Source organism: Saccharopolyspora kobensis, from assembly GCF_900108315.1.
Taxonomy (GTDB): domain Bacteria; phylum Actinomycetota; class Actinomycetes; order Mycobacteriales; family Pseudonocardiaceae; genus Saccharopolyspora; species Saccharopolyspora kobensis.
Genome location: NZ_FNVB01000015.1, coordinates 56,937 through 104,225, shown reverse-complemented (window position 1 = coordinate 104,225; position 47,289 = coordinate 56,937). Strand labels below are relative to the sequence as shown.

Annotated in this window: 43 protein-coding genes (1 of these 43 cut by a window edge); 33 read left to right on the top strand and 10 right to left on the bottom strand. The window is 71.4% G+C overall.

What is annotated here, in order from left to right:
- Positions 1 to 67 precede the first annotated feature (67 nt).
- Both C4T78_RS34045 and C4T78_RS34040 read right to left on the bottom strand, forming a co-directional pair.
- Positions 68 to 1,237: an NAD(P)/FAD-dependent oxidoreductase gene (locus C4T78_RS34045; protein ID WP_093357685.1), complete on the bottom strand. Its 1,170-nt coding sequence runs from the start codon at positions 1,235 to 1,237 to the stop codon at positions 68 to 70.
- 74 nt (positions 1,238 to 1,311) lie between these two features.
- Positions 1,312 to 2,238, bottom strand: coding sequence for a zinc-binding dehydrogenase (locus C4T78_RS34040; RefSeq protein ID WP_093357686.1), 927 nt, complete (start codon positions 2,236 to 2,238; stop codon positions 1,312 to 1,314).
- A 77-nt stretch (positions 2,239 to 2,315) separates the two neighbouring features.
- Here C4T78_RS34040 and C4T78_RS34035 point away from each other — a divergent pair, with 77 nt between their 5' ends.
- Positions 2,316 to 2,951 (top strand): TetR/AcrR family transcriptional regulator, encoded by a 636-nt coding sequence (locus C4T78_RS34035; protein WP_093357688.1) that lies wholly within the window; start codon positions 2,316 to 2,318, stop codon positions 2,949 to 2,951.
- 23 nt (positions 2,952 to 2,974) lie between these two features.
- Here C4T78_RS34035 and C4T78_RS34030 read toward each other — a convergent pair whose 3' ends face one another.
- On the bottom strand, positions 2,975 to 3,823 hold the full coding sequence (locus C4T78_RS34030) for a helix-turn-helix domain-containing protein (RefSeq protein ID WP_093357833.1): 849 nt from the start codon (positions 3,821 to 3,823) through the stop codon (positions 2,975 to 2,977).
- Between the two features lie 101 nt (positions 3,824 to 3,924).
- On the opposite strand from C4T78_RS34030, the gene C4T78_RS34025 reads away from it, so the two are divergent.
- The 6 genes from C4T78_RS34025 (at position 3,925) to C4T78_RS34000 (ending at position 8,572) form a co-directional block, all read left to right on the top strand.
- A complete protein-coding gene (locus tag C4T78_RS34025; RefSeq protein ID WP_093357689.1) occupies positions 3,925 to 4,470 on the top strand; it encodes a YceI family protein in 546 nt (181 codons plus the stop codon).
- Positions 4,471 to 4,674: 204 nt separating this feature from the next.
- Entirely contained in the window at positions 4,675 to 5,025 is a 351-nt protein-coding gene (locus C4T78_RS34020) for a hypothetical protein (protein WP_143186026.1), read from the top strand.
- A 468-nt stretch (positions 5,026 to 5,493) separates the two neighbouring features.
- A complete protein-coding gene (locus C4T78_RS34015; RefSeq protein ID WP_093357692.1) occupies positions 5,494 to 6,039 on the top strand; it encodes a M23 family metallopeptidase in 546 nt (181 codons plus the stop codon).
- Between the two features lie 258 nt (positions 6,040 to 6,297).
- Positions 6,298 to 7,110, top strand: coding sequence for a DUF4231 domain-containing protein (locus tag C4T78_RS34010; protein ID WP_093357694.1), 813 nt, complete (start codon positions 6,298 to 6,300; stop codon positions 7,108 to 7,110).
- 165 nt (positions 7,111 to 7,275) lie between these two features.
- Positions 7,276 to 7,986 (top strand): hypothetical protein, encoded by a 711-nt coding sequence (locus C4T78_RS36690; RefSeq protein WP_177247790.1) that lies wholly within the window; start codon positions 7,276 to 7,278, stop codon positions 7,984 to 7,986.
- A gap of 343 nt (positions 7,987 to 8,329) precedes the next feature.
- Complete coding sequence (locus C4T78_RS34000) at positions 8,330 to 8,572, top strand: hypothetical protein (protein WP_143186029.1); 243 nt, start codon at positions 8,330 to 8,332, stop codon at positions 8,570 to 8,572.
- A gap of 130 nt (positions 8,573 to 8,702) precedes the next feature.
- On the opposite strand, the gene C4T78_RS33995 is transcribed toward C4T78_RS34000, so the two are convergent.
- Positions 8,703 to 9,191: an inorganic diphosphatase gene (locus C4T78_RS33995; protein WP_093156441.1), complete on the bottom strand. Its 489-nt coding sequence runs from the start codon at positions 9,189 to 9,191 to the stop codon at positions 8,703 to 8,705.
- Positions 9,192 to 9,337: 146 nt separating this feature from the next.
- Here C4T78_RS33995 and dacB point away from each other — a divergent pair, with 146 nt between their 5' ends.
- The 9 genes from dacB (at position 9,338) to folK (ending at position 21,225) form a co-directional block, all read left to right on the top strand.
- Positions 9,338 to 13,018, top strand: coding sequence for a D-alanyl-D-alanine carboxypeptidase/D-alanyl-D-alanine endopeptidase (dacB, locus tag C4T78_RS33990; protein ID WP_093357698.1), 3,681 nt, complete (start codon positions 9,338 to 9,340; stop codon positions 13,016 to 13,018).
- Between the two features lie 54 nt (positions 13,019 to 13,072).
- On the top strand, positions 13,073 to 14,185 hold the full coding sequence (locus C4T78_RS33985) for an Rv3626c family coenzyme F420 biosynthesis-associated protein (protein ID WP_093357700.1): 1,113 nt from the start codon (positions 13,073 to 13,075) through the stop codon (positions 14,183 to 14,185).
- Between the two features lie 54 nt (positions 14,186 to 14,239).
- The gene (gene tilS, locus C4T78_RS33980) at positions 14,240 to 15,226 is read left to right on the top strand and encodes a tRNA lysidine(34) synthetase TilS (RefSeq protein ID WP_093357701.1); all 987 of its coding nucleotides are present in this window, start codon (positions 14,240 to 14,242) and stop codon (positions 15,224 to 15,226) included.
- Positions 15,227 to 15,296: 70 nt separating this feature from the next.
- Positions 15,297 to 15,851 (top strand): hypoxanthine phosphoribosyltransferase, encoded by a 555-nt coding sequence (gene hpt, locus C4T78_RS33975; protein WP_093156448.1) that lies wholly within the window; start codon positions 15,297 to 15,299, stop codon positions 15,849 to 15,851.
- Positions 15,852 to 16,263: 412 nt separating this feature from the next.
- The gene (gene ftsH / locus C4T78_RS33970; RefSeq protein WP_093357703.1) at positions 16,264 to 18,603 is read left to right on the top strand and encodes an ATP-dependent zinc metalloprotease FtsH; all 2,340 of its coding nucleotides are present in this window, start codon (positions 16,264 to 16,266) and stop codon (positions 18,601 to 18,603) included.
- Between the two features lie 69 nt (positions 18,604 to 18,672).
- Positions 18,673 to 19,287, top strand: a complete 615-nt coding sequence (gene folE / locus C4T78_RS33965) for a GTP cyclohydrolase I FolE (RefSeq protein ID WP_235863839.1) — start codon at positions 18,673 to 18,675, stop codon at positions 19,285 to 19,287.
- Entirely contained in the window at positions 19,287 to 20,135 is an 849-nt protein-coding gene (gene folP / locus C4T78_RS33960; RefSeq protein WP_093357706.1) for a dihydropteroate synthase, read from the top strand. Before folE ends, folP begins: the two co-directional genes overlap by 1 nt.
- Positions 20,128 to 20,517, top strand: coding sequence for a dihydroneopterin aldolase (folB, locus tag C4T78_RS33955; RefSeq protein ID WP_093357707.1), 390 nt, complete (start codon positions 20,128 to 20,130; stop codon positions 20,515 to 20,517). Before folP ends, folB begins: the two co-directional genes overlap by 8 nt.
- A gap of 213 nt (positions 20,518 to 20,730) precedes the next feature.
- Positions 20,731 to 21,225: a 2-amino-4-hydroxy-6-hydroxymethyldihydropteridine diphosphokinase gene (gene folK, locus C4T78_RS33950; protein WP_093357708.1), complete on the top strand. Its 495-nt coding sequence runs from the start codon at positions 20,731 to 20,733 to the stop codon at positions 21,223 to 21,225.
- Between the two features lie 601 nt (positions 21,226 to 21,826).
- On the opposite strand, the gene C4T78_RS33945 is transcribed toward folK, so the two are convergent.
- Positions 21,827 to 22,771, bottom strand: coding sequence for a MerR family transcriptional regulator (locus tag C4T78_RS33945; RefSeq protein WP_093357834.1), 945 nt, complete (start codon positions 22,769 to 22,771; stop codon positions 21,827 to 21,829).
- A 117-nt stretch (positions 22,772 to 22,888) separates the two neighbouring features.
- On the opposite strand from C4T78_RS33945, the gene C4T78_RS33940 reads away from it, so the two are divergent.
- From C4T78_RS33940 to C4T78_RS33880, 13 genes are all read left to right on the top strand, one after another.
- Entirely contained in the window at positions 22,889 to 23,380 is a 492-nt protein-coding gene (locus C4T78_RS33940; protein ID WP_374703921.1) for a DUF3180 domain-containing protein, read from the top strand.
- Positions 23,381 to 23,658: 278 nt separating this feature from the next.
- On the top strand, positions 23,659 to 24,498 hold the full coding sequence (locus C4T78_RS33935) for a DUF6779 domain-containing protein (RefSeq protein WP_093357710.1): 840 nt from the start codon (positions 23,659 to 23,661) through the stop codon (positions 24,496 to 24,498).
- Positions 24,499 to 24,548: 50 nt separating this feature from the next.
- Positions 24,549 to 25,817 carry a PrsW family glutamic-type intramembrane protease gene (locus C4T78_RS33930; protein ID WP_093357836.1) on the top strand — a complete coding sequence of 423 codons (1,269 nt, stop codon included), beginning with the start codon at positions 24,549 to 24,551 and terminating at the stop codon, positions 25,815 to 25,817.
- Positions 25,818 to 26,130: 313 nt separating this feature from the next.
- The gene (locus tag C4T78_RS33925; RefSeq protein WP_093357837.1) at positions 26,131 to 27,027 is read left to right on the top strand and encodes a Rossmann-like and DUF2520 domain-containing protein; all 897 of its coding nucleotides are present in this window, start codon (positions 26,131 to 26,133) and stop codon (positions 27,025 to 27,027) included.
- 28 nt (positions 27,028 to 27,055) lie between these two features.
- The gene (panC, locus tag C4T78_RS33920) at positions 27,056 to 27,934 is read left to right on the top strand and encodes a pantoate--beta-alanine ligase (RefSeq protein ID WP_093357711.1); all 879 of its coding nucleotides are present in this window, start codon (positions 27,056 to 27,058) and stop codon (positions 27,932 to 27,934) included.
- A gap of 82 nt (positions 27,935 to 28,016) precedes the next feature.
- The gene (panD, locus tag C4T78_RS33915; RefSeq protein WP_093357712.1) at positions 28,017 to 28,493 is read left to right on the top strand and encodes an aspartate 1-decarboxylase; all 477 of its coding nucleotides are present in this window, start codon (positions 28,017 to 28,019) and stop codon (positions 28,491 to 28,493) included.
- 234 nt (positions 28,494 to 28,727) lie between these two features.
- Positions 28,728 to 29,531: a type III pantothenate kinase gene (locus C4T78_RS33910; protein ID WP_093357714.1), complete on the top strand. Its 804-nt coding sequence runs from the start codon at positions 28,728 to 28,730 to the stop codon at positions 29,529 to 29,531.
- Positions 29,532 to 29,742: 211 nt separating this feature from the next.
- Complete coding sequence (gene lysS, locus C4T78_RS33905) at positions 29,743 to 31,197, top strand: lysine--tRNA ligase (RefSeq protein ID WP_374703923.1); 1,455 nt, start codon at positions 29,743 to 29,745, stop codon at positions 31,195 to 31,197.
- Between the two features lie 183 nt (positions 31,198 to 31,380).
- Entirely contained in the window at positions 31,381 to 31,737 is a 357-nt protein-coding gene (locus C4T78_RS33900) for a histone-like nucleoid-structuring protein Lsr2 (RefSeq protein ID WP_093156493.1), read from the top strand.
- A 314-nt stretch (positions 31,738 to 32,051) separates the two neighbouring features.
- Complete coding sequence (locus C4T78_RS33895; RefSeq protein ID WP_093357715.1) at positions 32,052 to 33,122, top strand: FecCD family ABC transporter permease; 1,071 nt, start codon at positions 32,052 to 32,054, stop codon at positions 33,120 to 33,122.
- Positions 33,119 to 34,201: a FecCD family ABC transporter permease gene (locus C4T78_RS33890; RefSeq protein WP_093357716.1), complete on the top strand. Its 1,083-nt coding sequence runs from the start codon at positions 33,119 to 33,121 to the stop codon at positions 34,199 to 34,201. Before C4T78_RS33895 ends, C4T78_RS33890 begins: the two co-directional genes overlap by 4 nt.
- On the top strand, positions 34,198 to 35,037 hold the full coding sequence (locus tag C4T78_RS33885; RefSeq protein WP_093357718.1) for an ABC transporter ATP-binding protein: 840 nt from the start codon (positions 34,198 to 34,200) through the stop codon (positions 35,035 to 35,037). Before C4T78_RS33890 ends, C4T78_RS33885 begins: the two co-directional genes overlap by 4 nt.
- A gap of 248 nt (positions 35,038 to 35,285) precedes the next feature.
- Complete coding sequence (locus tag C4T78_RS33880; protein ID WP_093357719.1) at positions 35,286 to 37,838, top strand: ATP-dependent Clp protease ATP-binding subunit; 2,553 nt, start codon at positions 35,286 to 35,288, stop codon at positions 37,836 to 37,838.
- A gap of 93 nt (positions 37,839 to 37,931) precedes the next feature.
- Here C4T78_RS33880 and C4T78_RS33875 read toward each other — a convergent pair whose 3' ends face one another.
- Positions 37,932 to 38,666, bottom strand: a complete 735-nt coding sequence (locus tag C4T78_RS33875; protein WP_093357721.1) for a DedA family protein — start codon at positions 38,664 to 38,666, stop codon at positions 37,932 to 37,934.
- 205 nt (positions 38,667 to 38,871) lie between these two features.
- Between C4T78_RS33875 and C4T78_RS33870 the strand changes: the two genes are divergently transcribed.
- The 3 genes from C4T78_RS33870 to C4T78_RS33860 are packed head-to-tail and all read left to right on the top strand — an operon-like array spanning position 38,872 to position 43,681.
- Complete coding sequence (locus tag C4T78_RS33870; RefSeq protein WP_177247791.1) at positions 38,872 to 39,552, top strand: helix-turn-helix domain-containing protein; 681 nt, start codon at positions 38,872 to 38,874, stop codon at positions 39,550 to 39,552.
- 53 nt (positions 39,553 to 39,605) lie between these two features.
- Positions 39,606 to 40,490, top strand: coding sequence for a hypothetical protein (locus tag C4T78_RS33865; RefSeq protein ID WP_093357723.1), 885 nt, complete (start codon positions 39,606 to 39,608; stop codon positions 40,488 to 40,490).
- A gap of 47 nt (positions 40,491 to 40,537) precedes the next feature.
- A complete protein-coding gene (locus C4T78_RS33860) occupies positions 40,538 to 43,681 on the top strand; it encodes an ATP-binding protein (RefSeq protein ID WP_093357725.1) in 3,144 nt (1,047 codons plus the stop codon).
- Between the two features lie 48 nt (positions 43,682 to 43,729).
- Here the strand turns inward: C4T78_RS33860 and C4T78_RS33855 are convergent, their stop codons facing one another.
- Positions 43,730 to 44,548 carry an ABC transporter permease gene (locus C4T78_RS33855; RefSeq protein ID WP_093357726.1) on the bottom strand — a complete coding sequence of 273 codons (819 nt, stop codon included), beginning with the start codon at positions 44,546 to 44,548 and terminating at the stop codon, positions 43,730 to 43,732.
- A 145-nt stretch (positions 44,549 to 44,693) separates the two neighbouring features.
- Entirely contained in the window at positions 44,694 to 45,641 is a 948-nt protein-coding gene (locus C4T78_RS33850; RefSeq protein WP_093357728.1) for an ATP-binding cassette domain-containing protein, read from the bottom strand.
- Positions 45,642 to 45,744: 103 nt separating this feature from the next.
- On the opposite strand from C4T78_RS33850, the gene C4T78_RS33845 reads away from it, so the two are divergent.
- Positions 45,745 to 46,737: an endonuclease/exonuclease/phosphatase family protein gene (locus C4T78_RS33845; protein WP_093357730.1), complete on the top strand. Its 993-nt coding sequence runs from the start codon at positions 45,745 to 45,747 to the stop codon at positions 46,735 to 46,737.
- Between the two features lie 77 nt (positions 46,738 to 46,814).
- Here C4T78_RS33845 and C4T78_RS33840 read toward each other — a convergent pair whose 3' ends face one another.
- Entirely contained in the window at positions 46,815 to 47,123 is a 309-nt protein-coding gene (locus C4T78_RS33840; protein ID WP_093156509.1) for an antibiotic biosynthesis monooxygenase family protein, read from the bottom strand.
- Positions 47,124 to 47,254: 131 nt separating this feature from the next.
- Positions 47,255 to 47,289, bottom strand: partial view of a YhgE/Pip domain-containing protein gene (locus C4T78_RS33835; protein ID WP_093357732.1) — the end only. The gene runs 1,906 nt beyond the window's last position; 35 of the gene's 1,941 nt are visible here — the last part of the coding sequence; the start codon falls outside the window, past its right edge; its stop codon occupies positions 47,255 to 47,257.

Sequence of the window (47,289 nt, the reverse complement as noted above, 5' to 3'; positions counted from 1 at the left end):
GGGGGGGCTATAGCACCCCAAACCACTCACGGGCTCTGACCAGGCGCGGGAGGGTGCTCTCGGTTGGTCAGAGGCTGGCGTAGATGTCGTTGTAGAGGTGGCGGGCTCGGGTTCGGAGGGCTTCGGGGTCTTGGCCTTCGAAGCGGGTTGGGGCGAGGGTGTGCAGGTCCGGGAAGCGGGGGTCCTTGTCGAGGAGCTGGTCGACCAGGGCTCGGGCCGCTCCTCCTGCTGAGGTCACCCAGATCGCCACTGCCGACCACAGGCCTTCGATGTTCGGGATCGGGCCGAGGAAGGGGAGATTGTCCGGGGTCACGGCGAACATGCCGTTGAGGCGTTCTGCCGGGTTGAATGGCGTTGGCAGCAGACGCATCGCGCGGTGCACCGCCTCGTCGAAAACCTCTCCCGGCCACGGTTTCTCGGCGCTGGCGCCGAGGTCGTCCTGCGGGACCGGCTGGATCGCGTGGTTGTAGGTGCCCAGGCCGAGGCGGCCGCCGTGGTGGCGGGTGTAGACCTGGTGCTCCGGCCAGCGCACGAACGGTGCTGCCGGAGCCGAAGCGGTTTCGGGGCCGTAGACGTACGGGTGGGCGAAGGACGTCAGCGGCAGCTGGACGTCGACCATCGCCGCGAGCTGCGGGCCCCAGATGCCGCCCGCCAGGACCACGTCGTCGGCCGGGTAGGTGTCGGTCTCGGTGCGGACCGCGGCGGCGCGGTTCCCGCTCAGCTCGATGCCGATGACGGTGGCGTCGTGGACGAACCGGGCGTTGCTGCGCTTGCGCAGGGCCGCGGTGAGGATGTCGGGGCGGGCCGCGCCGTCCGCGGTGAAGTGCAGGCCTCGGTGGCAGTGCTCGGGGTTGATCAGATCCGGTGCCAGGGCCACCGTTTCGGCCGCGTCCAGCAGTCGGTGCGGGAGGCCCGCCGCGGCTGCGAGTTCCGCTCTCTTCGTGAGCTTCTCCGCCGCTTCCGGGCTTCCCGCGACCTCCACGCCGCCGACCCGCTCGAAGCCGCGCGTGCCGTCCAGCTCCAGGTCGTCGTAGAGCTCGGCGCTCGCGCGCGCCAGTTCGGTCAGCACCGGGATCTCGTTGAGCAATCCCACGAAACCGGGTGCCAGGCCGGTCGAACCCGCCAGCCGGCCGACCGGCCCTCGGTCCAGCACCGTCACCGAGACGTCGTCGGGCAGCAGCGCCGCGATCGACGATCCGACGATTCCGCCGCCGATCACCACGATCTTCCTAGCCATGCCCACAACCTACGTGAGGTTTCGGATGGCGTGAAAACCGTTTCGGTACTGCACGATTCGCCTAGTCGGGACGATCAGGCGATCTCCAGGACCGCCTTGCCGTGCAGGGTCCGGCCGAGCAGGGCGTCGACGGCTTCCTCGGCTCGCTCCCAGGTGTCGCGCCACGAGACCTGCGGGTCGAGCTCGCCCGCCGCGACGCGCTCGGCCAGCCAGGTCAGGTCGGGGGCGAGATTCCGGTGGCTGAGCAAGAAGAACGTGACGATCGAGCGGTTGTACCTGCCCCAGTCGCCGTACATGGCGCCGTGCGGGAAGTGCTCGGCCTGGCCCGCGGAGTGCCCGATCGCGACCAGCGTGCCGTTCTCCGCGAGCCGGTCGTGGGCCGCGACCAGCTGGGGGCCGCCGACCATGTCGAGCACGCCGTCCACGATGCCGGATTCCGACGGGTCGGAAACGACTTCGTGGGCACCGAGCGCGCGCAGGCCCGCCGCGTGCGCGGCCGGGTTGCCGGTCGACGCGGTGATGTGCGCGCCGCCCATCTTGGCGAGCTGCACGGCGTAGCGGCCCGTTCCGCCGGTGGCGCCGGTGATCAGCAGCTTCCTGCCGAGGACCGGGCCGACGCGGTGCAGCGCGCGCAGTGCGGTGGCCGCCGCCACCGGAATGGTGCTGATGGCGCCGAGGTCGGCTCCCGGCGGCACGATGCCGATCAGATCCGCGTCCACGGCGCGGTACTCGGCCCAGCCGCCGTCCGCGGCGAGCGTGACGACCGGGGTGCCTGCGGCCGGGCCGGAGCCGTCGGCGGCGGGGCGCTCGACCACCCCGGCCGCGTCCCAGCCGAGCACAGTCCCCTCGGGCGCGCGCTCGATGCCCACCTTGACCTCGCCGAAGTTGAGGGAGGTCGCGACCACCCTGACCAGCGCTTGGTTCGGTGCGGGCTCGGGCACGGGAGCTTCGCCGAGGCGGAGACCGCTGGGCGTGGAGCGGTCGACGAGGAGTGCGCGCATGGGAACCTCCGGAAAGAAAATGTTACTGAGTGCCAAAAGTTTATGAGTAACGTTCGGTGTGCGGTAAACTGTTTGTGATGAGCACCTCACCACCCGCCTCGCTCCGCGAGCGCAAGAAGCAGCGCACCCGGCAGGCGTTGATCGACACCGCGCTGGCGAAGTTCACCGAGCAGGGCTTCGACGGCACCACGCTCGACGAGCTGTGCGAGGCGGTCGAGGTCTCGAAGACCACGTTCTTCCGCTACTTCGGCGGCAAGGAGGACGTGGCGCTGGCCCCGGTCGAGGACATGTGGACCGCGTTCGTCGCGGACCTCGGAGCGCGCGAGCCCGGCAGCCGGTCCCTGATCGAGGTGCTGCAGGAATCCCTGCTCAGCGCGTTGTCCGGGATGCCCGGCGAGGACTGGGCGCAGCGGCTGCTGCTGAGCAGGCGGATCGCCGCCGGGATGCCGTCCATCGACGCGCACGGCAAGCACTTCTGCGAGCGGACCACCAACGAGGCGGTCGACGTGCTGCGGGCGCGGTTCGGCCTGTCCGACGAGGTCGACCTGCGCGCGCGGCTGGCGATGGACCTGGTGATCGCCGCGTTCCACCGCGCGCTGGAGCTGTGGTTGCAGCGCGCGGACTCGCACACCCGCGAGGAGCTCGCCGACTGCGTCCGGGAGGTGTTCGCCGCCGTTCCCGGCGTGCTGGAGGTGTCCGTCGACTCAGCCTGAGCGCCCGGCTCCGCGATGGTCGCTCAGACGGCGCGCAGCGCTCCGGGCTGGCGGCCGTTGAGCCGGTCGAGGGCCCGGGAGGTCACGTCGTCGCCCGGCACGTAGACGGCCAGGCGCTGGGAGTCGAGGTCGGCCAGGTCCATGATCTCGAAGTTCAGCAGCAGCTCGCCGACCTCCGGGTGCACCCACCGCTCCGACCCGGAGCGCAGCGCCGGGGTGGGCGATCTGCGGAACCGGTCGGTGAACTCGCTGCCGACCGCGGACAGCTCCGCGACCAGCTGCATCGAGTGCGGGTCCTGCTCGTGGGAGCCGAGTTTGAGGTGGTTGGCCTGCGCGTCCGCGAGCAGCGGCCAGTCCGGGTGCGCGTCGCGGGCGCGGGGATCGGTGAACAGGTAGCGCGGCAGGTTCGGCGGCTCGCCGTCCAGGACGCCGAGCGGGCCCGCGAGCCGCTGGTAGCCGGCGGTGTGGGCGAGCACGTCGCCGATGCGGTTGATCACCAGCGCGGGGCTCGGTTCGAGCCGGTCGAGGACCGCTCGCACACCCGGCCGCACCTGCTGGACCGGCGGTTCGGCCACGCTCGGGCACAGCGCGGTCGGCTTGTTGTGGCCGAGGATCACCCACAGCTGCTCGCGGTCGGTCACCGACAGCTGCAGCGCTCCGACCAGGGCGGACAGCACCTCCGGCGACGGGTGGCGGTCGCGGCCCTGCTCGAGCCTGGTCAGGTACTCGACGCTGATCCCGGCCAGCATGGCCAGCTCGGATCGCCGCAACCCCGGCGTGCGCCGCCGCGTCCCTGCGGGCAGCCCTACGTCCGCGGGCTGCACCGCTTCGCGGCGGGCCCGCAGGAAGTCGCCGAACTGGTTCTCGCGCACCACTCCAACCTAATGCCTCCTATCCGGCGGAGGGTGTCCCTGGGAGGACCAGTCTCCGCGCGGTCTCCCCGGCGCCGGGCCGGAGCAGCAGTGTTGGCGGCATGACCTCTCGAACCAACGCACTCCCGCTCATCGCCGGCCGCTGGGCGCTCGACTCGTTGCACTCCTCGGTCGGCTTCGCGATCCGGCACCTCGGCGTGTCCAAGGTTCGCGGCCGGTTCACCGCGTTCGACGCCGAACTCGTCGTCGGCGAGACGCTGGCGGACAGCTCGATCACCGCGACCGTCGAGCTCGCCTCCATCGACACCGGCAACGCCGACCGCGACGCGCACGTCCTCGCCAATGACATGCTCGACGTCGAGAAGCGCCCCACCATGTCCTTCCGCTCCACCGGCATCCGCGGCGACGGCGAGGAGTGGACGCTCGACGGTGAGCTCACCATCGGCGAGGTGACCCGGCAGATCAGCTTCGCCGTGGAGTTCGGCGGCGTCGAGGACGTCTTCGACGGCAGCAGGCACGCCGGGTTCGAGGCGACCGGGCAGATCCGGCGCAGCGACTTCGGCATCGGCTTCGGCGCGGGCGAGGCGATCCTGGGCGACGTCGTCAAGATCCAGCTGGACGTGCAGTTCGTCGAACCGGCGGAGTGACGCCCCCACGACGGTCATCGGCTCCGTCGTCGCTGGTCAGAGGCCGTGAGCGTTTTGTGGTGCTATAGCCCCCCAAAACGCTCACGGCCGTTGTGCAGGCGGAACGTCCCGGCTCGGCTGCGTGATCGCTGGTGGTGGCGTGCGTATCGTGGCCGTACCGCTTCGGGAGGGGGAACGTGTCCCAGCGCCGCTACCGAGGTCATGGTGGACGGGGATCGGCTCGACGACCTGCGGGCCTTGGCGCGGGGCGGCGACGACCGCGCGTTCGCGACGCTCATGGAGCTGCTGTTCCGCACCGACCGTGTCGATCAGCTGCGCGCGGAGGTCGATGAGTTCGCGAGCGCGCGGCTGTGGCTGGCGCAGCTGCATCTCCGCCGCGGTGAGGTCGATGCCGGGCTCGCCGAGCTCGCGGCCGCGGAGCTCGATCCCGAGCGCGCGCTCCGAGCGGATCGCGCAGCTGCTCCGGTTCGGCCGGGTGGCGGAAGTCCGCGCGATGGCCGAGGCCGGGGACCGGGTCGCCGCCCGGCGGCTGCGGCAGGCCGAGCGGGAGCGTGATCGCGCGTGGTAGCCGCGCATGGTGGCACCACTCGTTCGAGTGGAACCGGTCGATCGCGAGATCAACTGGTGAGGTGCGCCGGAGCGGCCGGTGCGGATTAGCTCGATCCGGTGACCTTCGGTGTGGCGGAGGGGTGAATCCGGGGTCTCGCGCCCGGTCGGCACCGTCCGTGAGGAGTGGAACGGTCTTCGGATTCTTCGCCGGTGCGGTTCACCGATAATCGCGACCACTGTGGACTCTCGGTGTTCGCGGTGCTTTCTTGTGGCGGACTTTCGGAGTCGTTCGGACGAGTCGTGGAATTCGCCCCGACTCATGCCATCGGACCAATTCCGGAATGCGTTCCCGGAGCGCCTCGGCTGGAATCTCCCCGGGCCGCCCCGCGCCGGATCGATCCGAATTCGGCGCGCCTGCGCCAATTCAGCCCGGCCACCGCCCGGTGCGGCGGATGGCGGGAGGAGTGGAATCCGATGGCAATTCGAGAGAGGACCGCGCTCGGCGGCCTCACCGTCCTGTTCGCGGTCAGCATCGGCGGCATCGCCACCGATCTGTCCGCCGCCGTCACCGCGCCCGCCGCGCGCACCGTTCCCGCGGCCTACTTCGCTGCTCCGCGGCCTGCGCCGGACGAGGAGTGGGTGGCGCCGACCGAGGGCGAGATCAGCAGCGGCTTCGGCGAGCGGTGGGGATCGGTGCACCACGGCGTCGACGTGGCCAACGAGGTGGGGACGCCGATCCGGGCCGCTTCGGCGGGAGTCGTCATCGATTTCGGCCCGGCGAGCGGATACGGCTTGTGGATCAGGATCGAGCACCCGCACGACGTCATTTCCACCTACGGCCACATCGACACCGGATTCGTGGCGGTCGGGCAATCCGTGCGGGCCGGTGAGCTGATCGCGACGATGGGAGATCGCGGCGAATCCACCGGACCGCACCTGCACTTCCAGCTGGACGTCGCGGGCGTGCCCGTCGATCCGGTGCGGTTCTACGCCGAGCGGGACGCCGAATTGCTCGGCTGATCCGCCGGACCCGGTTGCGAGGCGCGCGGCGGGCGCTGCCACAGTGTCAGGCCCGGAGCCGGTCGCGCCGCCGGTGATCGCGCCACCCGCTGTTATCACTGCGGAGTATCGCGCGGCGATCGACCTGCGAATCCAGCGGCGATCACCCGGCGCAGCCGGACGTGGTCCGGAAGGCCGAACCTCCCATCACCCTCCTGGCCGATTGTCGTGGTGCTCCGGAAGCTACTTCGATCGCATCAACGCGCTGGAAGGATAGTGATGGAGCGAGTGGACACAGCCGGCATCGTCGGCGGCGGCGTGCTCTCCGGAGAGCACCGGCCCGCGGACTGGGACCGCCGGATCGCCGAGCGTTCCGAGCAGCTCTACCGCAACCGCATGGTCCAGCGGTTGCTGCTGCTCTGGGCGGTGCCCGGCAACCTGCTGCTGATCGTCCTCGGGGTGGTCGCGCTGGCGTTATGGGGCATCGCGGTACCGGCCGCGGTGATGTTCGCGCTGGCGGTCGCCTCGATCGGGGTGGCGGCGAAGTTCGTCTACCGGCAGCACTTTAGGGTTCGCGCGGTGGAAGCAGAACTGCGTGCGCTGGAGCACGGCTACCGCGAGCACCTGCTGGACGAACTCGGCGACGGGGACCTGCTGGCCGCGCACAAGCGCTACCGCGCGCAGCTCCCGGAGCTGGTCGAGCGCTACCGCGGCGAGGCCCGGCGCGACCGGTGGAAGGACAACGCCCTGCAGACGGTGGTGGTCGGCGGCTCGATAGTCGCCGCGGTGGTGACCGCGACGGCGGTGTCCGTTGTGGACGTTCGCTGGGTGGCGGCGGTGCTGAGCCTGCTGGTCGCGGTGGCCGCGGCCTTCGCCGGGTACGCCAAGTACCGGGATCGCGCGCAGGCGTTGCAGCAGACCGCGGATTCCCTGGAGCGGGAGTACGAAGCGGTGGAGCTGCGGGTCGGCCGGTACCGCAGGTTCGACCGCGAGCGCGAGGCGTACGCGGAGTTCGCCGATGCCGTGGACGCGCTGCGGGCCGAGCAGGTGCGGCGGTTGCCGTCGGCAGCGGTCGACGCGCCCGGCCAGTAGTCGCGATAGGCGTCATGTCGCTCGAAAGTGGGGCGCATGAACGGCGATTCGGTCACTCGGCGTTTACATTTCCCACTTGCGTGATCGCTGAATAGTGGAGGTTGATCCTTCCGTAATCTCCGCCGCGGACACAGGAAGTCGGCCTGTGCAGAGAGGAGCATTGCGATGAAGCGCACCCTTACGGCCGCGGCCGCAGTACTGGTCAGCGGTGCCGGTGCCGTTGGCTTCGCCGGCGCCGCGAACGCCGAAACCCCGCAGCTGCCCGCCGAACTGCCCACGGACAACAACCTCGCGCAGACCGCGTTCCACGCCGCGGGCACGCTGCACTCCGCGCAGCAGACCGTCGGCGACGTGGTTCCGCTGGGCAAGCAGCTCTCCGGCCGCAGCGGCGACCAGGTCGGCGGTCTCGCCGGTGGCGCGCTCGCCGGGCTGACGCAGGGCGACGTGGTCGGCAACCTCGCGGGCAAGACCCTCGGCAGCCTGCCGGTCGGCGATGTCGTCCCGGCCGGGCAGACGCTGCCCGCGGGCCGCAGCGGCGCGGAGCAGCTGCTGCCGCCCGGCGTCGCCCCGGCGCTGGAGCAGCTGCAGCCCAGCACCCCGCAGACCAAGCCCGCACCGCTGCCCGCGCAGGACGTGAACGTGGTCGGCGAGACGGTCAACGGCGTGGTCGGCACGACCCCGCTGGGCCGCACCGGCGACCTGCTGGGCGTCGCCGAAGGCACCACCGGCGTCGTCAGCGACCTGACCGGCGGTCTGCCGCAGACCCTGCCGGTCGGCCGCGCCACCCCGGACGTCCTGCCGGGAGGCACCGGGGAGAAGGTCAACGACCTGCTCGCCCACGGCCCGCTCGGCGGCGTCAACCAGCTCGGCAGCTGATCCACCGCGGCGGACCGGGCGCCTCCGCCCGCGCCGGAACGCCGTAGTGCCCAGGGCGGCCCCGAAGTCCGCGCTGCCCGATCGGCGGGCGCGGACCGAACCGGCCGACGCCGGTAGCCCCCGGACGAAGACCCGATGGCCCTCGCGATGTCGCGGGGGCCATCGCTGTTCTCGACCGTCAACTGTGGACGAAGCGGGAACTTTGCCCGGAATGTCCCGGTGTTCCGGTGCTCGGCTGGGCTGAACGCGTGAACCGGCGCTGGGCCGAACGGGTGGAGAGCCGCCGGGCTGCATCATGACGCGGCTGCTCGCGCATTTCCCCTCCGCGACGGGAGGGGACGCGATGTTGTGGTCGATTGCAGTGGTCGCGGTGGGGCTGGCGCTGGCTGTGCCCGGAGCCCGCAGGTACCTGCTCCGGCGCCGGGCGGTGACCCGGGCGCGGACCGAGCTGGCCTGGTTCTACCAGCGGCGCCCGGAGCGCGAGCGGTTCACGCCGGGCAGCGGGAAGCACGCTTCGACGGTTCCGGTGGTGGTGCTGCGCCGGGTCGACGGCACGCCGCTGGGACATGTGCCGCGGCCTCGCTGACGCGGACTCCACAGAGTTGTCCACAGGTTGGGCGAGTTATCCCCAGGGCTGTGGACAACTGGGTCTGCGCCGCGCAAAACAAAGCCCTCCCTCGCGCGAAGCGGGGAGGGCTCGTTTTGCGGGCCGGGTTTCAGTGACCCTGCTCCTTGAGCCGCTCGTACGAGCGCTTGATCTCCTCTTCGGCCTCCGTGCGGCCGACCCAGGTCGCGCCTTCCACGCTCTTGCCCGGTTCCAGGTCCTTGTACACCTCGAAGAAGTGCTGGATCTCCAGCCGGTAGAACTCGGAGAGGTGGTGGATGTCGCGGAGGTGCTCCTGGCGCGGGTCGTCCGAGGGCACGCAGATGACCTTGTCGTCGCCGCCCTTCTCGTCCCGCATCCGGAACATGCCGATGGCGCGCGACTTGATCAGGCAGCCCGGGAAGGTCGGCTCCTGCACCAGCACCAGCGCGTCCAACGGGTCGCCGTCCTCGCCGAGGGTGTCCTCGATGAATCCGTAGTCGGCCGGGTACTGGGTGGCGGTGAACAGCGTGCGGTCGAGGCGGATCCGCCCCGTCTCGTGGTCCACCTCGTACTTGTTCCGGTTCCCCTTGGGGATCTCGATCGTGACGTCGAAGTCCACGCGGTTCCTCACTCGTCTTGCGTCGGATGCAGCCGCCCGCTCCGGTGCGCGGCCACGTCTAGTGTGGACCACGGCAGCGCACCGAGCCCCACCGCAGTGCGGGAGCTCGCAATCTGGCAGGCTGGCGATCCGTCGAGGAGGAGCACGTGCCCGAACCCCAGAACAACCGGGGTGAGGTGGCCGAAACCGGCGCTCGGGCGTCGTCGTCGGACAACGAGAGCCCAAGCCCAACCGCTGCGTCGTCGCCGAACCGACCTGCGGAAGCCCCCGCCCCGGAGGCGTCGGACACCACCCCACCAGAGCCCGAGCGCACCGCGGAAACCGCCGAGCAGCCGGACGGTGCTGAGACGAAGCGCACAGCCGCGGTGTCGAAGCGCGTGTCGGGTGCGCTGGTCGAGCCGGAAGCGGAGACGGCGCGGTTGCAGACCGTCGAGGACGAGCGCGAGACGGCACGGCTGAAGACCGTCGAAGGCGAGCGCGAGACAGCGCGGTTGCAGACCGTCGAAGGCGAGCGCGAGACCGCTCGGCTGAAGACCGGCGAGGGCCAGGACGCCAGCGCCTCGAAGCGCGTCGCGGGAAACCTCTCTGACGAGCCGGAAGCCGCCGAGGACGCAGCTGCGGAGCCTGCTGACGACGAAGCCTCCGCCGAGCCGACCGATGACGACGCCGTCGAAGCGGCGGACAGCGCCGATCGAGGTGCTTCCGAGGAATCGGGGAGCGACTCCTCGCGGCAGGGGAGCCCGGACGATTCGGAATCCGCTGATCAGGACGCCGCCACCGAGGAACCGAGCCAGCCCGAATCCGCTGCACAGGACGACGAGGCGGCTGCCGAGCCGAGCGAGGACGAGCCCTCGGAATCCGCTGCTGACCCCGACGACAGCACTGCTGGTGCTGAGAGCAGCACGGTGAACGGGCGCGTCACCGGAACCGTCGATGTCGACGGTGCGGAACCGGAACCCGCCGCCGAACCGGCTCAGGGCGACGCGGACTCCGCCGACGGTTCGGAACCCGGTGGTGAAACGGCATCCGATGCCGTTGCCGAAGAGGAACAGCCCGCCGAGAGCTCCGATGAGCCGGAGGCCGCCGACGGTTCGGAACCCGGTGGTGAAACGGCATCCGATGCCGTTGCCGAAGAGGAACAGCCCGCCGAGAGCTCCGATGAGCCGGAGGCCGCCGACGAGAGCTCTTCGGAGACCGCTTCGGCGAGTGATGTTTCCGCTGGTGAAAATGCCGACGTCGACACAGGGGCGGCTGGAGGGGCTTCGCCGGAGGGCGATGCAGAGCGGTCGGCCGCTGACGAGGACACCGCCGAGGCCGACTCGACGAGCAGCGAGCCCGCCGACGAGTCGGCAGGCGACGCGGAAGCCGCCGAGCAGTCCACCGCCGATGAGCCGGAGGCTGCCGAAGATCGGTCGGACGACGTCGAGGAGAGCGTCGCCGAAGCTTCGGCGAACGGTGATTCCGCTGGTGAGCAGGCTGCCGAGCCCACCGCCGAGCAGCCTGCCGTCGCCGACGAACAGCCCGCCACCGAGCAGCCTGCGGAGGCAACCGACGAGAAGACTCCGTCGGAAGACGCGAGCGAGCAGTCGGACGACGCGGCCGAGACCGTCTCGGTGAGCGTTGTTTCCGCTGATGAGAAGCCTGCCGACCAGGACGGTGAGCAGGCGCCGTCGGACGGTGCCGATGAGGAGTCGGTGTCCTGGCCTTCGGCCGAAGAAGCTCCAGCGGAGGACGTCGCCGACGAGTCCGCTCCGGACGACGACGCGGAGGACGGCCCCACCGGGCCGGTCGTTCCGCCGCCGACCGCTGTCGAGCAGACCCAGCAGTTCAAGCCGATCACCGACGCGGCGCCGCCGGCTGTCGAGCAGACGCAGGCGATCGGCCGGGTCGACAGCACGCAGCAGATGCCGCGGGTGCCCGCCGCTCCCGAGGAGCGGGCGTCCGAGAGCACCCAGCTGATCGCCAAGGTGCCCGCCGAGACGGAGGTGGAGCGCACCACCCGGCTCGAACTCTCCGACCTCGCCGAGCTGCGGAAATCCGCCGACCCGGGCCCGGCGACGCAGCGGATCCCGGTGGTGCCGCCGGTCGAGCCCGCAGAGCGGACCCAGCAGTTCGCCCGCCCGGACTTCAACGCTCCGCGCCCGGCGTCACCGGCCGACTTCGCCGGCCTGACCGCCCCGGCCGCGTCGTCGGGGGACTCCGCCGGGCTGGACGCGCCGACCGCGTCGCCGGGCGACTTCCCCGGGTTGAGCGCGCCGACCGCGTCGCCCGACGACTTCGCCGGGCTCACCGCGCCGCACGTCAAGCCGCAGGCACCGACCCCGCCGCCGGTCGCCTCGCCCGAGGACTTCGCCGGACTGCGGGCGCGGCCCGAGCGCATCGACCCGCCGAACGCGGCCCCCGTCGCCGGGCTGCGGGCGCAGCCGCAGCACGTCGGGCAGGCGCAGCCCGCCGCTCCGGCGAAGCGGAGCCGCAAGGGGCTCATCGCCGTCGCCGCGGTGGTCGTCGTGCTGCTCGCCGCGGGCATCGGCTTCGGGCCGCAGCTGCTGCTGCAGGCGCAGATCGAGGATCCGCCGCCGCCCGTCCGGCTCGACCCGTCGATCAAGCCGCTGGCCCGGGACACACCGCAACCCACGCCGTCCGGCGTCGCGGCGGTGCTGGCCGGTCCGCTGAGCAACCCGGCGCTGGGCACCCTCGCCGGGACCGTGCGGGACGCCCGCACCGGGCAGGTGCTGTGGTCGCAGACCCCGGACCAGGCGCTGGTCCCGGCCTCGACCGGCAAGCTGCTCGCGATGAGCGCGGCGCTGCTCGTCCTCGACCACGACCAGCGGTTGACCACCAAGGTGGTGCGCGGCAGCCAGCCGGGCAGCGTGGTGCTGGTCGGCGGCGGCGACGTGACGCTGTCCACGCTGCCGCCCGGCCAGGAGTCGGTGTACCCGGGAGCCGCCCGGTTCGACGACCTGATCCAGCAGGTGCGGGACGCGACCGGCGGGAACGTGACCTCGGTGCAGGTGGACACCAGCCGCTACAAGGAGCCGGACCTGGCGAAGGGCTGGCTGCCGGGCGACGTGCGCGCCGGGATGATGGCGCCGATGGAGCCGGTGATGCTCAACGGCGGCCGCGACGACCCGACCCAGGAGTACAGCCCGCGCAGCGAGCAGCCGGCGAGGCAGGCCGCGCAGCGGCTCGCCGACGCCTTCGGCGCGACGGTGGCCGGGGAGGTCACGGCGCCGGGCAACGGGGAGGTCCTCGGCCAGGTGCAGTCGCCGACGGTGCAGGAGATGGTCGACATCGCGATGCTGCACTCGGACAACATGCTCGCCGAGGTGCTCGCGCACGAGGTGGCCATCGCGACCGGTCACTACCCGTCGTTCGAGGGCTCGTGGCAGGCCGTGCGCAAGGTGCTGGCGGACCACGGCTTCGACGTCTCCGGCACCGAGATGGCCGACGGCAGCGGGCTGTCGGTCGACGACCGCGCCACGCCCAAGCTGCTCGCGGAGCTGCTGACCACGGCGACCACGGAGGCCAGCCCGGAGGGCGGGCTGCCGCCGCAGGCCGCGAAGCTGCGGGGCCTGCTGACCGGGCTGCCGGTGGCGGGCGGCAGCGGCAGCCTGGAGGGCCGCTACGGCAGCAGCGACGGCCGCGGCTGGGTGCGGGCGAAGACCGGCACCTTGACCGGCGTCAACAGCCTGGCGGGCACGGTCGTGACGAAGGACGGCAGGCTGCTGGTGTTCGCGCTGATGTCCAACGGCCCGGGCACGCCGGACGAGGGGCGCAAGGCGCTGGACGCCGTCACCGGAGCGCTGCACAGCTGCGGCTGCCGCTGAACGTCGCGGCCGAGCCCGGCGACAGGGCACCGAGCAGCGGGTACGGTCGGTCGTGTGAACGCCCGACCTTCCACCCTGCCGACGCCGGGCGCGGCGGGGGAGCACCGGCCGCTGGACTGGAACGTCGCCGTCGCCACCGCGGTCCGGCTGATGAAGCCGGGTCCCGAGGTGCCGCGAGCGGAGGCTGAGCAGGCGGTCCGCTCGCTGCGCCGGTTCAGCGTCGAGGCCGAGAGCCACGTGCGCGACGTGACCGGGCTCGGCCAGGAGCTGCCGATCATCGCGGGTGACGTCGTGGACCGGCCGGCCTGGGTGCACGGCGCGGCGCACGGCCTGGCCGCCCTGACCGATGCTGCGCTGTCCTCGGCCGATGCCCGGATGCAGCGCGTCGACGACCTCTTCGCCGGGCTGAGCTCCCGCAGCGCCGGGGTGCAGGCCGGGCTCGTGCTCGCCTACCTCGGCGGCAAGGTGCTGGGGCAGTTCGACCCGTACGGCGAGTCCGGCGCGGCCGGGCAGCGCGGCCGGCTGCTGCTGGTCGCGCCGAACATCGTCGCGGCCCAGCGCTCCCTCGGCGTGCCCGCCGACGACTTCTCGATGTGGGTGTGCCTGCACGAATCCACGCACCGGCTGCAGTTCAACGCGGTGCCGTGGCTGCGCGAGCACTTCTCCGAGAGCCTCGGCGTCCTGCTCGCGGAGATGGAGGGCACCACCGGTGAGCTGCTGAGCAGGCTGCCGACGGTGCTGCGCGAAGCCCGCGCGGCCCGTTCCGGCGACTCCAGCCCCGGCATGCTCGGCGTGATCGAACTGCTGCAGACGCCCCAGCAGCGCCTCGCCCTGGACCGCATCATCGCGATCTCCACGCTCCTGGAGGGCCACGCGGACCACGTGATGGACGCGGTGGGCCCGCGAGTGGTGCCGAGCGTGGCGACGATCCGCAGCCGCTTCACCGAACGCCGCAAGGGCGGCGGCCTGCTCGACCGCATCCTGCGCAGCCTCCTCGGCGTGGACGCGAAGATCCGCCAGTACGCCCAGGGCGCGGCCTTCACCCGCCACGTCGTCGACGAGGTGGGCATGACCGGCTTCAACGCCGTCTGGACCTCACCGGAGCACCTGCCCACCCGCTCCGAGATCTCCGCGCCCGACACCTGGATCCGCCGCATCCACGGCTGAGGCCGGTCGAAGGGCGCGGGCGTCGTTCCCTCCGGTGGGCGGGAGAATGGCGGCGTGCCGCCGCCTCCCGCCGTCAGCGCCGTCCGCGGCGCCGTCCGGCGCCTGCTCGGCTCCGCCGAGGCCGCGCCGTTCCGGGGCGCTCCGCTGGTCGTCGCGTGCTCCGGCGGCGCCGACTCGCTGGCGCTCGCCGCTGCCGCCTCGCACGCCGCCCGGCACGCGGGCGTCGCGCTCCGCGCTGTCGTGGTGGATCACGGCCTCCAGGCGGGCTCCGCCGACGTCGCCGCTCGCGCGGCTCAGCAGCTCACCGGGCTCGGCGCCGTTGCCGAGGTGGTGCGGGTGCAGGTCGGGGGCGTCGGCGGGCCCGAGGCCGCCGCGCGCCGCGCGCGGTACCGGGTGCTGCGCGAGAAGCGGCCGCCCGGCTCGCTCGTCCTGCTCGGGCACACCCTCGACGACCAGGCCGAAACCGTGCTGCTCGGGTTGGGGCGCGGTTCGGGTGCCCGGTCGATCTCGGGGATGCGGCCGGTGGATCCGCCGTGGGCGCGGCCGTTCCTGGGCGTGCGGCGGGAGACCACCGAGGCGGCCTGCCGGGAGCTCGGGCTCGAACCCTGGCGCGATCCGCACAACGCCGATGCCCGGTTCACCCGTGTGCGGTTGCGCACAGAAGTTCTTCCCCTGATGGAAGACGTCCTGCAAGGTGGCGTTCACGAAGCGTTGGCCCGGACCGCGCAGCAGCTGCGGGAGGACGCCGACGCGCTGGACGCGCTGGCCGCCGCCGAGCGCCGCCGGGTCGCCGCAGGTGATGGGCTGGATGCCTTGGCGCTGAAGGAGATTCCGGCCGCGCTGCGGCGTCGGGTGCTGAAGGCGTGGCTGCTCGACCGGGGCGTGCCGGAGGTGACCGATGCGCACCTGCGGGCCGCCGACGCGCTGGTGTCGGACTGGCGCGGGCAGGGCGGGCCGAGGTTGCCGGGTGACTTTGTGCTTTCCCGCGCGCATGGCACGCTTCAAGTCGGAGGGGCGGGTCGCAAGCCGCCGAATGGCTGACGGGGCGACGCGCTTGTCCGACACCGGGGCGGGCAGCACCGGAGATCCGACGACGAGGGGAAGCCGGGCCGTGTACGACGGCGACATTGCTTCTGTGCTCATCAGCGAGCAGCAGATCAAGGACAAGGTCACCGAGTTGGCCAAGCAGGTCGACGAGGACTACCAGCAGGCCGGTGGGGATCTGCTGCTGGTGGGCGTGCTCAAGGGCGCGGTGATGTTCATGACCGACTTCGCGCGGGCGCTGCCGCAGCCCGCCCAGCTGGAGTTCATGGCGGTCAGCTCGTACGGCTCGTCGACCTCCTCGTCCGGGGTGGTGCGGATCCTGAAGGACCTGGACCGCGACATCGCGGGCAGGCACGTGCTGATCGTCGAGGACATCATCGACTCCGGGCTGACGCTGTCCTGGCTGCTGAAGAACCTCAGCTCGCGCAACCCCGCCTCGCTGGAGGTGTGCACGCTGCTGCGCAAGCCGGACGCGGTGCAGGTCGACGTGCCGGTGCGCTACGTCGGCTTCGACATCCCGAACGAGTTCGTGGTCGGCTACGGCCTGGACTACGCGGAGCGCTACCGTGACCTGCCTTACATCGGCACGCTGGACCCGAAGGTCTACACCTCCGGCATCTGAGCGTTCTCAGAGCCTGTTGGTGCGCGAGTTGTCGCTTGGCGGAACCTGCGGGAGGCCCTCCTGATGTATGACCGAATGCACAGCGGAGCAGCGGTCCTCGCCAGGAAGCCTCTCGGAGCCCGCGGTGGTTACTTCGCGTAGCCGCTCCGAGCGGCCGCCGCCGCTTGCGCGAGCGCGGACGGTATTCGCCGACGGGCTCTCGGGCGTGCCCGGTTCGACCCTCCTGCCCCGCGCGGGCGGGTCGACCGGATACGCTGTTCAACCTGTGTCGGGTTCGGCGTGGTCGGGCCCGCGCATCGGCCGGTACGCTGGTCTGAAGGGGTTGACGGCGACGATGAAGTGTGTCTGCCGAGCAGCCGTCGCCCGAAGTGACAGTCAGGGAGGGTCGAGGCCGCCCGCCGGCCGCAAGTGAATGGACCGAAAGCGCCTGCTCCGCAATCCGCTGCTGTGGATCCTCATCGCTTTTCTGTTGATCTTGTCCTTCAACGTGCTCTTCGACGAGACGCGCGCCTACCGCGAAGTCTCCACGTCGCAGGCGCTCGAGCAGATCGCTCAGGGCAAGGTCAAGGAAGCGACCATCGAGGACAAGGAGCAGCGGGTCCGGCTGACCCTTAATGACGGCCAGAACTTCGATGGCAGCAACCAGCTGATCGCGCAGTACCCCGCGGGGGCCACCGACAAGGTGGTCGACGAGATCCGCAACGCGCACGTGCCGGTGTGGAACACCAAGGTCTCCCAGGACTCGTTCTGGGTGCAGATGCTGTTCTACCTGGTGCCCATCGGCCTGCTCGTGCTGCTGCTGATGTGGATGATGAACAACGTCCAGGGCGGCGGGAACCGCGTCCTGAACTTCGGCAAGTCCAAGGCCAAGCAGCTCACCAAGGACATGCCCAAGACGCTGTTCACCGACGTCGCCGGCGCCGATGAGGCCGTCGAGGAACTGCACGAGATCAAGGACTTCCTGCAGAACCCCGGCCGCTACCAGGCGCTGGGCGCGAAGATCCCGAAGGGCGTGCTGCTCTACGGCCCGCCCGGCACCGGTAAGACGCTGCTCGCGCGCGCGGTCGCCGGTGAGGCCGGAGTGCCGTTCTACTCCATCTCCGGGTCCGACTTCGTCGAGATGTTCGTCGGTGTCGGTGCCTCCCGCGTTCGCGACCTGTTCGAGCAGGCCAAGCAGAACGCGCCCTGCATCATCTTCGTCGACGAGATCGACGCGGTCGGCCGCCAGCGCGGCGCCGGCCTCGGCGGCGGGCACGACGAGCGGGAGCAGACCCTCAACCAGCTGCTGGTCGAGATGGACGGCTTCGACTCGCGCGGCGGCATCATCCTGATCGCCGCCACCAACCGCCCGGACATCCTGGACCCGGCGCTGCTGCGCCCGGGCCGCTTCGACCGGCAGATCCCGGTGTCCGCGCCCGACCTGCGCGGCCGCCGCGCGATCCTGGGCGTGCACTCCAAGGGCAAGCCGCTGGCCCAGGACGTCGACATGGAGAGCCTGGCCAAGCGCACCGTCGGCTTCTCCGGCGCCGACCTGGAGAACGTGGTCAACGAGGCCGCGCTGCTCACCGCGCGGGAGAACGGCCAGCTGATCACCGCCGCGGCCATGGAGGAAGCGGTCGACCGGGTGGTCGGCGGACCGCGCCGCAAGAGCAAGATCGTCTCCGAGCGGGACAAGAAGATCACCGCTTACCACGAGGGCGGGCACGCGCTCGCCGCGTGGGCGATGCCCGACCTGGAGCCGGTCTACAAGCTGACGATCCTGCCGCGCGGTCGCACCGGCGGGCACGCCCTCGTCGTCCCCGAGGACGACAAGGACATGATGACCCGCTCGGAGATGATCGCCCGGCTGGTGTTCGCGCTGGGCGGCCGCTCCGCGGAGGAGCTGATCTTCCACGAGCCCACCACCGGTGCCTCCAGCGACATCGAGCAGGCCACCAAGATCGCCCGCGCGATGGTCACCGAGTACGGCATGACCGCCCGCCTGGGCGCGGTGAAGTACGGCAAGGAGGAGGGCGACCCGTTCCTGGGCCGCACCGCCGGCCAGCAGCCGAACTACTCGCTCGAGGTCGCGCACGAGATCGACGAGGAGGTGCGGCGCCTCATCGAGGCCGCGCACACCGAGGCGTGGGAGGTGCTCAGCACCTACCGCGACGTGCTCGACGACCTGGTGCTGGAGCTCATCGAGAAGGAGACGCTGAACCGCAAGGACCTGGAGCGGATCTTCGCCCGCGTGGAGAAGCGGCCCAGGATCACCGCGTTCAACGACTTCGGTGGTCGCACGCCGTCGGACAAGCCGCCGATCAAGACCCCCGGCGAGCTGGCCAAGGAGCGCGGCGAGCCGTGGCCGCCGGTCAAGGAGGAGCCGACCCCGGCTCCCGCCGCACCGGCGAACCAGAACGGCGCCCAGCCGAACTACGGCCAGCAGGAGCCGACGCCTGCCGGTGCCGGTGCCAACCAGGGCACCGTGCAGATCCAGCAGCCGCAGCCCGGCCAGTACGGCCAGCCGCCGCAGGCGGTGCCGCCGAACTACGGCGCGCCGCCCGGGTGGACCCCGGCGACCACGCCGTCGGGCTCGTCCAACTACTCCGGTGGCCAGCAGCAGTACAACTGGACGCCGTCCTGGGAGCGCGGGCCGCAGCAGGCCGAGCACCCGGCGACGCCGGAGTCCGGCGAGCAGCAGGCCGAGCAGGCTCCGCGCCAGGAGGGCTCGGACCCGGCTCAGGAGAACGGCAGCGGCAACCAGAGCCGCTGACACCGGATCGCCGCACGGCGATCCGGTCAGTGGAGGAACGAAGAATTGACCAGTTCGGTCGACGAGCCGATCGGGGCGGGAGGCGACTCCCGTCCCGACGGCTCTTTTCATGCGCCCCAGTTCGATCACGCGCGCGCCGAGGCCGCGGTGCGCGAGCTGCTGCTCGCCGCCGGTGAGGACCCGGAGCGGGAGGGCCTGCGCGACACGCCCGCCCGCGTGGCCCGCGCCTACCAGGAGCTCTTCGCCGGGCTCTACACCAACCCGGACGAGGTCCTGGACAAGACCTTCGACGAGGCCCACGAAGAACTCGTCCTGGTCCGCGACATCCCGGTGTACTCGCAGTGCGAGCACCACCTGCTGCCCTTCCACGGGTACGCGCACGTGGGGTACATCCCGAACGAGAAGGGGCGGGTGACCGGGCTGTCGAAGCTGGCCCGGCTGGTCGACCTCTACGCCAAGCGGCCGCAGGTGCAGGAGCGGTTGACCTCGCAGGTCGCCGATGCGCTGGTGCGCAGGCTGGAGCCGCGCGGCGTGATCGTGGTGATCGACGCCGAGCACCTGTGCATGGGCATGCGCGGCGTGCGCAAGGCCGGTTCCACCACCACGACGTCGGCGGTGCGCGGCCAGTTCCGCAGCTCGGCGTCCTCGCGCTCCGAGGCGTTGTCCCTGATCAGGGGACGCTGATGCATCCGCGGTTGCCGCAGCCGGCGCGGTGCGCGGTGATGGGCGTGCTGAACGTGACGCCGGATTCGTTCTCCGACGGCGGGCGCTACCTGGACCGGGACGCGGCCGTCGCGCACGGTGTGGAGATGCACCGGCTGGGCGCCGACATCATCGACGTCGGCGGCGAGTCGACGCGGCCCGGCTCCGAGCGCGTCGACGCCGACACCGAGATCGGCCGGGTGCTGCCGGTGGTCCGCGAGCTGGTCGCGGCGGGCGTGCCGGTCAGCGTCGACACCACCCGCGCCGCGGTCGCGGCGGCCACCGCGGAGGCCGGGGCGGCGGTGATCAACGACGTCTCCGGCGGGCTGGCCGATCCGGACATGGCGCGCGTGGCCGCCGACACCGGGCTGCCGTGGGTGCTGATGCACTGGCGCGGTCACAGCAAGGACATGAACAGCCTGGCCGACTACTCCGACGTGGTCGCCGAGGTGCGCGACGAGCTGCTGCGGCAGGTCGACACCGCGCTGCGGGCCGGAGTGGCGGCGGAGGCCGTCGTGCTGGATCCGGGCCTGGGCTTCGCGAAGACCGGGCGGCACGACTGGCAGCTCCTGCAGCGGCTGGACGCCTTCGTCGAGCTGGGTTTCCCGGTGCTGGTCGGGGCTTCGCGCAAGCGCTTCCTGGGCAAGCTGCTGGCCGACGCCGACGGAGCCCCGCGACCGCCCGCCGGGCGCGAGACGGCGACCGCGGTGGTCTCGGCGCTGGCCGCCGACCGCGGCGCGTGGGGCGTGCGAGTGCACGACGTTCGGCAATCGTTGGACGCCGTCGCGGTGACCGCCGCGTGGCGCAGCGGAGGGGAGTTCGGTGGCTGACCGGATCACGCTGACCGGCCTGAAGGTTCGCGGCAACCACGGCGTCTTCGACCACGAGAAGCGCGACGGGCAGGACTTCTTCGTCGACATCACGGTGTGGATCGACCTCGGTGAGGCCGCCTCCAGCGACGACCTGGCCAAGACGGTGCACTACGGGGAGCTGGCCGAGCGCGCGGCGGCGATCGTGGCCGGGCCGCCGAAGGACCTGATCGAGGCGGTGGCCGGCGAGATCGCCGATGACGTGATGACCGACGAGCGGGTGTACGCCACCGAGGTCACCATCCACAAGCCGAGCGCGCCGATCCCGCTGACCTTCGCCGACGTGGCGGTGACCATCCGCCGCTCCCGCCGCGGTGGCCGCGGCCAGGTCATCCCGGCGTGAGCAACTTCAATGGAAATCAGGTCGTCGATTTCAATGGAAGTTGCCCCACCGTCGGCGTGTCGGGCACCTGACACGCCGACCGCGCGTTGGATTCTGCGCAATTTCAATGGAAATCAGACGTGCGATTTCCATTGAAATTGCGGTAGGTGTCGGTGTGTCGGGATCCGACGCGCCGATGATGTCCCCGGCAAGGACCGCACGAGGAGGACGCTGATGAGCAGGGCAGTGCTTTCGCTGGGCTCGAACCTCGGGGACCGGCTCAGCTACTTGCGGATCGCCGTCGAGGGGTTCGCCGACGTGCTGGTGGCGGCCTCGCCGGTGTACGAGACCGCGCCGTGGGGCGTCACCGATCAACCGGACTTCCTCAACGCGGTGCTCGTCGTGGAATCGCCCGAGCTGGACGAGTGGGGCTGGCTGCGGCGCGGCCAGCAGCTGGAGCAGCAGGCGGAACGGGTTCGCGAGCAGCGCTGGGGGCCGCGCACGCTGGACGTCGACGTGGTCAGCGTGGACGACGTCCGCAGCGAGGACCCGGAACTCCTGCTCCCGCACCCGGGAACGCCGAGCCGCGCGACGGTGCTGATCCCCTGGCTGGCGATCGACCCGGACGCCGTGCTTCCCGGCCACGGCCGGGTTTCCGAGCTCCTCGACGCCCTGCCGCCCGCCGAGATCGCCGACGTGCACCTCCGCTCGGACCTGTCGCTGACCTGATTCAGAACGGGCTCGCCTCCGCCGGTTCCGCCGGTTCCTTCGGGGGCAGGACCCGCTGGCGTCGTTCGCCGCTTACTGTCCACTTCGGACGTCGCTTGTGGTCGGTGGGTGGTTCCACCGGGCTCCGCACCGCCGCCGGGTCCACCTCGACGCGGCCGCCTTGGTCGGAATAGCCCCGGGATCGACCAGCCGGACGGCGCCACGCCGACCGCCTTGATCACCCGGGCGACCCAATGCGACGGAAAACTCCTTGCTGCGCAAGGGGATCGAGGCGGTGCTGGACACGCTCAGCGCGGCACCAGGTCATCCGGCTGCGCGGCGGCCTCGACGACGGTCGACAGCGGACTCCGGTGGAGACCTGCGACGTCGGCGCCACCCGAGAACGCATCCGCCAGCTGGAGCGCCGGGTGCTCCGCAAGATGACGGAACCTGCCAGAGCCGCTCGGCTACGTCGGCCGACACAGTTCCACGCTAGTTCTGCGCGGCGGGTTCCCCGTGCGAGGGCCGTCCTCGCACGGGGAACCGCTGAGAACCGGCAGCGGCGCATGCCGTTGGTGCGATGCGCAGCCGGGGACCGGGATTCAGGTCCTCGGCACCTAGATCACTGCGCGGAAGCCCGCAGCGCGGCGGCGAGCCAGCGCGTCGCCTCGTCGGTGACCGGGTGCTGCGGCCAGTCGTTGATGACCGCCAGCAGCTCCCAGTAGCGGGACAGCCGCGAGTCGTGGCCCTCGTAGTGGTCGGCCATCTCGCGGCGGAACTCCGGCGTGTCCGGCTTCTTCCACTGCTCGGTGGCCAGCGCGATCAGCCGGTCGACCAGCGCCCGGGCCTCGGCGCTGTCCGGCGCCACGCCCGACTCGACGGAGGTCCTCGCCTCGTCGGTGATCGCCCACCACTTGGGCGCCTCGTCCTGCTCGACCATCGCCTCGCCCGCGTCGCGGCGGGCGGACTGCTCCCGGTAGAGCCCGCGCACCGTCTCCCGGAAGTCCTCGTCCTGCACCAGTTCGGCCAGCTCGATCCAGGCCTCCAGCTGCTCGGTGCTCGGGTCGTCGGGCAGGTTCGGCTTCGCCGAGCGCATCCACTCGGTGAACTCCTGGCTCACGTTCAGGCCCGCTTCCGAGCTCACCTCGTCCCAGAACTCGTCGATGAGCCGGTTGCGCTCCTCGTCGGACATCTTCGCCAGTTCCTGCATGAGTCTTACCTCCTCGGTCGTTCGGTCGAGCTTCACGACCGCCCGCAGCACGGCTCGCCGAGTCCGCAGCACGCGCATCTGCTCCTCCAGCAGCCCCAGGTGGGCGCCCGCCAGCTGCGCGAGCGTCGTCTCGCGGGCCAGCACGCGCTTGACCTCGTCCAGCCCGGCCCCCAGTTCGCGCAGCGTGCGCACCAGTTCCAGGCGGCTGACGGCGGTCACGTCGTACTGGCGGTAGCCGGCCGCGGTCCGGTCGGTGGGCGGCACCACGCCGGTGTCGGAGTAGAACCGGATCGTCTTCACGCTCAGTCCGGTGCGACGGGCCAGTTCGCCGATCGTGTAGCGGGCGGTGTCGTTCACGTCGTCCACCTTCGACCCTCCTGTCGGGGGAGACTCAAGACGATTTTTCGCAGTCCTCTTCCACGCCGCCCGCCAGCCGGAACTCCCCGCGGGCGGCTCAGGTGCGATCCTGGTTCCGTGGCACCGCGACGAGCAGAGCACCTGTCCTTCACCAAGCCCGGTCAGCTGATCACCGCCGGGGTGGCAGCCGCGGTCGTGGTCTTCCTGCTCACCCAGCTCGCCTACGGCGACCTGCCGCAGCTGCCGCTGCCCGCCGGGGCGACGCTGCTGCTGATCGCGCTGGTGGACCTGGTCCTCGCACTGACCATGCGGCCCCGGATCAAGCGCAAGCCGGGCACCGAACCGGTGAACGCCCTGACCGCGGCGCGCGCGGTGGCGCTGGCCAAGGCCTCCTCGATGGCGGGCGCGATCATGGCCGGCGTCTGGATCGGCCTCGGCGCCTACCTGCTGCCGATCGTCGGCACCGTGGCGGCGGCCCAGACCGACATCATCGCCGCGGTGGTCGGTCTGATCAGCGCGGCGGCACTGATCGCGGCGGGCCTGTGGCTGGAGCACTCCCTGCGCAACCCCGACGAGCCGGAAGAACCCCTCGACGACGAGGAGGACTGAGCCCGACACGCCCGGTCGCGTCGCGATCACCGAGCGTCCCAGCGCCGCCGAAGGCTCCGCCGGACCCCGCTCCGCGGAGACTGGCGATTTCGCGCGAAACCGTCACCTCCGCCGCGCGGATCTCGCTGATCTCGCGCGAAATCGCCGCAGGGCGATGGGCGTCGGGACGCCGCCGTTCGGCCGTTCGGCGGCACGTGGCGTGGGCCACGGCGACCAAAGTGGAGTCGCGTTGCTCGCCTTCAGATCTCGAACTGATAACCGCCCGGTACCGTGGTGGCATGTCCGACCGCGGCACCACCGAGACCGAAACCCGCGCCGGCGGTTCGACCGCCCTGTGGGTCGGCGCGCTCGTCCTCGCCGCCGCCGCGACCGCCGTGCTGGTGATCAGCGATGACGCCCGCCTGCTGCGGTTGGGCCTGGTCGCCGCCCTGTGGTCGGCGCTGGTCGGCGCGTTCGCGGTCGCCCGGCTGCGGCATCGGGTCGCGCAGGGCGAGAAGCACGCCGAGGACCGGCAGCGGATCTACGAGCTGGAGCTGGAGCGGGAGATCGCGGCCCGCCGCGAGTTCGAGCTGGAGGCGGAGGCCGAGGCCCGGCGCAAGGCGGCCGAGGAGTCCGACGGCGAGCTGAAGGCGCTGCAGGCGGAGCTGCAGCGGCTGCGGGCGAGCCTGGAGCAGGTGCTCGGCGGTGACGTCCTGTTCGAGCGGGTCGCGCTGCGCGCCGAGTCCACCCGGGTCCGCTCGTTGACCGAGAACAGCAGCAAGATCGAGGGCCAGCTCATCCAGCCGGCGCAGGGCCGGGAACTGCCCGCCGCCCAGAACACCGAGATGATCAGCAGGCTGGCCGGTGAGGAGCACCGCCCGAAGCCCCGCCCGCGCGTCAAGCCGCAGGCGGCGCAGGCGCACCAGTCCCGCCCGGTGCAGACGCGCCGCCCGGAGAAGGTGCACCACCACGAGCCGCCGCAGCGCCCGCCGGAACCGCCGAAGCCGCAGGCGGAACCGGCACCCGCGCCCGCACCGGACCCGGCGGGTGCGCATGCCGAGGGAACCTCGGTGAACGACCTGATAGCGGCCTACGGCGCCGCGCCCGAGACGCCGCGCCGACGTCGGCGACGCGCCTGAGAAGGTGACTGTCCGGGCAACCCCGGACGCCCTTCTCTAGGGTTTTGTCCGTGTCGAGTCCTGATCTCCGGGGGCACGCCGCCGATCTCTCCGGCGCGCGCAAGCTCCAGACCCGCAAGCACCACGCCGTCGGTTGGCCGGTTGCCGGCCTGATCGTGCTCGGGATCTGCGGACTGGTGATGGCAGGTGTCACCACGTCGCGGGTCGGCCTGATGCCCGCCCTGGTCGGCGCTCTCGCGGCGCTGCTGCCGGTCGGCGTGGTGTTCGCCGCGATCATCTGGATCGACCGCTGGGAGCCCGAGCCGCCGATGCTGCTGCTCGGCGCGTTCCTGTGGGGCGCGGGCGGGGCGACCGCCTGCTCGCTGCTGCTCAACGACACCTTCATCCAGCTCGCCGACGCCCTGATCGGCCCCGACGACCAGAAGTTCTTCCTGACCGCGGTGATGGGCCCGCTGGTGGAGGAAGCGGCGAAGGCGCTGTTCGTGGTCGCGCTGTGGTTCAAGCGCCGCTCGGAGTTCAACGGGATGGTCGACGGCATCGTCTACGCGTCGCTGACCGCGGCGGGCTTCGCCTTCACCGAGAACATCCTGTACTTCGGCAAGGCCTTCGCGATCGGCGGCGTCGGCGGCACGGCCGGTGGCGTGGTGGCGGTGTTCATCATGCGCGGCGTGCTGGCGCCGTTCTCGCACCCGCTGTTCAGCTCCATGTTCGGCATCGGCATCGGGCTCGCCTCGCGCACCGACGACAAGCGGCTGCGCCTGGGCTACCTGCTGGGCGGGTTCGCCGCGGCGTTCCTGCTGCACGCGGTGTGGAACGCGGCGACGCTGCTGGGCGGCGTGGAGTTCCTCAACGTCTACTTCCTGATCATGGTGCCGATCTTCATGGGCACCTTCGGCCTGGTGGTGTGGCAGCGCAAGCGCGAGCAGCGGATCGTCATCCAGCAGCTGCCGGTGCTGGAGCGGGCCGGACTGATCGTGCGCAGCGAGATGGAGATGCTGGCCACCCTCGCGGGCCGGAAGGGCTGGCTGCGCAAGGTGCGCCGCAGCGCGGGCGCCGAGGCGGCTAAGGCGGTCCGCGACTACCAGATCGCGGTCACCGAGCTGGCGTTCCTGCAGCACCGGGCCGCCGAGGGCCGCACGACGAGCGCGGCCCGCCGGGCCCGCCGCGAGAAGCTGATCGAGGAGCTCAAGCAGGCCCGCCGTTCGGCCGCGGGCACCCAGCAAGCGATCCAGACGGCCCGGATCAAGCTCAACGAGCTCACCCAGCACAACATGAAGCGCCCGCTGCCCAAGCCCCCGCCCCAGCGCTCCCGCGACTGACCTGGCCGAGCGCCGGCGGGAGGCTCCGCGCAATTTCAATGGAAATCACATCTTCGATTTCAATGGAAGTTGCGCGACCTCCGGCGCGTCGGGGACCGACACGCCGGAGGCCGGCCGTCGGCGCACGGAGATCCACGCGATTTCAATGGAAATCAGACGTGTGATTTCCATTGAAATTGCGCGGGGGGCGGACGCGGGCGGGGCGTGGTGCTCGCCACCCGGGGCCCTTCGGCGGGCCGTTGGCGGGCTAGTCTCGCGCTGCTGTCCGGTACCCGGAGGTTGGGACTGGAACGGTATGGAGGACGACGTGGCGATGTCTGGTCGCACGGGCCCTCGGCTGCGCGTCGGAGTGATCTCCGCGGGCCGGGTGGGTGCCGTGCTGGGCGCGGCGTTGCAGCGAGCTGGACACCAGGTGGTCGCGGTATCCGCGGTGTCCGAGGCGTCGCTGCGCCGCGCGGAAGAAATGCTCCCCGAGGTGGCCGTGCTGCCGCCGGACGAGGTCGCCAAGCAGGCCGACCTGGTGCTGCTGGCCGTCCCGGACGACGCGATCTCCGGCCTGGTCCGCGGCCTGGTCGCCACCGGATCGCTGCGCGCGGGCCAGATCATCGCGCACACCTCCGGTGCGCACGGGGTCTCCGCGCTCGCGGCGGCGGCCGAGATCGGCGTGCTGCCCTTGGCGCTGCACCCGGCGATGACCTTCACCGGCCGGGCCGAGGACGTCGAACGGCTCGCCAACGCCTGCATGGCCGTCACGGCCTCCACCGCGGACGAGGCCGGTTGGAGCGTGGCGGAGGCGCTGGCCCTGGAGCTGGGGATGGAGCCGGTGCGCGTGCCGGAGGAGTCCCGGCGGCTGTACCACGCCGCGCTCACCCACGGCGCGAACCACCTGATCACGCTGGTCAACGAATGCGCGGAGCTGCTGCGCGGTGCGGGCGTCGACAACGCCGACCGCGTCATGGCCCCGATCCTGTCCGCGTCGCTGGACAACGCGCTGCGCTTCGGCGACCGCGCGATCACCGGCCCGGTGATGCGCGGCGACGCGGGCACGGTCCGCGCGCACCTCGCCGCCCTGCGCGAGGCGAACCCGGACGTCGTCGACGGCTACCGGGAGCTGGCCAGGCGGACCGCCGAGCGGAGCGAGCGCGCGGGCGTCCTGCGCGCGGACGGCGCCGCCGAGGTCCGCGAAGCACTTGACGAAGAGCCGTCGTGATCACGGCGCGCCGAACCCTGGAGTCGTGATGAGCGCAGCTTTCGAGCGCGGTGCGCTGACCGTGCACCGCGAACCCGCCGAGCTGGCGAAGGTCACCCGCGCGCTGCGGGCCACCGGCCGCAAGATCCACCTGGTGCCGACCATGGGCGCCCTGCACCGCGGGCACCTGGAGCTGATCGAGCGGGCCCGCCGCGACATCAACGCGGTGGTGGTCGTGTCGATCTTCGTGAACCCGCTGCAGTTCGGGCCGCACGAGGACTTCGACCGCTACCCGCGCAGCTTCGAGTCGGACCTCCAGCTGTGCCGCGAGGCCGGGGTGGAGCTGGTCTTCGCGCCGTCGGTCGAGCAGATGTACGGCACCGACCCGCAGCTGACCGTCCACTCCGGACCGCTCGGCGAGCAGCTGGAGGGCGCGGTCCGGCCGGGTCACTTCGACGGCGTGCTCACCGTGGTCCTGAAGCTGCTCAACATCGTCCGCCCGGACCTGGCGTTCTTCGGCGAGAAGGACTACCAGCAGCTGGTGCTGATCCGGCGGATGGCGCGCGAGCTGAACCTGGACGCGCGCATCCAGGGCATCCCCACCGTGCGGGAAGCCGACGGCCTGGCGCTGTCCTCCCGCAACGCCTACCTCAGCGACGAGCAGCGCGCCGCGGCGCTGGCGATCTCGGCCGCCCTGGCGGCCGGTTCGCACGCCGGACCGGCGGGCGCGGACGCGGTGCTCAAGGCCGCCGGCGAGGTGCTGGCCACCGAACCGTCGCTGCGGCTCGACTACCTGGAGCTGCGCGATCCCGAGCTCGGGCCGGTGCCCGCGGAGGGCGAGGCGAGGCTGCTGGTGGCGGCCCGCGCGGGCACCACCAGGCTGCTCGACAACGCCATGGTGCTGCTGAGCGCGCAGGAGCAGGGCTGAGCGGGCCGACGGTGGGAGCCACCGCGGCATCGCGCAAGATACGTCGGCGAGACGATGCGGTACCGGCCGTAGGAGGTCAGCGATGTTCCGCACCATGTTGAAGTCCAAGATCCACCGGGCCACGGTGACCCAGGCCGATCTGCACTACGTCGGCTCGGTGACGGTGGACGCCGATCTGATGGACGCCGCGGACCTGCTGGAGGGCGAGCAGGTCGCCATCGTGGACGTCACCAACGGCGCCCGCCTGGAGACCTACGTGATCACCGGCGAGCGCGGCTCCGGCGTGATCGGGATCAACGGCGCCGCCGCGCACCTGATCGAGCCCGGTGACATCGTGATCCTGCTGTCCTACGGCGTGATGGACGAGCTGGAGGCGCGGTCGTTCCGGCCGAAGGTGATCTTCGTGGACGCCGACAACCGGATCCTGGAGACCGGCGACCAGCCCGGCGTCGCGCCGGAGGGCTCCGGCCTGACCAGCGCCGCGGTGATCGCCGAATCCCCGGCGGAAACCGACGACGCGGCCAAGCTGGACGCCCTCCTGCAGCAACCCGAGCACTGAGCGCATGTCAGCGGTCGCGTTGCTCGGGTGGCCGCCCAGCGGAACCTGAGTGCTTCTCCGGACCGCGGGCGCCCTGTCCGATGCACGGCGCAGGGGCCGTCCTCGCCGGAAAAGGCACTCAGAACCCGCCGGTGGTCACCATGCATACGTGCTCAAAGCGGCTGGCGCCGCTCGCACGAGCGCGGACGGCTCCGCCGACAGTTACCAGATCAACCGGCACGGAAGGACGAAGCGGTGCTGCTGGCCATCGACGTCGGAAACACCAACATCGTGCTGGGCCTCTACGACGAGGAGTCGGACAGCTCCGACATCGCCTCGACGCTGGTGCACGACTGGCGGATGCGCACCGAGCCGCGGATGACCGCGGACGAGATGGCGCTGACCATGCGCGGCCTGCTCGGCGACCACGCCGACCGGATCACCGGCATCGCCGCCCTGTCCACGGTGCCCGCGCTGCTGCGCGAACTGCGCGTCATGCTCGGCAGGTACTGGAACGACGTGCCGCGCGTGGTCGTCGAGCCGGGCGTGCGCACCGGGGTCCCGCTGCTGGTCGACAACCCGAAGGAGGTCGGCGCGGACCGGGTGATCAACACCCTCGCCGCGCACCACCTGCACGCCACCAACTGCGTGGTGGTCGACTTCGGCACCTCCACCAACATCGACGTGATCTCGTCCAAGGGCGAGTTCCTGGGCGGCGCGTTCGCCCCGGGCGTCGAGATCTCGCTGGACGCGCTGGCCTCCCGCGCCGCGCAGCTGCGCAAGGTGGAGCTGGTCCGGCCGCGCTCGGTGATCGGCAAGAACACCGTGGAGTGCCTCCAGTCCGGCATCCTCTACGGCTTCGCCGGGCAGGTGGACGGCCTGGTCCGCCGCATCGTGGCGGAGCTGGAGGCCACCCACGGCGGCCCCACCACGGTCCTGGCCACGGGCGGCCTGGCGCCGCTGGTGGTGTCGGAGTCGACGACGATCACCCACCACGTCCCCGACCTCACCCTGCTCGGCCTGCGCCTGGTCTACGACCGGAACTTCAGCCGGGCCTGAACGCGCCGCCCGGTCGGCTCCCGTGAGCGCTTTGGGGCGCTATGACACCCCAAAACGCTCACGGACCACGGACGCCAAACCTCCGCCGCACCGAGCGATGGCCCTGCTCATTCGGTGAAACGGCGGAACCGTACCCTTGTTCTCCGTGACTGAGGACCGTTCCATTCCCCCGGCAACCAGCGACGACGGCGTTGACGACCTGCCGGAGCAGATGCGGGTCCGGCGGGAGAAGCGGGAGCGCCTGCTCGACGCCGGAGTCGACCCGTACCCGGTGACCCTGCCGATCACGCACGAGCTCGCGGAGGTCCGCGCCGCCCACCAGGGGCTGGAGCCGGACACCGCCACCGGCGCGCAGGTCGGCGTCGCCGGCCGCGTGATGTTCCTGCGCAACACCGGCAAGCTCTGCTTCGCCACGCTGCGCGCGGGCGACGGCACCGAGCTCCAGGCGATGCTCAGCCTGAAGCAGGTCGGCGAGGACGCGCTGGCCATGTGGAAGAGCGACGTCGATCTCGGCGACCACGTCTTCGTGCACGGCGAGGTGATCACCTCCCGTCGAGGCGAGTTGTCCGTGATGGCCGATGAATGGCGAATGGCGGCCAAGTCGCTGCGCCCGCTGCCGGTCATGCACAAGGAACTCGGCGAGGAAATGCGGGTCCGGCAGCGCTATGTCGACCTGATCGTCCGAAAGCAGGCCGCGGACACCGTGCGCACTCGGGCCGCGGTGCAGCGCTCGTTGCGGGAATCGTTCGACCGGCGCGGTTTCGTCGAGGTGGAAACCCCGATGCTGCAGACGTTGCAGGGCGGTGCCGCCGCGCGCCCGTTCGTGACGCATTCGAACGCCTTCGACATGGATCTGTTCCTCCGGATCGCACCGGAGTTGTACCTGAAGCGTTGCGTGGTCGGTGGGATCGAGAGGGTTTTCGAGATCAACCGGAACTTCCGCAACGAGGGGAGTGATTCTTCCCACTCCCCGGAGTTCGCCATGTTGGAGTTCTACCAGGCGTACGCCGATTACAACGACATGGCCGCGCTGACAAGGTCCCTGATCCAGGAGGCGGCGGAGAAGATCGCCGGTTCGCAGGTGGTCACCTGGTTCGACGGAACCGAGTACGACCTGTCGGGCGAGTGGACGTCGATCCGGATGTACGACTCGCTGTCCGAAGCGCTCGATTCGGAGATCACCCCGGAAACTCCGGTGGAGGTGCTGCGCAAGCACGCCGACTCGCACGGATTGCAGACCGATCCGGCGCACGGGCACGGAAAGCTCGTCGAGGAGCTGTGGGAGCACCTGATCGGCGACCATTTGAGCGCTCCGACGTTCGTTCGCGACTTCCCGGTGGAGACCTCCCCGCTCACCCGGCAGCACCGGGAGCAGCCGGGGCTGGCCGAGAAGTGGGACCTCTACGTCCGCGGCTTCGAGCTGGCGACCGGCTACTCCGAGCTGGTCGACCCGGTGGTGGAGCGCGCTCGCCTGGAGGAACAGGCCGCGCTCGCGGCGGCCGGGGACGACGAGGCGATGCCGGTCGACGAGGACTTTCTGCGCGCGCTCGAGTACGGAATGCCGCCCAGCGGTGGCGTCGGAATGGGTATCGACCGGTTGTTGATGGCGTTGACCGGTCTCGGTATCCGGGAGACGATCCTGTTCCCGCTGGTCCGGCCGGAATGACCCGATCAGGGCCGTCGAGGTGAATTTTCGGGCAGAGGTGAGTGCATTATCGCAGTTACTGCGCTAACCTGAGCCCAGAATCCATCGGTGACGGCTATTGGAGTACTTGCGGGGGAGTTCGCTCCCAGCGGTTCGCGCTGTCCCGTTCTGGCACATTTAGCTCTCCCGGGGAGGACTTCGAAGATGGCGCAGAAGGTCACGGTCACTCTTGTCGACGATCTGGACGGCGGCCAGGCCGACGAAACCGTCGAGTTCGGATTGGACGGCGTGTCCTACCAGATCGACCTTTCCGCCGACAATGCCGGCGAGTTGCGGGACGCTCTGGCGAACTACGTCTCCAACGCGCGGCGGGCGGGCGGCCGGAAGAAGCCGGGACCGCGTCCGGGTGGCGCCGGTGCGCGTTCCGCGGGCGGTTCCACGAGCGCGGATCGCGAGCAGAACCAGGCCATTCGGGAATGGGCCCGCAAGCGCGGCCTGAAGGTGTCGGACCGGGGCCGGATCCCGGCCGACATCGTGGAGCAGTACCACCAGGCGAACTGACCCGGTTCCGCCTCGCTTTTCGCGGTGCTGCGGGGGCTGTCCCGGTCGGGGCGGACCGCTGATCCCGCAGTGGTGCGAGTTGTGCGGTCGAGGGGCGTCGGCCCGGCGAAGTGCCGGGCGGGCGCCCCTCGTTGCGTTCGGATAACGCTATTCAACGCGAATCGCGAAAAGCGGCAATGATCTTTCCGCGGTGATTTCCGCCTGCGGACCCGCCGATCCGGTGTGACGGTGGACATTGCGCCCCGCCCTGTGCGACATGCTTAGGTGGGCCTAACCTAAGCACCGATCGGGTGATCCGGCAGAGGGAGTGGGACGTGAGTGGCAGCCTGGCCGTCGACGGTCCACGCGCAGCCGAGCAGGTCGCGCCCGGCGGCGCCCGCCTGCGCGAACGGCGCCGCAGGCGGCTCATCGGCATCGCGGTGCTGGTGGTGGCGCTCCTGGTCAGCTGCGTGCTCAGCGTCGTGGTCGGGGCCAAGACGATCCCGCTGACCGAGGTGTGGAGCGGCCTGTTCCAGCCGACGGGCACCGAGAACGACCTGATCATCCGCGAGCTGCGGGTGCCGCGCACCATCGTCGGCGTGCTGGCCGGGGCCGCGCTGGGCCTGGCCGGAGCGCTGATGCAGGGCCACACCCGCAACCCCATCGCCGATCCCGGCATCCTCGGCATCACCCAGGGCGCCGCGCTCGGCGTGGTGCTCGCGATCTACACCTTCAGCGTCACGACGCTGGTGGGCTTCATCTGGTTCGGCTTCGCCGGGGCGATGCTGGGCGCGCTGGCGGTGTTCGCCATCGGCTCGATCGGCCGCGGCGGCCCGACGCCGGTGACGCTGGCGCTGGCGGGCACCGCGATCAGCTTCCTGCTGCAGGCGATCACCTCGGCGCTGGTGCTCACCGACCAGCAGACGATGGACACCTACCGGTTCTGGAAGGTCGGCTCGATCGCGGTCACCGATCCCTCGGTGATCCCGCAGGTGCTGCCGTTCGTGCTGATCGGCATGGTGCTGGCGCTGACCAACGCGGGCGGCCTGAACGCGCTGTCGCTCGGCGAGGACGTCGCCCGCTCGCTGGGCCACCGGGTGGAGTGGTCGCGCCGGGCCGGGATCGCCGCGATCGCGGTCCTGGTCGGCAGCGCGGTCGCGATCTGCGGGCCGATCGGCTTCGTCGGGCTGATCGTGCCGCACGTGGCCAGGTTCTTCACCGGCGCCGACTACCGCTGGCTGCTGCCCTTCGCCGGACTGCTCGGCGCCGCGCTGGTGCTGCTGGCCGACGTGCTCGGGCGCATCGTGGCGCGGCCCTCCGAAGTCCAGGTCGGGGTGATGCTGGCGATGGTCGGCGCCCCGTTCTTCATCGCGCTCGTGCGTCGCAGGAAGATGGTGCGGTTGTGACCCAGGTGGTGGAAAGCGGGGTCGCCGGGCGGCGCCCGGCCCGGCTCGGGCCGTTCTCCGGCGTGCTGCGCTGGCGGCCGCTGGTGGCCCTGCTCGGCGGGCTGGTGCTGCTGCTGGCGGTCTTCGTGCTCGACGTGGGCCTCGGCGAGTACCGGATCAGCCCGGTCGAGGTGCTGCAGACGCTGGTCGGCGGCGGCGACCGGGCGCAGCAGATCATCATCTTGGAGCTGCGGCTGCCGCGAGCGCTGACCGCGCTGCTGGTCGGCGCCGCGCTGGGCCTGTCCGGCGCGATCATGCAGACCCTCGCGCGCAACCCGCTGGCCAGCCCGGACATGCTCGGCATCACCTGGGGCGCGGGCACCGCGGCGACGACGGTGATCGTGCTCGGCGGCACCGCGGGCAGCCTGGCCGGTGCGCTGGCCGACTACGGCCTGCCGCTCGTCGCCCTCGCCGGCGGGCTGCTCACCGGGATCGCGGTCTACGGGCTGGCCTACCGGCGCGGCGTGGACTCCTACCGCCTGGTGCTGGTCGGCGTCGGCGTCAGCGCGCTGGCGGGCAACGCCACCTACTGGCTGCTGACCGTCGGCGACGTCAACGAGGCGGGCCGCGCGCTGGTGTGGCTGACCGGCAGCCTCAACGCGCGCGGCTGGGAGCACGTGGTGCCCACGGCCATCGCGCTCTGCGTGCTGGTGCCGCTGACCCTGATCGGCGCGCACGTGCTCGGCGCGCTGCAGTTCGACGACGACACGGTCCGCGGGCTGGGCGTCCGCACCGACCTGACCCGCGGCGTGCTGCTGCTGGCCGCGGTGGTGCTGGCGTCGATCGCGACGGCGGCGGCCGGCCCGATCCAGTTCGTCGCGCTGGCCACCCCGCAGATCGCCCTGCGCCTGGCGCACACCTCGCGCCCGCCGCTGCTGTCCTCGATGGTTTTCGGGGCCGCGCTGGTGGTCGGCGCCGACGTCATCTCGCGAACCGCCTTCGGCTCGCTGGAACTGCCGGTCGGCATCGTCACCGCGATCCTGGGCGCGCCGTACCTGATCTACCTGCTCGTCCGTCGCTACCGGGAGGTCCGCGCATGACCGCGTCCGCCATGTCCAGGTCCGTTCGGCAGCGGCTGCACGCCACCGACCTCAAGCTCGCCTACGGCGAGCGGGTCATCGCCGACGGGCTGGACTTCGACGTCGTGGACGGCACGATCACCGCGGTGATCGGCCCGAACGGCTGCGGCAAGTCGACGCTGCTGCGCGCCCTCGGGCGGCTGCTGCACCCGCAGCGCGGCAGCGTGCTGCTGGACGGCAAGCAGATCCACAAGATGCCGACGAAGGAGGTCGCGAAGGTGCTCGGCCTGCTGCCGCAGTCGCCGGTCGCGCCCGAGGGCCTGACCGTCGCCGACCTGGTCGCGCGCGGACGGCACCCGCACCAGTCCTGGTACCGGCAGTGGTCCTCCGACGACGAGGCCGCGGTCGCCGAGGCGCTGGGCATGACCGGCATCGCCGACCTGGCCGACCGCACCCTCGACGAGCTCTCCGGCGGCCAGCGGCAGCGCGCCTGGCTGTCCATGGCGCTGGCCCAGGGCACCGACCTGCTGCTGCTCGACGAGCCGACCACCTACCTCGACCTTTCCCACCAGGTGGACGTGCTGGAGCTGGTCGGGCAGCTGCACGACGAGAGCGGCCGCACCGTGGTGATGGTGCTGCACGACCTCAACCTCGCGGCCCGCTACGCCGACCGGCTGGTGGCGATGAAGGACGGCGCGGTCGTCGCCGAGGGCGACCCGTCCGAGGTGCTCACCGAACAGCTGCTGGCCGAGGTCTTCGGGCTCCGGGCGCGGGTGATTGCTGATCCGGTGGCGGGTACCCCGATGGTGGTACCGATCGGTGGACGCACCGCCGGGAAGGTCGATCGGCCCAGCTAGGCGGGCCGTGTTCGCGCTCAGCGGAACGGGCCATCCGATAGGTGCAGATCCGGAATCCCGCAGGCCAGCGAGCCGTTGGTCAGGGTGCCGGACAAGAATGTGGGCAGCAGGCCGTAGCGGGCACGGACCGCGACCGGGTGGGGCTACTACAGTGGTCCTCAAGAGTGCTGAACCCGTCGTGGGCATCGGCGATGCAGGAGCCGTGTCCCAGCCAACGAGACCGCCGGCGCAGCAGTCAGGGAGTGCGAATGTTCGAGAGGTTCACCGACCGCGCGAGGCGGGTGGTCGTCCTGGCCCAAGAAGAGGCCCGGATGCTCAACCACAACTACATCGGCACCGAGCACATTCTCCTGGGCTTGATCCACGAGGGTGAGGGTGTCGCCGCCAAGGCGCTGGAGTCGCTGGGTATCGCGCTTGAGGGCGTGCGGCAGCAGGTCGAGGAGATCATCGGCCAGGGGCAGCAGGCCCCGAGCGGGCACATCCCGTTCACCCCGCGGGCCAAGAAGGTGCTGGAGCTGTCGCTGCGCGAGGCGCTGCAGCTCGGCCACAACTACATCGGCACCGAGCACATCCTGCTCGGGCTGATCCGCGAGGGCGAGGGCGTGGCCGCCCAGGTGCTGGTCAAGCTGGGCGCTGACCTCAACCGGGTGCGCCAGCAGGTCCTGCAGCTGCTGTCGGGTTACCAGGGCAAGGAGCCCGCGGAGGCCGGTGGCCGCGGCGAGGGCACCCCGTCGTCGTCGCTGGTGCTGGACCAGTTCGGCCGCAACCTGACGCAGAGCGCGCGCGAGGGCAAGCTCGACCCGGTGATCGGCCGGGAGAAGGAAATCGAGCGGATCATGCAGGTCCTCTCGCGGCGCACCAAGAACAACCCGGTGCTCATCGGCGAGGCGGGCGTCGGCAAGACGGCCGTCGTCGAGGGCCTGGCGCAGAAGGTCGTCAAGGGCGAGGTGCCCGAGACGCTGAAGGACAAGCAGCTCTACACGCTCGACCTGGGCTCGCTGGTCGCCGGTTCCCGGTACCGCGGTGACTTCGAGGAGCGCCTGAAGAAGGTGCTCAAGGAGATCAAGACCCGCGGCGACATCATCCTGTTCATCGACGAGATCCACACCCTGGTCGGCGCGGGCGCCGCCGAGGGCGCGATCGACGCGGCGAGCATCCTGAAGCCGATGCTGGCCCGCGGTGAGCTGCAGACGATCGGCGCCACGACGCTCGAGGAGTACCGCAAGTACGTGGAGAAGGACCCGGCCCTGGAGCGCCGGTTCCAGCCGATCCAGGTCGGCGAGCCCTCGCTGCAGCACACCGTCGAGATCCTGAAGGGTCTGCGGGACCGCTACGAGGCGCACCACCGGGTGTCGATCACCGACTCCGCGCTGGCGGCCGCGGCCAACCTGGCCGACCGCTACATCAACGACCGCTTCCTGCCGGACAAGGCGATCGACCTGATCGACGAGGCCGGCGCCCGGATGCGCATCCGCCGCATGACCGCGCCGCCGGACCTGCGCGAGTTCGACGAGAAGATCGCCGACGTGCGCCGCGAGAAGGAGTCCGCGATCGACGCGCAGGACTTCGAGCGGGCCGCCCGCCTGCGGGACGAGGAGAAGCAGCTCCTCGGCCAGAAGGAGGAGCGGGAGAAGCAGTGGAAGGCCGGTGACCTGGACGTGGTCGCCGAGGTCGACGACGAGCAGATCGCCGAGGTGCTGGCGAACTGGACCGGCATCCCGGTCTTCAAGCTCACCGAGGAGGAGACCACCCGCCTGCTCCGCATGGAGGAGGAGCTGCACAAGCGGATCATCGGCCAGAACGACGCGGTCAAGGCCGTGTCCCAGGCGATCCGCCGCACGCGTGCGGGCCTGAAGGACCCGAAGCGCCCGTCCGGTTCGTTCATCTTCGCCGGCCCGTCCGGTGTCGGTAAGACCGAGCTGTCCAAGGCGCTGGCGGAGTTCCTGTTCGGCGACGACGACGCGCTCGTGCAGATCGACATGGGTGAGTTCCACGACCGCTACACCGCCTCGCGGCTGTTCGGCGCCCCTCCGGGCTACGTCGGCTACGAGGAGGGCGGCCAGCTCACCGAGAAGGTCCGCCGCAAGCCGTTCTCCGTGGTCCTCTTCGACGAGATCGAGAAGGCCCACCAGGAGATCTACAACACGCTGCTGCAGGTGTTGGAGGACGGCCGCCTCACCGACGGCCAGGGCCGCACGGTGGACTTCAAGAACACGGTGCTGATCTTCACCTCGAACCTCGGCACCCAGGACATCTCCAAGGCCGTGGGCCTCGGCTTCTCCAGCGGGCAGGGGGCTGAGTCCAACTACGAGCGGATGAAGTCCAAGGTCCACGAGGAGATGAAGAAGCACTTCCGGCCGGAGTTCCTCAACCGGATCGACGACGTGATCGTCTTCCACCAGCTCACCGAGCAGGAGATCATCCAGATGGTCGACCTGCTGTCGGGCCGGGTGGAGAAGGCGCTCAAGGGCAAGGACATGGCCCTGGAGCTGACAGAGAGGGCGAAGAAGCTGCTGGCCAAGCGCGGGTTCGACCCGGTGCTGGGTGCGCGGCCGCTGCGCCGGACGATCCAGCGGGAGATCGAGGACAAGCTGTCCGAGAAGATCCTGTTCGGCGAGATCCAGGCCGGTCAGATCGTGATCGTGGACGTCGAGGGCTGGGACGGCGAAGGCGCCGACGACAAGGCGCAGTTCACCTTCCGCGGTGAGCCGAAGCCGTCGCTGGTCCCGGACAGCCCGCCGGTCGCGGTCTCGGCGAGCTCCGAGGACAAGTCGGAGGGCTCGGACTCCGAGTCCGCCTGACCCGACCGAAGCGAAGGCCCCGCCCCCTCCAGGGAGCGGGGCCTTCCGCTTTCCACCCGCCCGTCACCGGGTGGCGGGGTGCGAGGTGGGCCGTCAGCGGAGGCGGCGGATCTCCTCGGTGGGGGCTTCCGCGGAGACGCGGGCGAACTGGACCGTGGGGGCCTCTTCGACCTGGGCCGCCGGGCCGCCGCGGCGGTTGTTGCGGATGCGGACCGCGATGAAGGCCACCACCGCCAGGACCGCGAGGACCAGGACCACCTTGGAGAACACGCCCGCGTACTCCTCGACCAGGTACCAGCTCTCGCCGAGCAGGTAGCCCGCCACCACGAAGACCGTGTTCCAGATCAGGCTGCCGAGGGTGGTGAACAGCGCGAAGGTGCTCAGGCGCATGCGCTCGACGCCTGCGGGCAGCGAGATGAAGCTGCGGAACAGCGGGATCATGCGGCCGAAGAACACCGCCTTGACGCCGTGCTTGGCGAACCACGCCTCGGTCCGGTCGATGTCGGAGATCTTCACCAGCGGCAGCTTCGCCGCGATGGCGCGGGTGCGGTCGCGGCCCAGCGTGGCGCCGATGCCGTAGAGCGCGAGGGCGCCGACCAGCGAACCGAGCGTGGTCCACAGGATCGCGCCGACGAGCGTCATGTTGCCCTGGCTGGCGGCGAACCCGGCCAGCGGCAGGATCACCTCGGAGGGGATCGGCGGGAACAGGTTCTCCAGGGCGACGATGGCCCCGGCGCCGGGGCTGCCGAGGGCCTCCATCACGGAGATCACCCAGCCGGTGAAGCCGGTCGGTTCGGCGGAGGTGGCGGCAAACGTCGTCAGATCCATTCGAGCGGCTCCGGGTTGGGGTGCTCCGCCGCGGCTCGCGGCAAAAGCGGAACGATGATCGGAATAAATGTCCGTTTATTCCATGATTCCAGCCGTTCGGCGTACTCCGCCCACACTAAGAGTGATCTACGCCACTCCTCGGCACGTTTCGCGGCCCGAGCGCCCCCGCCCTTACGCTGTCCGAGCGGGACGGAGGTGACCGCGAGTGGCGAACTACGCGGCCCGCCGCGGTGCCCGGACCGGAGCGACGGTGTGGCGCGTGCGGGCGGACGGGCCCCAGCAGCACATCGTGCCCGACGGCGTGCTGGATCTGATGTGGTTCCAGGGCCGCCTCGTGGTCGCAGGCGCCGACACCCGGGCGATGACCGTCCGGACGCGGCCGGGAGAGGTGACGTGGGGCCTTCGGCTGGCCCCGGGCGTGGCGAACGCGCTGCTGGGAGTGCCCGCGGACGAGCTGACGGACCGGCGGATCGAGCTGGCGGAACTCGTCTCCCCGCCGAAGCACCGGTCGTTCGAGGCCGACCCGGCCGATGCCCTCGAACGGGTGCTGCTCGACCTGTGGGCCCGGGCCGACCCCGACCGTTCGCTCCTGCGCATCGCGGCCTCGCTGGACCGCGCGGCCCGCGACGGGCTGAGCGTGCGGGAGACGGCGGATCGCCACGACCTCTCGGAGCGGTCGCTGCGCAGGCTCAGCGGCCGGCTCTTCGGCTACGGCCCCAAGTCGCTCGCGCAGATCCACCGCTTCCAGCGCGCGCTCCACCTCGCGCGATCGGGGCTGCCGCTGGGCGAAGCCGCCGCGACCGCGGGCTACGTCGACCAGGCCCACTTCACCCGCGAGGCCAAGCGGCTCGCGGGGCGCACGCCCGCTGCGCTCGCCCGCGCGTGACCGTGGCCGATTCGTCCAAGCCGGATCGGGGCCGCAGCTGGCAGAGTCCTCGCATGAGCATCGACCTGGGGCGCGCGAGGAAGTTCATGACCGCGCACGCGAGAGTTCTCGACCGGCGGCGTTTCGAGGCCCTGACCGGCGGCGACGCCGCTCGCGACGCGATCGTCAGCGGGCTCGACGCCTACCGGAACCCGGACGGCGGCTACGGGTGGGGCCTGGAACCGGATCTCCGCGCCCCGGAGAGCCAGCCCGGCGGCGCGCAGCACGCGCTCGAAGCGCTCGCGGACGCCCGAGCGAACTCCCCGCACCTCACGGCCCTGCTCGACTGGCTGAACGCCGCGACGCTGCCCGACGGCGGCCTGCCGTTCGCGCTGCCGATCAGCGATCCCGCGGCGTGCGCGCCCTTCTGGGCCCAAGCGGATCCCGCTGAGTCGTCGCTGCAGATCACCGCGGCCGTGGCGGCGCAGGCCCACCGGCTCGCGCGCTGGGACGGATCGGTCCTCGACCACCCGTGGTTGGAGACGGCGACGCGCTACTGCTTCGAGGCGATCCGACGGATCGACGAAGCCCCCTTCGCCTACGTCCTCTCCTTCGCGCTCCAGCTGCTCGACGCCGCTTCCGACACCCACCGCGAGGCGCGCGAGCTGCTCGATCACCTCGGCCGCTTCGTCCCGCCGGACGGAGCCGTCGCCGTCGTCGGCGGAGCGGAGGGCGAAACCCTCCACCTCCTCGACTACGCGCCCGAGCCCGGACGCCCGGTCCGCGATCTGCTGGACCCCGACGCCGTGTCCGCCGACCTCGACCGGGTGGAACGGGGCCAGCGCGAGGACGGCGGATGGGCCGTGGACTTCACCGGCTATTCCGACGCGGCGGCCCTGGAATGGCGCGGCTACGCGACCGCCAATGCGGTCTCGGTGCTGCGCAGCAACGGCCGGTAACGGTTAAAGACGAGCACCGGAGCAGGCATCTTTGAGAAGCTGGGCAGGTGCGTGTCGCTCTCCTGGGGCCATTCCGGCTGACCGCCCCCGACGGCCGGACGGTCGACGTGGGCGGCCTCCGGGTGCGCACGCTCCTCGCGCGCCTCGCGCTCGAAGCCGGCCGCACCGTCGCCACCGAGCGGCTCATCGCCGACCTCTGGGGCTCCGCCCAGCCGGCCGGCGCGCTCAACGCGCTCCAGTCGCTCGTCTCCCGCGCGCGCCGCGCGCTCGACGGCTCGCTGACGCTGCGCTCCGACCCGTCGGGCTACGCCCTCCTGGTCGATCCCGACGACGTCGACGCCGACCGCTTCGCGCGGCTCGCGGCCGATGGCCGCCGCCTGCTCCGCGACGGCCACGTCGACGCCGCCGCTGCCTCGCTCCGCGAGGCGCTGGCGCTCTGGCGCGGCGGCGCGCTCGCCGACTTCCTCGACGCTCCGTTCGCCGAAGCGCAGGTGGCGCGGCTGGACGAGCTGCGCCTCACGGCGCTCGAAGATCGCATCGAAGCGGATCTGCGCGCTGGGCACCAGGTCGACCTGGTGCCCGAGCTGCAAGGCCTGTGCGCGCGCTACCCGCTGCGCGAGCGGCTCACCTCGCTGCGGATTCGCGCGCTCTACGCCTGCGGCAGGCAGCCGGATGCGCTGGCGGTGTTCGAGGCGTTGCGACGGCGGCTGGACGACGAGTTCGGCGTGGAGCCGTCGCAGGAGCTCAAGGACTTGCAGCTCGCGATGCTGCGCGGTGATCCGGCGCTCGCGCCGAAGCCGGAGCCGCGCCGGTCGTCGAGCCCTGCCGTGCTGCCGACGCGGTTGAGCAGCTTCGTCGGCCGGGAGCGGGAGATCGAGCGCACGCGGGCGGAGCTGGCCGATGCCCGGCTGGTCACGCTCTTCGGACCGGGCGGCGCGGGCAAGACCCGGCTGGCCACCGAAACCGCGGCCGGGGTGTCCGACCGGCGGGTGTGGTTCGTGGAGCTCGCGCCGCTGCGCGACGAGCAGGACCTGACATCGGCGGTGCTGACCGCGCTGGGCATCCGCGAGAACCGGTTGCTGGAGGGCCCGAAGACGCACGCCTTGAGCCGGGTGGGGGAGCTGCTCGCGGCGGAACCGACGTTGCTGGTGCTGGACAACTGCGAGCACGTGATCGGCGCCGTCGCCGAGTTCGCCCAGGAGGTCCTGGGCCGCTCGCCGCAGCTGCGGGTGCTCGCCACGAGCCGCGAGCCGCTCGCGGTGGCCGGCGAGCGGTTGCTGCCCGTCGGCCCGCTGGAGCTGCCGGAATCCACCGCTGCGGCGCGGGAATCCGCAGCGGTGCGGCTGTTCGCGGACCGGGCGTCGGCTGCTCGCCCGGGGTTCGCGCTGGACGAGGACAACATCGGTGACGTGGTGGAGATCTGCCGCCGGCTGGACGGCATGCCGCTGGCGATCGAGCTCGCCGCGGCCCGGCTGCGGGCGATGAGCGCGCGGCAGATCGCCGACCGGCTGGACGACCGGTTCCGGTTGCTCACCAACGGCAACCGCACCTCGATGCCCCGCCACCGGACGCTGCGCGCGGTCGTGGAGTGGAGCTGGGACCTGCTCACCGAGCAGGAGCAGACGTTGGCCCGGCGGCTGTCGGTGTTCGCGGGCGGCGCCACGCCGGAGGCCATCTCCGGGGTGTGCGCCGATGCCGAGATCACCGGCGGCGACGCGTTCTACGTGCTGCTGTCGCTGGTGGAGAAATCCCTGGTGGAGGCGGTGGATTCGGGCCTGGGCATGCGCTACCGGATGTTGGAGACGGTGCGCGCCTTCTGCGCCGAGAAGCTCGACGCGGCGGGGGAGGAGGACGCGCTGCGCTCCTCGCACGCGGCGTACTACGTCGAGTTCTCCGAGAGCATCGCGCCGAAGGTGCACGAGGCCGACCAGATCGACTGGATGGAACGGCTGGACGCCGATCACGACAACATCATCGCCGCCCTGCACTGGGCCACCTCGTCCGGCGACGCGGACCGGGGGATCCGGCTGGTGGCGGCGTTGTGCTGGTACTGGTCGATGGCGGCGCAGCACGAGGAGCTGATCGGCCGGCTCAACGCCGTCGCCGAGCTGCCGGGCGCGGCCCCGGCGGCGAGCCGGGCGGTGGTCGGGCTGATGCGGCGACTGGTCGCCGAGGAACCGGACTGGTTCACCCGCCTGCGCGCCGCGGTGACCGAGGTCCGCGACACCGGCGCCCGATCGCGGTACCTGTACGCGGCGATGATGGAACCGATGGCCTGGATGCTCTGCGGCGAACTGTCCGAAATGGAGCGTTGCGTCGAGTCCGCGCTGCAGGACGCGCACCCGTGGGCGCGCGCGGCCGGTCTCTACTGCCGGGCCTGGGGTTTGGAGCACACCGGGAATCCCGGACCGGCGGAGGAGAACATGCTCGCGTCGCTGGCCGAGTTCCGCGCGATCGGCGACCGGTGGGGCACCGCGAGCACGATCCAGAGCCTGGCCGAACTGCGCTCCCAGCGCGGCGACCACGGAGGCTCGATAGCGGCGCTGCAGGAATCGGCCGCGACCCTGCGGGAACTGCGCTGCACCGACGACCTGGTGTCGGTGCTGGCGCGGATCGGCCTCGAACGGCTGCGCGCGGGCGATCCCGCGGGCGCGGAGGAAGAGCTGCGCCGGGCCGCGGAATTCGGCCAGAACGCGTTCCCGCACCACCGGATCGGTGCGCTGAGCGGCCTGGCCGAGGTGGCGCGGCAGACCGGGGACTTCGCCGGGGCGTGGGAGCGGATCGCCGAACTGCGCGAGCTGGTCGGCGACATGACCGTGACGCCGCAACCGCTGCGGCAGCTGGTCAAGATCTGCGAATCCCGGCTGCACGCCTCCGAGGGCGACTTCGACGCCGCGCGAGCCGGACTGGCCGAAGCGCTGGTCACCGGCCTGGACCTCCGCGACATGCCGATGACCGCCGCCATCGCCGAGCAGGCGGCGAGGACGGAATTCGCGCAGGGGCGGCCGGAACCGGCGGCGCGGCTGCTCGGCATCGCGGTCGCGCTGCGCGGCCAGCTCGACGAAGGCGACCCGGAGGTGCGCGACCTCCTGCACACCTTGACCGGGAGCTACGACGCCGAGCGGGAGAAGGGCGCGGCCCTCTCCCGCGAAGCCGCGTTCGAGGAGTTGCGCGCGGCGCTGGGCGCGTGACCGGGTTCCTCCCGCCCCCCAAGTGCGGGAGGAACCCGGCCGTGCGGTTCAGACCCGCCGGCGGTAGGCCCACATCGCCAGCGGGAAGAACACCGCCACGATCGCCACCATCCAGATCGCGGTGGCCGTCAGCGGGCCGAGGACCGGGCCGCCGATCATCAGGCCGCGAGCGGTGTCCGCGAGCTGGGTGACCGGGTTGATCCCCACCCACGCCTGCAGCCAGCCCGGCATCGTGTGCGTCGGCACGAACACGTTGCTGCCCATGGTGAGCGGGAACATGAACGCCATCGCCACGCCCGGCAGCGCCTGCTGGCTCTTGATCAGCATCCCCAGGAACACCGTGATCCAGCACATCGCCAGCGCGAAGGCGATCACCACGACGATCGCGAGCAGCGCGGACAGCGGATCGGTCTGGATCCGGAAGCCCATGATCGTGGCGAACACCAGCAGCACCGCCAGCGACACCAGGTAGCGCACGATGTCACCGAGCACCGCGCCGATCAGCGGCGCCGAACGCGCCACCGGCAGGCTGCGGAACCGGTCGAAGACGCCCTTGTTGATGTCGGTGTTGAGCGCCATGCCGGTGCCGAGGCTGCCGAAGACCATGTTCATCGCCATCACGCCGGGCAGCGTGACCTGCAGGTAGGAACCGGTGTCCCCGGAGATCGCGCCGCCGAAGAGGTAGACGAACATGACCAGGAACAGGATCGGCTGGATGGTGACGTCGATCAGGCCCTCGGGCGACTTGCGGATCTTCAGCACGCTCCGCCCGGCGAGCGTCAACCCGTGCCGAAGCGTGCGCAGCGGCCCAATGCTCTCGGGCGCCGCCGCAGCAGCGGCGGGCGTGCGTTCCAATGTGGCAGTCACGCGGCAGCCCCGCCTCTCCGCGATTCGCAGTGGTGGTTGCGTTGAGAGTTGATCGCGCGTTTCGCCGTTCCTCGTGGCTGGGTTGCGTCACGTTCCCCCGGGGCGCGGTTGCGCGGGGCTTGGGTGGGCACAGAGCTGAGATGACTCATGCCGCCTCCTCGGCTGGTTTTCCGGTGATGGCCAGGAACACCTCGTCCAGGCTCGGCAGGCGCAGCGCGAGCTCGTCCGCCGTGATGCCCGCGTCGTCCAGGCGGCGGACCAGGGTGGACAGCAGCACCGGGTCGTCCACCGGGGCGGTGAGCAGCCCGCTCTCGTCGTTCACGGCCGGTTCGGCGCCGGTCAGCTCGGTCAGGATCCGGCGCACCGCGGGCACGTTCGCCAGATCGGTCGGGCGCACCTGCAGGGTCTGCCCGCCGGTCCGGCGCTTGAGCTCGTCGGCGCGGCCGTCCGCGACGACCCGGCCGTGGTCGATCACGCTGATCCGGTCGGCCAGCTGATCGGCCTCCTCCAGGTACTGCGTGGTCAGCAGCACCGTGACGCCTTCGCCGGTCAGGTCGCGGACCATGTCCCAGACCTGGTTGCGGCTGCGCGGGTCCAGCCCGGTGGTCGGCTCGTCCAGGTAGAGGATCTCGGGGCGGCCCACCAGGCTCGCGGCCAGGTCCAGGCGGCGGCGCATCCCGCCGGAGTAGGTCTTGATCGCGCGCCCGCCCGCGTCGGTCAGGCCGAACCGCTCCAGCAGCTCGGCGGCGCGCGCCTTGGCGTCGCCGCGCGGCATCTCCAGCAGGCGGCCGATCAGCACCAGGTTCTCCACCCCGGTCAGCTCCTCGTCCACCGAGGCGTACTGCCCGGTCAGCCCGATGCGGCTGCGCACCGCGACCGACTGCCGGAGCACGTCGTAGCCCGCGACGGTCGCGGTGCCGGCGTCCGGCCGGAGCAGGGTGGCCAGGATGCGCACCGTGGTCGTCTTGCCCGCGCCGTTCGGGCCGAGCACGCCGAGGATCGTCCCGGCGGGCACGGCGAGGTCGACCCCGGCCAGCGCGGTGGTGGAGCCGAAGCGTTTGACCAGGCCTTCGGCCTGGATCGCGTATGACATGCAACCTCCTCAAGGGCTTGCGCATCCCACTATCCGAAGGGGCGCTGACAGCGCGCGCACAGCGCGCTGACAGGCTTGGTGAGCCGGATGACAGGGGGCGCGAGTGACGCGGACGTTGGTCGAACAGCCGGAAGAGGAGCTGGATCCGCGAAAGCCGGGCGGGCGGCTGCTGACCGCCCTGCTGGTGCTGCTGAGCCTCGGTTTCCTCGCTTGGGCGGCGCTGCCGCTGGGCGGACTGGAGTTCGACCGCTACACCGTGGCGCTGGTGGCGCTGACCCCGTACGCCGTGCTGGTCGGCGCGGTGCTCACGCTCTTCGGGCTGCTGTTGCGCCGCTGGCTGACGATGCTCGTCGTCGGCCTGGTGACGGTGCTGCTCGTGCTCTCCGTCGCGCCGCGGACGATGTCGAGCGCGGCTCCGGCGCAGGGCACCGAGCTGCGGGTGCTGTCGGTCAACGCCTACTTCGGTCAGGCGGACGCGACGGCGGTGGTGGAGCTGGTGCGGCGGCACGAGGTCGACGTGCTCAGCCTTCAGGAACTCACCCCGGAGCTGGTGGACCGCCTGGACCGCGCGGACCTGGGCGCCGAACTGCCGCACCGGGTGTTCAGCCCGGGCCCGAAGGCGGACGGCTCGGGCATCGCGGCGCGCTACCCGCTGCGCGAGCTGGACCTGGTGCCGGAGTCGACGCTCGCCCAGCCGTCAGCGCTGCTGGACCGGCCGGGCAGCCCACCGGTGGAGATCGTCGCGGTGCACCCGCTGTACCCGATGGGGCGCGACACCTACGACGTGTGGCGGCGCGAGATGACCGAGCTGGGGCAGCTGCCGCTGAACGGCACGCCGCGAGTGCTGGCGGGCGACTTCAACGCGACGCTCGACCACTCCCGGCTCGGCGACCTGATCGGCCGCGGCTACACCGACGCCGCGGCGGCCACCGGCGCGGGGCTGAGCGCGACCTGGCCGAAGGGCTGGTTCCCGCCGCCGGTGACGATCGACCACGTCCTCACCACACCGGAGCTGACCCCGCAGGCCTTCGAGGTCTTCCCGCTGCCGGGCGCCGACCACCGCGCGATCCTCGCGACTCTGCGGTGGCGCGGCTGAGGCGGAACCCTCGCGCCGGGGACGGGGTCCGTGAGCGTTTTGGGGCGCTCTGACACCCCAAAACGCTCACGACCGGATCACTTCTCCGGGTAGGACTCCTGGACCAGCTCGAACTCGAGCAGGCTGGACCCGGAGGCGACCGGGTTCTTCGCCTCACCGGCGTGCGCGGCCTTCGCCGGGCCCGACGCCCAGGCCTGGAACGCCTCCTCGGACTCCCACTTCGTGTAGACGAAGTAGCGGTTGTCGCCCTTCACCGGGCGCAGCAGCTCGAACCCGAGGAAGCCCGGCGCGCTGTCCACCGAGCCGTGCCGCGAAGCGAACCGCTTCTCCAGTTCCGGACCAGCACCTTCGGGAACCTCGATCGCATTGATCTTCACAACAGCCATGTAGCCAGACTACGAGCCCGGAAGGGCGATCGGCGACCTCGGCAACTCGGTCTTCGTCCTTTGAAGCGCCGGAGGCGTTCGGCCCACCGTCGCAGCCCGCACCGCTACGCAGAACGAGCCCGGGAGCAGGCTCAAAGCTCGATCTGCGGATGCAGGCGGGCCACCG

Bases quoted from the DNA above. Each gene is read 5' to 3' on its own strand.
- C4T78_RS34045 (WP_093357685.1), bottom strand. From the start codon at position 1,237: ATGGCTAGGAAGATCGTGGTGATCGGCGGCGGAATCGTCGGATCGTCG.
- C4T78_RS34040 (WP_093357686.1), bottom strand. From the start codon at position 2,238: ATGCGCGCACTCCTCGTCGACCGCTCCACGCCCAGCGGTCTCCGCCTC.
- C4T78_RS34035 (WP_093357688.1), top strand. From the start codon at position 2,316: ATGAGCACCTCACCACCCGCCTCGCTCCGCGAGCGCAAGAAGCAGCGC.
- C4T78_RS34025 (WP_093357689.1), top strand. From the start codon at position 3,925: ATGACCTCTCGAACCAACGCACTCCCGCTCATCGCCGGCCGCTGGGCG.
- C4T78_RS34015 (WP_093357692.1), top strand. From the start codon at position 5,494: ATGGCAATTCGAGAGAGGACCGCGCTCGGCGGCCTCACCGTCCTGTTC.
- C4T78_RS34010 (WP_093357694.1), top strand. From the start codon at position 6,298: ATGGAGCGAGTGGACACAGCCGGCATCGTCGGCGGCGGCGTGCTCTCC.
- C4T78_RS36690 (WP_177247790.1), top strand. From the start codon at position 7,276: ATGAAGCGCACCCTTACGGCCGCGGCCGCAGTACTGGTCAGCGGTGCC.
- C4T78_RS34000 (WP_143186029.1), top strand. From the start codon at position 8,330: ATGTTGTGGTCGATTGCAGTGGTCGCGGTGGGGCTGGCGCTGGCTGTG.
- ftsH (WP_093357703.1), top strand. From the start codon at position 16,264: ATGGACCGAAAGCGCCTGCTCCGCAATCCGCTGCTGTGGATCCTCATC.
- folP (WP_093357706.1), top strand. From the start codon at position 19,287: ATGCATCCGCGGTTGCCGCAGCCGGCGCGGTGCGCGGTGATGGGCGTG.
- folK (WP_093357708.1), top strand. From the start codon at position 20,731: ATGAGCAGGGCAGTGCTTTCGCTGGGCTCGAACCTCGGGGACCGGCTC.
- C4T78_RS33935 (WP_093357710.1), top strand. From the start codon at position 23,659: ATGTCCGACCGCGGCACCACCGAGACCGAAACCCGCGCCGGCGGTTCG.
- C4T78_RS33925 (WP_093357837.1), top strand. From the start codon at position 26,131: ATGTCTGGTCGCACGGGCCCTCGGCTGCGCGTCGGAGTGATCTCCGCG.
- panC (WP_093357711.1), top strand. From the start codon at position 27,056: ATGAGCGCAGCTTTCGAGCGCGGTGCGCTGACCGTGCACCGCGAACCC.
- panD (WP_093357712.1), top strand. From the start codon at position 28,017: ATGTTCCGCACCATGTTGAAGTCCAAGATCCACCGGGCCACGGTGACC.
- lysS (WP_374703923.1), top strand. From the start codon at position 29,743: ATGCGGGTCCGGCGGGAGAAGCGGGAGCGCCTGCTCGACGCCGGAGTC.
- C4T78_RS33900 (WP_093156493.1), top strand. From the start codon at position 31,381: ATGGCGCAGAAGGTCACGGTCACTCTTGTCGACGATCTGGACGGCGGC.
- C4T78_RS33885 (WP_093357718.1), top strand. From the start codon at position 34,198: ATGACCGCGTCCGCCATGTCCAGGTCCGTTCGGCAGCGGCTGCACGCC.
- C4T78_RS33880 (WP_093357719.1), top strand. From the start codon at position 35,286: ATGTTCGAGAGGTTCACCGACCGCGCGAGGCGGGTGGTCGTCCTGGCC.
- C4T78_RS33875 (WP_093357721.1), bottom strand. From the start codon at position 38,666: ATGGATCTGACGACGTTTGCCGCCACCTCCGCCGAACCGACCGGCTTC.
- C4T78_RS33865 (WP_093357723.1), top strand. From the start codon at position 39,606: ATGAGCATCGACCTGGGGCGCGCGAGGAAGTTCATGACCGCGCACGCG.
- C4T78_RS33850 (WP_093357728.1), bottom strand. From the start codon at position 45,641: ATGTCATACGCGATCCAGGCCGAAGGCCTGGTCAAACGCTTCGGCTCC.
- C4T78_RS33840 (WP_093156509.1), bottom strand. From the start codon at position 47,123: ATGGCTGTTGTGAAGATCAATGCGATCGAGGTTCCCGAAGGTGCTGGT.